At 69.6% G+C, this 54,961-nt stretch carries 52 protein-coding genes (2 of these 52 cut by a window edge); 27 read left to right on the plus strand and 25 right to left on the minus strand.

The window, feature by feature from the left end; all coding sequences use genetic code 11:
• On the minus strand, positions 1-1,199 hold the 5' portion of the coding sequence (locus FMP39_RS02435) for an ATP-binding protein (RefSeq protein ID WP_228557585.1). 1,318 nt of this gene lie to the left of the window's left edge; 1,199 of the gene's 2,517 nt are visible here — the first part of the coding sequence; the start codon lies at positions 1,197-1,199; its stop codon lies off the left edge, out of view.
• A 70-nt stretch (positions 1,200-1,269) separates the two neighbouring features.
• Positions 1,270-1,785: a GreA/GreB family elongation factor gene (locus FMP39_RS02440; protein ID WP_090490981.1), complete on the minus strand. Its 516-nt coding sequence runs from the start codon at positions 1,783-1,785 to the stop codon at positions 1,270-1,272.
• 87 nt (positions 1,786-1,872) lie between these two features.
• Here FMP39_RS02440 and FMP39_RS02445 point away from each other — a divergent pair, with 87 nt between their 5' ends.
• Together FMP39_RS02445 and FMP39_RS02450 are read left to right on the plus strand one after the other, a co-directional pair.
• On the plus strand, positions 1,873-2,154 hold the full coding sequence (locus tag FMP39_RS02445) for a rhodanese-like domain-containing protein (protein ID WP_141588420.1): 282 nt from the start codon (positions 1,873-1,875) through the stop codon (positions 2,152-2,154).
• 56 nt (positions 2,155-2,210) lie between these two features.
• Positions 2,211-3,125: a DMT family transporter gene (locus FMP39_RS02450; protein WP_228557586.1), complete on the plus strand. Its 915-nt coding sequence runs from the start codon at positions 2,211-2,213 to the stop codon at positions 3,123-3,125.
• Positions 3,126-3,149: 24 nt separating this feature from the next.
• Here FMP39_RS02450 and FMP39_RS02455 read toward each other — a convergent pair whose 3' ends face one another.
• Positions 3,150-4,094 (minus strand): alpha/beta fold hydrolase, encoded by a 945-nt coding sequence (locus FMP39_RS02455; RefSeq protein ID WP_141588422.1) that lies wholly within the window; start codon positions 4,092-4,094, stop codon positions 3,150-3,152.
• Positions 4,095-4,389: 295 nt separating this feature from the next.
• Here FMP39_RS02455 and FMP39_RS02460 point away from each other — a divergent pair, with 295 nt between their 5' ends.
• Together FMP39_RS02460 and FMP39_RS02465 are read left to right on the plus strand one after the other, a co-directional pair.
• A complete protein-coding gene (locus tag FMP39_RS02460; RefSeq protein ID WP_141588423.1) occupies positions 4,390-5,685 on the plus strand; it encodes an NAD(P)/FAD-dependent oxidoreductase in 1,296 nt (431 codons plus the stop codon).
• 3 nt (positions 5,686-5,688) lie between these two features.
• Positions 5,689-6,654 (plus strand): sigma-70 family RNA polymerase sigma factor, encoded by a 966-nt coding sequence (locus FMP39_RS02465; protein WP_141588424.1) that lies wholly within the window; start codon positions 5,689-5,691, stop codon positions 6,652-6,654.
• A 16-nt stretch (positions 6,655-6,670) separates the two neighbouring features.
• On the opposite strand, the gene FMP39_RS02470 is transcribed toward FMP39_RS02465, so the two are convergent.
• Positions 6,671-7,249 (minus strand): class I SAM-dependent methyltransferase, encoded by a 579-nt coding sequence (locus FMP39_RS02470; protein ID WP_228557587.1) that lies wholly within the window; start codon positions 7,247-7,249, stop codon positions 6,671-6,673.
• A 115-nt stretch (positions 7,250-7,364) separates the two neighbouring features.
• On the minus strand, positions 7,365-8,174 hold the full coding sequence (locus tag FMP39_RS02475) for a prolipoprotein diacylglyceryl transferase (protein WP_194858199.1): 810 nt from the start codon (positions 8,172-8,174) through the stop codon (positions 7,365-7,367).
• A 644-nt stretch (positions 8,175-8,818) separates the two neighbouring features.
• Between FMP39_RS02475 and FMP39_RS02480 the strand changes: the two genes are divergently transcribed.
• The 3 genes from FMP39_RS02480 to FMP39_RS37290 all read left to right on the plus strand — a co-directional run bounded on the left by FMP39_RS02480 (position 8,819) and on the right by FMP39_RS37290 (position 11,935).
• A complete protein-coding gene (locus FMP39_RS02480) occupies positions 8,819-10,246 on the plus strand; it encodes a S8 family serine peptidase (RefSeq protein ID WP_090490973.1) in 1,428 nt (475 codons plus the stop codon).
• Positions 10,247-10,309: 63 nt separating this feature from the next.
• Positions 10,310-10,726, plus strand: a complete 417-nt coding sequence (locus FMP39_RS02485) for a hypothetical protein (RefSeq protein WP_228557588.1) — start codon at positions 10,310-10,312, stop codon at positions 10,724-10,726.
• A gap of 942 nt (positions 10,727-11,668) precedes the next feature.
• The gene (locus FMP39_RS37290; RefSeq protein ID WP_194858206.1) at positions 11,669-11,935 is read left to right on the plus strand and encodes a hypothetical protein; all 267 of its coding nucleotides are present in this window, start codon (positions 11,669-11,671) and stop codon (positions 11,933-11,935) included.
• A gap of 81 nt (positions 11,936-12,016) precedes the next feature.
• Here FMP39_RS37290 and FMP39_RS02490 read toward each other — a convergent pair whose 3' ends face one another.
• The gene (locus FMP39_RS02490) at positions 12,017-12,712 is read right to left on the minus strand and encodes a hypothetical protein (RefSeq protein ID WP_153904228.1); all 696 of its coding nucleotides are present in this window, start codon (positions 12,710-12,712) and stop codon (positions 12,017-12,019) included.
• Between the two features lie 354 nt (positions 12,713-13,066).
• Between FMP39_RS02490 and FMP39_RS02495 the strand changes: the two genes are divergently transcribed.
• Positions 13,067-15,463 (plus strand): transglycosylase SLT domain-containing protein, encoded by a 2,397-nt coding sequence (locus FMP39_RS02495; protein WP_141588428.1) that lies wholly within the window; start codon positions 13,067-13,069, stop codon positions 15,461-15,463.
• A 61-nt stretch (positions 15,464-15,524) separates the two neighbouring features.
• On the opposite strand, the gene FMP39_RS02500 is transcribed toward FMP39_RS02495, so the two are convergent.
• From FMP39_RS02500 to FMP39_RS37295, 4 genes are all read right to left on the minus strand, one after another.
• Complete coding sequence (locus FMP39_RS02500) at positions 15,525-16,271, minus strand: SDR family oxidoreductase (protein WP_011550357.1); 747 nt, start codon at positions 16,269-16,271, stop codon at positions 15,525-15,527.
• Positions 16,272-16,440: 169 nt separating this feature from the next.
• Positions 16,441-17,661 carry a PLP-dependent aminotransferase family protein gene (locus FMP39_RS02505; protein ID WP_141588429.1) on the minus strand — a complete coding sequence of 407 codons (1,221 nt, stop codon included), beginning with the start codon at positions 17,659-17,661 and terminating at the stop codon, positions 16,441-16,443.
• 3 nt (positions 17,662-17,664) lie between these two features.
• Complete coding sequence (locus FMP39_RS02510) at positions 17,665-18,141, minus strand: Lrp/AsnC family transcriptional regulator (RefSeq protein ID WP_011550359.1); 477 nt, start codon at positions 18,139-18,141, stop codon at positions 17,665-17,667.
• 423 nt (positions 18,142-18,564) lie between these two features.
• Complete coding sequence (locus tag FMP39_RS37295) at positions 18,565-18,732, minus strand: hypothetical protein (RefSeq protein WP_194858200.1); 168 nt, start codon at positions 18,730-18,732, stop codon at positions 18,565-18,567.
• Between the two features lie 396 nt (positions 18,733-19,128).
• On the opposite strand from FMP39_RS37295, the gene FMP39_RS02515 reads away from it, so the two are divergent.
• From FMP39_RS02515 to FMP39_RS02540, 6 genes are all read left to right on the plus strand, one after another.
• Positions 19,129-19,866, plus strand: coding sequence for a TetR/AcrR family transcriptional regulator (locus FMP39_RS02515; RefSeq protein WP_141588430.1), 738 nt, complete (start codon positions 19,129-19,131; stop codon positions 19,864-19,866).
• Positions 19,867-19,875: 9 nt separating this feature from the next.
• On the plus strand, positions 19,876-20,871 hold the full coding sequence (locus FMP39_RS02520; RefSeq protein ID WP_090490963.1) for a 3-oxoacyl-ACP synthase III family protein: 996 nt from the start codon (positions 19,876-19,878) through the stop codon (positions 20,869-20,871).
• 8 nt (positions 20,872-20,879) lie between these two features.
• Positions 20,880-22,457, plus strand: a complete 1,578-nt coding sequence (locus tag FMP39_RS02525) for a long-chain fatty acid--CoA ligase (RefSeq protein ID WP_141588431.1) — start codon at positions 20,880-20,882, stop codon at positions 22,455-22,457.
• 36 nt (positions 22,458-22,493) lie between these two features.
• A complete protein-coding gene (locus tag FMP39_RS02530; protein WP_140786679.1) occupies positions 22,494-23,183 on the plus strand; it encodes a hypothetical protein in 690 nt (229 codons plus the stop codon).
• A gap of 209 nt (positions 23,184-23,392) precedes the next feature.
• The gene (locus tag FMP39_RS02535) at positions 23,393-25,054 is read left to right on the plus strand and encodes a hypothetical protein (RefSeq protein ID WP_228557589.1); all 1,662 of its coding nucleotides are present in this window, start codon (positions 23,393-23,395) and stop codon (positions 25,052-25,054) included.
• 2 nt (positions 25,055-25,056) lie between these two features.
• Entirely contained in the window at positions 25,057-26,247 is a 1,191-nt protein-coding gene (locus FMP39_RS02540; protein WP_141588433.1) for an alpha/beta fold hydrolase, read from the plus strand.
• A gap of 62 nt (positions 26,248-26,309) precedes the next feature.
• Here the strand turns inward: FMP39_RS02540 and FMP39_RS02545 are convergent, their stop codons facing one another.
• Positions 26,310-27,314, minus strand: coding sequence for a lipase family protein (locus FMP39_RS02545; RefSeq protein WP_141588434.1), 1,005 nt, complete (start codon positions 27,312-27,314; stop codon positions 26,310-26,312).
• 118 nt (positions 27,315-27,432) lie between these two features.
• Here FMP39_RS02545 and FMP39_RS02550 point away from each other — a divergent pair, with 118 nt between their 5' ends.
• The gene (locus FMP39_RS02550; RefSeq protein WP_141588435.1) at positions 27,433-28,470 is read left to right on the plus strand and encodes a medium chain dehydrogenase/reductase family protein; all 1,038 of its coding nucleotides are present in this window, start codon (positions 27,433-27,435) and stop codon (positions 28,468-28,470) included.
• Positions 28,471-28,479: 9 nt separating this feature from the next.
• On the opposite strand, the gene FMP39_RS02555 is transcribed toward FMP39_RS02550, so the two are convergent.
• Both FMP39_RS02555 and FMP39_RS02560 read right to left on the minus strand, forming a co-directional pair.
• On the minus strand, positions 28,480-29,085 hold the full coding sequence (locus FMP39_RS02555) for a hypothetical protein (protein ID WP_228557591.1): 606 nt from the start codon (positions 29,083-29,085) through the stop codon (positions 28,480-28,482).
• A 107-nt stretch (positions 29,086-29,192) separates the two neighbouring features.
• Positions 29,193-30,611: a serine hydrolase gene (locus FMP39_RS02560; RefSeq protein WP_228557592.1), complete on the minus strand. Its 1,419-nt coding sequence runs from the start codon at positions 30,609-30,611 to the stop codon at positions 29,193-29,195.
• Between the two features lie 110 nt (positions 30,612-30,721).
• On the opposite strand from FMP39_RS02560, the gene FMP39_RS02565 reads away from it, so the two are divergent.
• The gene (locus tag FMP39_RS02565; RefSeq protein WP_141588437.1) at positions 30,722-32,239 is read left to right on the plus strand and encodes a long-chain fatty acid--CoA ligase; all 1,518 of its coding nucleotides are present in this window, start codon (positions 30,722-30,724) and stop codon (positions 32,237-32,239) included.
• A gap of 126 nt (positions 32,240-32,365) precedes the next feature.
• Here the strand turns inward: FMP39_RS02565 and FMP39_RS02570 are convergent, their stop codons facing one another.
• The 4 genes from FMP39_RS02570 to FMP39_RS38540 form a co-directional block, all read right to left on the minus strand.
• Positions 32,366-32,692 carry a hypothetical protein gene (locus FMP39_RS02570; RefSeq protein ID WP_228557593.1) on the minus strand — a complete coding sequence of 109 codons (327 nt, stop codon included), beginning with the start codon at positions 32,690-32,692 and terminating at the stop codon, positions 32,366-32,368.
• 137 nt (positions 32,693-32,829) lie between these two features.
• The gene (locus FMP39_RS02575) at positions 32,830-33,243 is read right to left on the minus strand and encodes a hypothetical protein (protein WP_228557594.1); all 414 of its coding nucleotides are present in this window, start codon (positions 33,241-33,243) and stop codon (positions 32,830-32,832) included.
• Positions 33,240-33,878, minus strand: coding sequence for a hypothetical protein (locus FMP39_RS02580; protein WP_141588438.1), 639 nt, complete (start codon positions 33,876-33,878; stop codon positions 33,240-33,242). Before FMP39_RS02580 ends, FMP39_RS02575 begins: the two co-directional genes overlap by 4 nt.
• Before the next feature lie 37 nt (positions 33,879-33,915).
• Complete coding sequence (locus FMP39_RS38540; protein WP_141588439.1) at positions 33,916-35,547, minus strand: methyl-accepting chemotaxis protein; 1,632 nt, start codon at positions 35,545-35,547, stop codon at positions 33,916-33,918.
• 484 nt (positions 35,548-36,031) lie between these two features.
• On the opposite strand from FMP39_RS38540, the gene FMP39_RS02590 reads away from it, so the two are divergent.
• The gene (locus tag FMP39_RS02590; RefSeq protein WP_140859971.1) at positions 36,032-36,400 is read left to right on the plus strand and encodes a helix-turn-helix transcriptional regulator; all 369 of its coding nucleotides are present in this window, start codon (positions 36,032-36,034) and stop codon (positions 36,398-36,400) included.
• Between the two features lie 20 nt (positions 36,401-36,420).
• Here the strand turns inward: FMP39_RS02590 and FMP39_RS02595 are convergent, their stop codons facing one another.
• Genes FMP39_RS02595 through FMP39_RS02610 form a run of 4 tightly spaced genes read right to left on the minus strand, consistent with a single transcriptional unit; the run spans position 36,421 to position 41,362 of the window.
• A complete protein-coding gene (locus FMP39_RS02595) occupies positions 36,421-37,947 on the minus strand; it encodes a response regulator (protein WP_141588440.1) in 1,527 nt (508 codons plus the stop codon).
• On the minus strand, positions 37,940-39,991 hold the full coding sequence (locus FMP39_RS02600; RefSeq protein ID WP_141588441.1) for a hybrid sensor histidine kinase/response regulator: 2,052 nt from the start codon (positions 39,989-39,991) through the stop codon (positions 37,940-37,942). The genes FMP39_RS02595 and FMP39_RS02600 overlap by 8 nt, the downstream gene beginning before the upstream one ends.
• Positions 39,988-40,692, minus strand: coding sequence for a hypothetical protein (locus FMP39_RS02605; protein WP_141588442.1), 705 nt, complete (start codon positions 40,690-40,692; stop codon positions 39,988-39,990). Before FMP39_RS02605 ends, FMP39_RS02600 begins: the two co-directional genes overlap by 4 nt.
• A gap of 7 nt (positions 40,693-40,699) precedes the next feature.
• Entirely contained in the window at positions 40,700-41,362 is a 663-nt protein-coding gene (locus FMP39_RS02610; protein WP_141588443.1) for a B12-binding domain-containing protein, read from the minus strand.
• Between the two features lie 298 nt (positions 41,363-41,660).
• Here FMP39_RS02610 and FMP39_RS02615 point away from each other — a divergent pair, with 298 nt between their 5' ends.
• The 3 genes from FMP39_RS02615 to FMP39_RS02625 are packed head-to-tail and all read left to right on the plus strand — an operon-like array spanning position 41,661 to position 43,542.
• Positions 41,661-42,146 (plus strand): RNA polymerase sigma factor, encoded by a 486-nt coding sequence (locus FMP39_RS02615; RefSeq protein WP_026113921.1) that lies wholly within the window; start codon positions 41,661-41,663, stop codon positions 42,144-42,146.
• Positions 42,143-42,934, plus strand: coding sequence for an ActD-like protein (locus FMP39_RS02620; protein WP_141588444.1), 792 nt, complete (start codon positions 42,143-42,145; stop codon positions 42,932-42,934). The genes FMP39_RS02615 and FMP39_RS02620 overlap by 4 nt, the downstream gene beginning before the upstream one ends.
• A complete protein-coding gene (locus FMP39_RS02625) occupies positions 42,934-43,542 on the plus strand; it encodes a peptidase (RefSeq protein ID WP_141588489.1) in 609 nt (202 codons plus the stop codon). The genes FMP39_RS02620 and FMP39_RS02625 overlap by 1 nt, the downstream gene beginning before the upstream one ends.
• 21 nt (positions 43,543-43,563) lie before the next feature.
• On the opposite strand, the gene FMP39_RS02630 is transcribed toward FMP39_RS02625, so the two are convergent.
• Positions 43,564-44,025, minus strand: a complete 462-nt coding sequence (locus FMP39_RS02630) for a DUF6748 domain-containing protein (RefSeq protein WP_141588445.1) — start codon at positions 44,023-44,025, stop codon at positions 43,564-43,566.
• Positions 44,026-44,234: 209 nt separating this feature from the next.
• On the opposite strand from FMP39_RS02630, the gene dnaN reads away from it, so the two are divergent.
• Together dnaN and FMP39_RS02640 are read left to right on the plus strand one after the other, a co-directional pair.
• Complete coding sequence (gene dnaN / locus FMP39_RS02635) at positions 44,235-45,341, plus strand: DNA polymerase III subunit beta (RefSeq protein WP_090490944.1); 1,107 nt, start codon at positions 44,235-44,237, stop codon at positions 45,339-45,341.
• Between the two features lie 100 nt (positions 45,342-45,441).
• Positions 45,442-46,764 carry a hypothetical protein gene (locus FMP39_RS02640; protein WP_194858205.1) on the plus strand — a complete coding sequence of 441 codons (1,323 nt, stop codon included), beginning with the start codon at positions 45,442-45,444 and terminating at the stop codon, positions 46,762-46,764.
• 291 nt (positions 46,765-47,055) lie between these two features.
• Here the strand turns inward: FMP39_RS02640 and FMP39_RS02645 are convergent, their stop codons facing one another.
• Both FMP39_RS02645 and FMP39_RS02650 read right to left on the minus strand, forming a co-directional pair.
• Entirely contained in the window at positions 47,056-48,330 is a 1,275-nt protein-coding gene (locus FMP39_RS02645; RefSeq protein WP_141588447.1) for a DUF1990 family protein, read from the minus strand.
• Positions 48,327-48,959 (minus strand): DUF1990 family protein, encoded by a 633-nt coding sequence (locus FMP39_RS02650; RefSeq protein ID WP_141588448.1) that lies wholly within the window; start codon positions 48,957-48,959, stop codon positions 48,327-48,329. Before FMP39_RS02650 ends, FMP39_RS02645 begins: the two co-directional genes overlap by 4 nt.
• Before the next feature lie 119 nt (positions 48,960-49,078).
• Here FMP39_RS02650 and FMP39_RS02655 point away from each other — a divergent pair, with 119 nt between their 5' ends.
• The 3 genes from FMP39_RS02655 (at position 49,079) to FMP39_RS02665 (ending at position 50,918) form a co-directional block, all read left to right on the plus strand.
• A complete protein-coding gene (locus FMP39_RS02655) occupies positions 49,079-49,372 on the plus strand; it encodes a hypothetical protein (RefSeq protein ID WP_228557595.1) in 294 nt (97 codons plus the stop codon).
• A 145-nt stretch (positions 49,373-49,517) separates the two neighbouring features.
• On the plus strand, positions 49,518-50,189 hold the full coding sequence (locus FMP39_RS02660; protein ID WP_141588450.1) for a TIGR02269 family lipoprotein: 672 nt from the start codon (positions 49,518-49,520) through the stop codon (positions 50,187-50,189).
• A 6-nt stretch (positions 50,190-50,195) separates the two neighbouring features.
• On the plus strand, positions 50,196-50,918 hold the full coding sequence (locus FMP39_RS02665; RefSeq protein ID WP_141588451.1) for a double-CXXCG motif protein: 723 nt from the start codon (positions 50,196-50,198) through the stop codon (positions 50,916-50,918).
• On the opposite strand, the gene FMP39_RS02670 is transcribed toward FMP39_RS02665, so the two are convergent.
• Positions 50,908-52,017: a DNA alkylation repair protein gene (locus FMP39_RS02670; RefSeq protein WP_141588452.1), complete on the minus strand. Its 1,110-nt coding sequence runs from the start codon at positions 52,015-52,017 to the stop codon at positions 50,908-50,910. The two genes, FMP39_RS02665 and FMP39_RS02670, sit on opposite strands and share 11 nt — an antisense overlap.
• A gap of 42 nt (positions 52,018-52,059) precedes the next feature.
• Between FMP39_RS02670 and FMP39_RS02675 the strand changes: the two genes are divergently transcribed.
• Positions 52,060-54,129, plus strand: a complete 2,070-nt coding sequence (locus tag FMP39_RS02675) for a PAS domain-containing sensor histidine kinase (RefSeq protein ID WP_141588453.1) — start codon at positions 52,060-52,062, stop codon at positions 54,127-54,129.
• A gap of 40 nt (positions 54,130-54,169) precedes the next feature.
• Positions 54,170-54,961, plus strand: the 5' portion of a protein-coding gene (locus FMP39_RS02680; RefSeq protein WP_141588454.1) for a DNA replication/repair protein RecF. Its footprint extends 351 nt past the window's final position; the window shows 792 of its 1,143 coding nt (coding positions 1-792); the start codon lies at positions 54,170-54,172; the stop codon falls past the right edge of the window.

A 54,961-nucleotide genomic window follows, 5' to 3' on the forward strand; every position in this document is an offset into this window, starting at 1 on the left:
GGCTGCGTCACCGCGACCAGGGGCTGGCCGGGCGGACGGATGAAGGGCGGGGACACCTCGGCGCCCCGAATGAAGCCCGAGGGCAGGAAGTCGCGCGGCTCCAGGTTCCACCCCTCCACGCTGGGAGACGCGGCCAGGATGTGGCCCTGGGTGTCCACCGCGAGCGCCGCGTCGAAGGCGCGCTCCTGGGCCGCCAGGTTGACCAGGTAGGGCTCCAGCCGCTCCGGCGCGGCCGCGGCGAAGGCGGCGCGGAAGCCCGGGGACTCCAGCATCAGCGCCAGGGACTCGCCCGCGTCGTCCAGGTAGCGCCGCAGGAAGTCGGCCTCACCCGCGGCGGCGCGCTGCGTGTCGTCGCGCACCTGCTGTTCAATCGCGTTCTGCGCCAGGTATGCCGCCAGCCCGCCCAGCGCCAGCAGCGGCACCAGCCCCGCGAAGGCCAGCCCGCGCAGCAGCTTCCACCCCACCGTGCGAGGCGCGCGCGGCCGCCAGTCCAGGGCCTGCGCGATACAGGCCAGGGTGAGCACCGCATACACGCTGGCGCCCAGCCATGAAGCACCCCGGCCCAGCGCGTACGCGAGCAGGGCGAAGGGCACCGCCAGCCCGCCCATGAGCAGGGCCGGCAGCCGGCGGTGGAGCCGGTGGGCAGGCAGCAGCAGGCCCACGCCGCACACGGCGAAGAGCAGGCCCACCAGGGGCCGAAGGGGCGCGAGGTGGGCGTAGACGGAGAGCGGGAAGCGCTCGGGCACCACCAGCATGGCCACGCCGAACGCCGCGCCGGTGAGCGCCGCGAAGGTGCGCAGCACGGGCCGCTGGCGCATGGCGGGCCAGGCCTCCAGCACCACGCCGCCGAAGAGCACCGGGTAGAGGATGATGCCCGTGAAGCTGCCCGGCAGGACGTTGAGCACCCACCAGTACAGCGCCATGGCCGCGCCCAGCAGCAGGCGCCCCGTGACGTCCAGCCAGCGCGGCGCGCGCGGGTACAGCAGCGCGCCCATCAGCATGATGCTTCCCGTCAGGTACGTGAGGCCCAGCATGCGCACATACGGGTAGAGCGGCCGGAAGGAGGCCACCCGGAACTCGTACGGGACGTAGGTCATCAGCACGCCGAACATCAGGCCCACGACGGCGGCGGGCCAGGTGAGCGGCAGGTGGGCCGGTGGGGGCAGCGCCTGGATTTGCGGTGAAGGCGAAGAAGACATCTTTGCGGATTCACGCGCGACGGGCGCCATGGGTGCTAGTGCCCCCCGGGCTTTCGTCGAAGGCTCGACATCACGCGACCTCGAGCACCGTCCACTCACGGACCTCGCCCGCGAGCATCACTTCCACGGTATCTCCCGCCTTTCGGCCCATGAGGGCGCGGCCCACGGGGGAGGCGGGGGTGATGACGGACAGGAAGCCGTCACCGCCCGGCCCCGTCAGCTCGGTGCCGGCGCCCGCGGGCAGGACGAAGAAGGTCCGCTCGGAGAAGCCCTCCTCGTCCTCCGTGCTGACGTCCACGATGGCGCCCAGCGCCACCGGCCCCTGCCGGGGGAAACGTGGGAACTCCGCCTGACCGAACTTCGTCAGCGCCTGGAGTTCTTCCTGGACCCGGCGGGCCCGCTGGGCCTGTCCGGTGGCGAGGCTTCCGAACTCCAGGGCGGCGCGGCCGTCCTCTTTCTTCTCGGACTCCGTGGCCAGGCTGCGGGCGGCCTCGCGGGCCTCCGCCTCGGCGCGGTGGGCCAGCCGGTCGCTCTGCTGGAGCCGGTCCGCGAGCTGGCCCAGGAGTGCATGCTTGTCGAGTCGCATGGGTGGTACAGAACTGTAGCGTCCATGGCGGACACCTCCAGTTTTCGGCCAGTCGCCCCCCGCCCGCTCGGGCTTAGAGTGTGGGGCATGACACCTCAGGAACTCTCGGAGAAGGCCCGGCAGCTCGTCGCCGAAGGCGCGGTGCTGCTGGATGTGCGCACGCCACAGGAATTCCAGGAGGGGCACCCCGAGCCCGCCCGGAACATCCCCGTGCAGGAGCTGCCCCGCCGGCTGGCCGAGGTGGGCCCGGCCGGCACGCCCGTGGTGGTGTACTGCGCCGCGGGTGGCCGCAGTGCCCAGGCCGCGCAGTTGCTGCGCGCCAACGGCTTCCCGGACGTCTTCGACCTCAAGTCCGTGAAGAACTGGTAGCCAACCGGGGGCAGGTGACACGGGCGCCCGGTTGGAGCAGGGTTCGCCCTCCGGCCATGAGCCGCACGGCTGGCTTCCTCATCGTGGCGTTGTCGGGCGTGTGTTTCGGCGCGCTGGGCCTCTTTGGCCGCCTGGCCTATGCGGCGGGCACGGACGTGGCCACGCTGCTCTTCCTTCGCTTCTCCATCGCGGGGGCGGTGCTCGCCAGCGTCATGGTGCTGCGCCGCCAGCGGTGGCCGCGGGGCGGGGTGCTGGTCGTCCTGATGTTGCTGGGCGCCGCCGGGTACTTCAGCCAGTCCGGGGCCTACTTCTTCGCCCTGCAGCACGCACCCGCGGGGCTGGTGGCCCTGCTGCTGTACTCCTTCCCCGCGCTGGTGGCGCTGGTGCAGCGTGTCGTCTTCAAGGAGCACCTGGGCCGGGTGAAGTGGCTGGCGGTGGTCCTGTCGGTGGGCGGCACGGTGCTGACAGCCGACCTGTCCCAGGGCGGCGCCACGCTGCCGGGCGTGCTGCTGGGCCTGCTGTCCGCGCTGTTCTACACCGTCTATGTCGTCGCCAGCGGCCGGGTGTCCGGCCGGTCGGGGCCGCTGGCCTCCAGCACCGTCATCCTCTGCTCGGCGGGCTTCTCCTTCGGCGTGGCCATGCTGGTGCGTGGCCCAGCCTTTCCCGGCTCCGTCACGGGCTGGGCCGCGGTGGTGGGGTTGGCGCTGGTGGCCACGGTGGCCGCGGTGCTCCTCTTCTTCGTGGGCATCCAGCGCATTGGCCCGGTGAACACGTCGCTGGTGTCCAACCTGGAGCCCCTGACGGCGGTGGTGCTGGGGGCGCTCTTCCTGGATGAGCGGCTCACCCCGCGTCAGGTCCTGGGAGGCGTTCTCATCCTTGGGGCCGCGGTGATGCTGGCCCGCGCCGATGTGCCCCGCGCCTCCCCGGAGCCGCCCGCGGGAGGCGGTGCTCCGGGGGCGGTGCCCGGTTAGTCCCGGGCACGCGACTCCTTCCTCCTACCAGCGCGTCACTTCGCGCAGGAAGCGGTGCACGTCCTGGTTGAAGCGCCGCGGCTGCTCCGCGTGGGGCGCGTGGCCGGTGTTCGGGTACAGCTTGAACTCGGCGTCCGGCAGGGCGTCCACCAGCGCCTGCTGGTCCGCGACGGGGAAGAAGCCGTCCTGGTCTCCGCCAATGACGAGCACCGGCACGCGGATGTGGTTCAGCCGCGCCGCGTGGTCCTCCGCGAGCAGGCCGTCCAGCGCGTCCTGCCACACGCGCGCGGGCACCTTGCTGCTCTCCGACACCAGCGTGTTGATGTACGACGCCGGGACAGGGCGCGCGAAGGTGCTCTCCTGGAACGCGCGGATGAACTCCGGATCCACCGTGTCCTCGAACGTGTCCACGATGGACTTCAGCTCCACCGCCACCGGGTTGCCGGAGACGGTGGGCGCCGAGCCGGCCAGCACCAGTCCCTTCACGCGTCGCGGGAAGTCCAACGCCACCTGCTGCGCGATGAAGCTGCCCATGGAGTGGCCGACGAGGATGGCGCTGCGCTCGCCCACCGCTTCCAGGAAGGCGTCCACGTCCGCGGCGAAGGACAGCTGCGTGTAGCAGCACGCCGGTCGCGTCGAATCCCCGTGGCCGCGCTGGTCCAGCACGTAGACGTGGTAGTTGCGCGGGAAGGTGCGCAGGTTCAGGTCCCACGTGTGGTGGGAATCCGAAAAGCCGTGGAGGAACACCACCGCGGGGCCCAGCGGCAGCCCCTGCTCCACGTAGCGCAGCGTCACGCCGGTGCGCAGGCGGACGGAGCGCTCACGGGGCGTGCCGAACAGCTCCTGCTCGGTGGAGGCCACCTCGGCGCCCTCGGGTGCCAGCCGCAGGTCATTCGAGTCGGACTCCGGCGCGGGACCACAGGCGGCGAGAACGGGAAGAGCGAGCAGGGCGGCGAGGAGCTTTCTCATGCGTGAATGCCTCGAGGCTCTCCGGCGGGAAAGTCCGCCGGTTCATCGAGAAGTCTACGGCTACCTCTGACATTGCCTCGCTGTAGGTGACTTGCGGGGTTGGTGCGCACCCGTTTTCCCGAGCTGAGAGGCAGCGGGAACCCGCTCAAAACGCACCGTGGACGGAAGGTTCTCGCGCGGGCGGCGCGTCTGTCACGGCCGTGCAACACAGGCCCGCGTAACCTTTCGGCCGCCGCCTTCGTGGTGTCGCTGAAGGCCCGGCGTTTCACCGGGCCATTTCGGTGGAGGACGGCACATGAAGGCACCTCGAGTGGCGGTCATCGGCGGAGGACTGGGTGGCCTGTCGGCGGCGGCGTTGCTGGCACGGGGCGGTTGCGCGGTGACGCTCTTCGAGCGCTCGAAGCACCTGGGAGGCCGGGGACAGACGTCGGACGTGGAGGGCTTCCGCTTCAACCTCGGGGCCCACGCGCTGTACCAGGGGGGCGCGGGGATGCGCGTGCTTGGCGAGCTGGGCGTGAAGCCCGCGGGTGGCATGCCCGGCGCGGGCTCGTATCTGCTGAGTGGCGGACGCCTGCACACGATGCCGCGAGGGCTGGTCTCCATCCTGACCACGGACGCGCTGGGGCTGCCGGGGAAGCTGGAGCTCGCGAAGCTGCTCGCGGGGCTGGGACGCGTGGACCTGACGCCGCTGGCGAACATCACCACGCGCGACTGGGTGGAGCAGCACCTGACGAACGCGGACGCCCGCGCCTTCATCCTGGCGCTGGTGCGGGTGACGACCTACTGCGCGGACGTGGACGCGATGAGCGCCCAGTCCGCCGTCGCCCAGCTCCAGGGGAAGCCGGCCGTGCTCTACGTGGACGGCGGGTGGAGCACGCTTGTCTCCGAGTTGGAGACCCGCGCGCGCGATGCGGGCACGCGGCTGGAGCTCTCCGCGCGGGTGAGCGCGGTCCTGCTGGCGGATGCGGGCCCGCGCGTTCGTGGCGTGCGGCTCGCGGATGGGACGGAGCACGCGGCGGACGCGGTGGTGGTGGCGGGCGGGCCGGGAGACATCGCGACGCTGCTGCCCGCTGACGCGCTCCTGGCGCACGACGCGGCCCGCGCCGTGCCGGTGAAGGCGGCCACGCTGGAGCTGGGGCTGTCCCGGTTGCCCCGTCCGGACGCGCTGTTCGCGCTCGGTACGGATGGCCCCTGGTACGCGTCGGTGCACTCCGCGGTGGCGAAGCTGGCGCCGGAAGGCGGCGCGATGGTGCATGTGATGCAATACCTGGGCGGCAGGGGCCCGGAGGCGAGCGAGGCCCGCTTGGAGGAAGTGATGGATGCACTGCAACCCGGCTGGCGGACGTCCGTGGTGGCGCGCCGTTACCGGCCCTCCCTGCTGGTGTCGCATTGGCTGCCGACGGCGCAGACGGGGGGCCTGGGCGGACGCCCCTCGGTGGAGGTGCCGCACGTGCCTGGGTTGTACCGCGTGGGAGATTGGGTGGGGCCGGAGGGCTTGCTCGCGGAGGCATCCTTCGCCAGCGCGGAGTCGGTGGCGCGCGCGCTCGCCCCGGGCCAGCAGGTGGCGTCACGCCGGGCAGTGGGGCGCTGACGCATGGACCGCTCCGCGCGCGAAGGACTGGCGCAGGCCGTGCGCGAGCACGAGCGCTTCCTGTGGGGGCTCTGCTACCGCATGACGGGTGTGTCGGCGGACGCGGAGGACCTGGTGCAGGAGACCTTCGCGCGCGCCCTGGCCTCGCCGCCCCCGCGAACGGAGGCGCTGCGCCCCTGGCTGACGCGGGTGGCGGTGAACCTGGCCCGGGACACGTTGCGGCGGCGCAAGCGCGAGGCCTACGTGGGCCCCTGGCTGCCCTCGCCGCTGGACACGGGAGCGGAGGAACTGCCGCCCCCAGGCGTGGAGGCGCGGCTGCCAGGAGGCGGCTCCACGGAGGGTCGCTACGCGCTGCTGGAGAGTGTCTCCTTCGCCTTCCTGCTCGCGCTGGAGGTGCTGTCTCCCAAGCAGCGGGCGGTGCTGCTGCTGCGAGACGTGTTCGACTACTCGGTGCGCGAGGTGGCCGAGGCGCTGAACCTGCGCGAGTCCAACGTGAAGGTGGTGCACCACCGCGCGCGGGCGGCGATGGCGGCGTACGACCGCGCCCGCTGCCTGCCGACGCGGGAGCTCCAGGCGCGCGCCCGCGCCGCGCTGGAGGGCTTCCTGGGCGCGCTGCTGACGGGGGACGTGGCGGCGGCGGAGGCGCTGCTCGCCAGCGACGTGTGCGCGCTGTCGGACGGCGGTGGCCAGTACCGCGCCGCGCGCGTGCCCGTGCTTGGACTGTCGCGCGTGCTGCTGCTCTACCAGCGGCTGATGGAGATGCGGGGGGCGCCCTCCGCCGTGGAGCTGCGGATGCTCAACGGCCTGCCGGCGGTGGTGGCCGTGTTTCCTCCGCCCCAGCGTGACCCGCAGGCGGGCACCCAGATGGTGGTCCGCGTGGAGCTGGGGGCGGACGGGCGAATCACACAGGTCCACTCCATCCTCACGGACCGCAAGCTCGCCGGGCTGCGCATGCCCGTGCCCGCCTGAGCGCTCCGGCGGCGCGTCAGCTCGCCGGGCGCCGGGCGATGATGAGCTCGCTCACGCCCTGGAGCCGCTGCACGCGCCGCTCGATGTCGAAGCCCGCGCGCCGCACCAGGTCGAACGTCTCCCGGTCCAGCCGGCACCCGCCGCTCACCCGCATCCAGGCGGGGGTGAGCAAGTCCTGCACGGTGGCCAGCGCTGGCGAGGGCGCGCGCACGTGCTCCAACATGCGCAGTGCGCCGCCCGGGCGCAGGACCCGGAAAATCTCCGCCAGCGCCCGCGCCGGGGCCTCCACGCTGCAGAAGACGAGGCTGGACACCACGGCGTCGAAGGAGGCGGCGGGGAAGGGCAGGGACTCCACGCTGGCGTACAGCAGCCGCGCGTCGGGCCGCCGTCGCTGGGCGCGCGCGAGCGCCGCTTCGTCCACGTCGATGGCGGTGACGGCGGTGACGGTGTCCGGGTAGCCGGGCAACGCCAGGCCGGTGCCGGTGCCCACCTCCAGCACGTGGCCGGACAGGCCGCGCACCAGCTTGCGCCGGGCGGCGGTGAGGCCCAGCCAGCCCAGGGGCGTCATGACTGCGTCGTACGCGAGTGCCTTCATGGAAGCAGCCTCCTCGTCAGAAACGCGCGGGCCCGGAAGCCCGCCGCGGATGCGCCGGAACTCCGGGCCCATGAGACGCCAGGCTGCCGCGAGAAGGGCAGCGGACGTTGCGAGCCTACCGCGCGCCCACCGTTCCCGGACTCTTCGGCGACGACGGCGGCGGCGAGGAGGCCGCGCCCGGCGCCTGCGGCCGCAGGACGCCCCAGATGCCGTAGAGCGCCAGCGCGATGCAGCCGTACTGCGCGGGCGTCAGTCCGAAGTAGCGGGCGTCCACGTAGGCCATGTCCGTGGCGCGCAGGAAGTCGAAGAAGAAGCGGCACACCGCGTACAGCACCGCCAGCAGCGGCAGCAGGCGCCCCTTCAACTTCCCCGCGTTGCGCAGGGCGTACAGCACGCCGCTGATGGCGAAGAGCGCCATGGCGTCGTACATGCCCAGGTCGTGCCGGGGACCGCCGGGGAAGGCCACCGCCAGGAAGAAGTCCGTGGGCACGCCCGGGTGGTCATGCACGGCGAAGCAGCCCAGCCGCGCCACCGCCCAGCCCGGCGCCACGCCCAGGGCGAACGAGTCCGCGTAGTCGGAGAAGCGCAGCTTGCGGACCTTGAAGAACACGACGGCGGCGAGGATGCCGCCCAGGAGGCCGCCGAACGAGGACAGGCCATCCCAGACCTTCAAAATCTGGAACGGGCTCTTGGACAGCTCCTCCGGGTGGTAGAAAAACAGGTGCACCCAGTGGCCCACGACGACGCCGACACCCACGCCCCAGGGCGCGAAGTCAGCGAGCGGTTCCGGGTTCAGGCCTTCGCGCTCGGCGTTGCGGCCAAGCAGGCGAGCGGCCAGCAGGATGCCCACCGCGACGAGGATGCCGAAGGGCTCGATTTTCAGGGGCCCCAGCTCAATCGAGGGGGCGTGCCAATAGGGAATCACGTCAGGCGGCTCCAGGGGATGCGAACGTCCCACCCTTAATCCGGGCGGAGGGATGTGGGCGAACAAATGTCGGAACGGAGTCTTTCCCGGCCTCGTCTTCTGGGAGGTCGGGTGGAGGACACCGCTCCTGTGTGCCTCCGGGCACCTCGCTCGTACCCGGGAGGGAATCACTCCCACTTCCGGACGTTCGCGCAAGGCCAGTTAGAACCGAATTAGTCCATTCGTGCGTGTACTACGGGAAATCCGTGGTTTTTTGTCAGGCCCTTCCTGTCCAATCGAACAGGAACGCAGGGCCTCTCAGGAGGAAGGGGGACAGGCATGACGCCGCGAGCAGACTGTCACGTCGGGCCGGGCGCGCGAAGGCACGCGCTGCGGACGTGCGCGTGCTCCTGGCCGCGCCACCCTTCGCCCGGGCAACCCCTTCCACCCGCCGGGCCGGAGGTCCCGGAGGGACGTCGCCACAGGCACGCGGCGCGGAGGTCGCGCTGGTGGGCCACCCCTGTCGGAGGCGCGCGGCCACGGGCGCGGCCCCATTGCCCCTGTCGCACGCGCGAGGCTCCGCACGCGACGGGTGCTGACCTGATGCCGGATGACCTCGCCTCATGCGTCCGGCGTAGCACGGTGGTTCAAGGAGCACACAACTCATGAAGTCCTACCTGTTGGTTCCAAAGGAGTCCATCGAGACGCAGGCGCGCGTGGGGCCTCGCGGCACGGAGCAGGGCGAGCGCGTGCTGTCGCGCACGACGGCGCTGCGCTTCGCGGTGGCGAACAAGGCGCCCGACGCGTTGTTCGCGCTCGGACTGCGGTCGGCCACGCTGCCCGGCGCGCGTCCGCCCGTCAGTGGACAGGAAGAGCGCCGTCGGAAGGGCAAGGGCGCGAAGTCGGCGCGCACGGGCACGCGCGGCGCGGACTCCTCCACGCCGCCCATGCCGGGCGCGACGGTGGCCGAGCAGACCGGCGCGGAGCCCGGCAGCTACCGCTACATGCCGCTCATCGGTGCCACCATGGCGCACTTCTACGAAGACCATACGGAGAAGGAAGCCCGCGGCGCGCTGGAGCGCGACTTCGAGTTCATCCCCGATGTCGTCCCGTTGTCCTTCCCCGGCCCGGTGTCGGCGGGACAACCCGGACCGCGCAACCGGGGCATGTCCTCGCTGGCCGAGCGCGAGTGGCCCGACGAGTCCGGCGTTCCCCTGGCCCACGCCCAGGGCATTCGCGGCGCTGGCGTCATGCTGGGCATCCTCGACACCGGTGTGGACGCGGACCACCCCGAGCACGCGGCGCGCGTCATCCAGTTCCGCTACGTGTCGCTGTTCCCCAACTCGCCGCACAACCCGGCGCGTGACATCCGCGGCTTCGACCCGGACGGCCACGGTACGCACGTGTGCGGCATTGCCGCGGGTGTGCACCACGGCGTCGCCCCGGAGGTGGACCTCTACGTCGCGTCCGTCATCGAATCGGAGACCATCCGCACCAGCCTGGGCCGCGTGGCCGCGGGTATGGAGTGGCTGCTGCACCAGTTCAGCCGCCCGGAGAACTCGACGCGGCCCGCGGTGGTCAACCTGTCGCTCGGCTTCCCGCTGATGCCGCCGCCCGGCATCTCGGAGGCGGACTACAACCTCAACCTGCGCGCGCTGCAGACGATGATTCGTCGCCTGCTCGACAGCAATGTCCTGCCGGTTGTGGCGGCAGGTAACAGTGGACCCGACACGGTTGGTTATCCAGCCGCCTTTCCAGAATCACTGGCTGTCGGCGCGGTCGACTTCGAGCGTAACGTGGCCACATTCTCCGCGAGTGGCACCGTGGGTAGGCGCGTCGTGCCGGACATCATGGGGTATGGGGTGAATGTCTATTCCAGCACGGAGCGTCGTTGTAACAACCAGGCGTTCTACGAGCGAATGAGTGGCACGAGCATGGCAGCGCCTTATGTAGCGGGTATCGCGGCGCTGTACCGTTGCCGTGCCCCTGACTTGACGGCGCTCGAGGTGAGGGATTTGATCCTGTCGAATGCGGTGAAGCTCCCTCGGTCGGGAACGCACAAGACAGGCAAGGGCCTGGCCGTATTCAGGTGACGGTGGTGGTTGAAGCCGGGGTCGGCGCCATGGGAGCGCCGGACCCGGGAGAGGATGAGGGCCATGAGCAGGAAAAATGGCGAGTGGGGGGACGTCCGGGTCGGCGGCGTCCCGGGTCTGTCCGCGCGCGTGCGCCCATTGCCGGGCGCCGCGGGTGCGGAGACGCAGCCCGACTGGATTGACGTGACGGTGATGCCCCGCGAGGAGCCGGCGGCGGCGTCGCGTAGACGCACGTCTCCACGGCCGCCCGTCCGCTCTCGCGCGGAAGTGCACCAGGCCGGTCTGGCCGAAAGCGCGCAGTTCCACCAGAGCCTCATGCGCTGGCTGGAGGCACACCATCTCCTGGGCGCGGTGCGCTCGGTGAGCGAGCCGGGCTCCATGCCCATGCTCCACCTGCGCTGCGCGCCGCGGGTGCTGGACCAGCTGCGCCGTGCCCCGGAGTTCGAAGCGGGCACGATGATGCCCCTCGACCTCATCTAGCGGTGGGTGCCCCTCGCCTCGCACCCCTGGTCTGGGACTCCCTCCCTGTCTGAAGAGGGCTGCCCGGGTGGCCCTGCTGCCACCTGGAAAGGCGCATGTTCCCGCCTTTCCGGAAGATGTGGCCGAGCCTTCGTTTCCGCTACTGAGAACCGACGGCTCCGCCGCTTCTTCCTGAATAGCTTGGAATCTCGTGATTAGCCCGTCATCCTGCCAGTCGTCCGCGAGTCGAAGGATGACGTCGGCTGGCGGACGGGGTGAAGCGCATCGCGTGTGAGGCTGTGCGCGCGACGACGCCGTGAGCAGTGATTGTCTCCCATTGTCGCCGTGTCGCTCTGCCACCCGCGTCACGCGGTGTGACGTCCATTGCACACGCGCACAGTCAGCTCGTTTCGGTACCGCCAGGAAAACCAGGGACCTGCGTCTGTCCGTTGAAAGGCACGAAGGTTGCCTTTCGCGGTTGTTGGACGCGAGCCCCGGAGTCCATCCATGCAACTGGCGATGAAGCCCTCACGAGGTGCGTGCTGCCCTTCTCACCTGGAGGTGGCGCGATGACGGCCTGGAATCCAGGAAGCTCGTGCCGCTGCTGCCGACGCAGGCGCTCCCCCCGAGTGTCCCGCCCGCCCGCCGCCTCCAGCGCTCCGAAGGCCAGCCCCCATGCCAGCGTCGCGGCGCGGTGTGTGGCCGGCAGGCGGTGTGGGTGCCTGGCCTCGGGCCACCGCAGCGTCCGGAACCGCGTGGAGCGGATCCGCCGCCAGACGCGGCAGTGGTGGTGACGGGGGACGCCAGTCACCGGTCCGCCTGTCCCACCATGCCTCAGAGACAGGCGTAACCCACTGAAATCACGTCGTCTCGCAGCGGGCCCTGGCGCGCTGCGGTAGGTGCGGGAGATGCTCTGGTGTCGGAGAGTCGCCTACCTCCCGCTCCAACAGCGCGCCCCCAAGGGTGGACACCAGCAAGCCGCAGAAAACGGAAACCTCGGCCGGGCCCAACGCTCCGCGCCCGACCCCCGCCCAAGGGCTGGGCGCCCAGCGACAACATGATTCGCGCCGAGCACGGGTTGCCGCTGCGCCAGGACTCCTCGGGCATGCGCCGGGCAACAACCGCAACCTGCGCATGTTCGACCAGGGCTCGGACAATCAGAACTGCCTCCAGCGAATGAGCGGCCAGCCGACGCCCATCGGCAAGCTTCTCAATGACCTGGATGGCTGAGCCGCGCCTTCATGAAAACGGGCCCGCGTCATCCCGCACGAGGGCCCGTCACTGCCTCATGAGCTCGAACTCAGGGGCGCCTCACGGCGCGGGAGCCGGGACGCACGTGTCGTTCTGCTCCACGTAACCCGCATCACAGTGGCAGTGGTCGCCATGCGCGTGGCCGTGCTCGCCGCAGTCCAGCACTGGCGTCTCCGCGACACACGTGCCGTTCTGCTCCACGTAACCCGCATCACAGTGGCAGTGGTCGCCGTGTGCGTGGCCGTGCTCGCCGCAGTCCAGCACTGGCGTCTCCGCGACACACGTGCCGTTCTGCTCCACGTAACCCGCGTCACAGTGGCAGTGGTCGCCATGGGCATGGCCGTGCTCGCCGCAGTCGAGCGTGGGCTCCTCGGCGACGACGCAGGTGCCGTCCTGCTCGGTGTAGCCCTCGTCGCAGTGGCAGTGGTCACCATGCAGGTGTCCGTGGCCACCACATTCCTCGACGGGCTCCTCGGCGACGACGCAGGTGCCGTCCTGCTCGGTGTAGCCCTCGTCGCAGTGGCAGTGGTCACCATGCAGGTGTCCGTGGCCACCACATTCCTCGACGGGCTCCTCGGCGACGACACAGGTGAGGCCGTCCGCGACATAGCCCTCGTCGCAGTGGCAGTGGTCGCCATGGAGGTGTCCATACCCTCCACACTCGATGTCGTCGGAGTCGGAATCAGAAGCGCCGCATGCGGCGAAGAGAATCGCCGTCGCGGCCAGGAGGGCCAGTCGAAGAGGTCGAGGATGCATCACGGTTCCCGGCACATGGGTGAAATGGCGCGAAGCGTTCAGGCTGCTTCGGCACATCTGGCCGTATCTCATGTGTAATCATGTTTCGCAGCCGTGTTGCATTAGTGTCCTGAGGACTGGATTCGCCGCTGCCGGAGCGCGCGCGGGCCCGGGTGGTGCAAACCGCCACCTGTCCGCAGGACGTCCTACGTGCGTGCACGCGCCGCCGTTGGGTATCGAGCATCCGGTGTCGCGCCGCGGGGCGCGCTGTATCCGCTGGATGACGGGCGCGCGGAAAGTCATGTGAGGTACCCGTCCCAATCGCACTCCGAGTGCCGATGCATTGCCGCCCCTGGATTCAAAACGAGGGCAGTCATGGACGGACTTCGAGCAGGTGCCGTGGTGTTCCTGGCGTGCGCGGGCATGCTGGGAGCAGGTCCTTCCTGGGCGCAGGCGCCCCTGGAGGAAGAGCCCGGCGAGGTGCTTTCCGAGGACCAGCTGGAAGCGCTGCTCGACTCACCCGTGGCGCAGCCGTCCGACGGCGAGCTGTCCACCGCGGCCTTCGGGCCGGAGCAACTGGCGCCGTACTTCGCGGAAGGCACCCTGGCGAAGGCCCACGCGGAGTTCCGGCGCGGGCGCTACGCGCGGGCGCGGAGCCTGCTGGCCCAGGAGGAGGCCACGCCGCAGGTCCGCTTCCTCATGGCGCAGAGCGCGCTGCTGGCGCGCAACCACGCGGTGGCGGCCGAGGAGTTCGCCGCGCTGGCGGAGGACTACGGCGCGCTGCGCGACCACTGCCTGCTGCGCGCCGCCCAGGCCAACGAGCGGCTGCGCAAGCTGGACACGGCTGCGGGGCTCTACCGCGCCGTGAGCCCGGGCTCGCCGCTCTATCCGGAGGCGCGCTTCAGCCTGTCGCGGGTGCTCCAGCGGCGCGGCCACATCCCGGGCGCGCTGACGGCGCTCCAGGAGCTCATCGACAGCCGTCAGTCGCGAGGTCCGGACGCGCTCCGGATGAAGGCGCTGCTGGCCATCTGCGACCTGGCGCGCGCGCAAGGGCAGTACAACGCCGAGCACCGCGCGCTGCTGGAGGTGTGGGCCACCAGTCCGCTGTCGAACGAGGCGCGCCGCGCCGAGAAGCGGCTGAAGGGGCTGCCGCTGCCCCTCAAGTGGCGGGTGCGCCGCGCGGAGGCGCTGGTGGAGCTGCACCGCAACCATGCCGGCATGGCGCTGCTGGACAAGGTCCTGCCGCACCTGGAGATGCCCGACGAGCTGGCCTGCCGCGCGCACCTCACCTACGGTCGGGCGCTGCGCAAGGAGCGCAAGCACCGACGGGCCATCGAGGTGCTGGAGCCCATGGTGGCGGGCTGCACCGCGTCCGAGCAGCGGCCGCAGGCGCTCTACATCCTGGGCTACTCCCAGTCGGTGGTGGAGCCGAAGGCGGCCATCACCACCTACGCCACGCTCGCCCGGGACTACCCGGAGCATGGCTACGCGGATGACGCGCTCTTCTTCGAGGCGTGGTTGCTCCAGCGCACGGGCGACGTGGATACGGCCCTGGTGCGCTACGAAGAGGCTGCGCGGCGCTATCCGGCGGGGAACTTCGCGTCGGAGTCGCTCTTCCGTGCCTTCTGGCTGCACTCCCGCAAGGCCAACGCCCCGGCGGCCCTGGCCGCGCTGAAGGCGGTGGAGAGCCTGCCCGAGGCGGCGCGCACGGACGAGGCGCTGTGGCGCTCGCGGTACTGGCGTGCGCGCATGCAGGAGTCCGGCGCCTCGGCGCAGGCGGCGCTCGATGCGTACGCGCACATCGCCGCCGAGCGCCCCGCGGCCTGGTACGGGATGCTGGCCCGCTCACGGCTCGCGCTGCTCTCACCGGAGCGCGTGGCGCGGCTGTACCCCAAGCCCGCGCCTCCCGAGGCCATGGAGGGCACTGGCGGCTCCGGCCGCGATGACGCCCCGGCGGACGAAGCGGTGGAGGAGGTGGGCGAGTCCGAGGAAATCTGGCCGCTGCCGCCCGGCGCGCTGGCGAAGGACGCGCGCTTCAACGCGGGCGTGGAGTTGATGCGCCTGGGGCTGCCCGGCGCGGTGGAGGAGTTCCTCGCCGTGGATGCGCGCGCGCTGCCCGAGGCCCCGGCGCGGCTGCTGTATCAGACGCTGAAGCGCACCGGCCGCAATCGGGCCGCGCGGCAGGTGGCGCGCACCTCGCTGAAGCAGGAGGTGCACGGTCCGCTGAGCGCCGCGTCCCGTCCCATCTGGGAGGCCACCTGGCCGCTGGCGTACCGCTCGCCCATTGCCCGTTACGCGCGGGCCCACCGCGTGGACCCCGACCTGCTCCAGGGTCTCATCCGCGAGGAGAGCCGCTTCAATGCCCGCGCGCGCTCGGCCACGGGCGCGCTGGGCCTGGCGCAGTTGATGCCGGCCACGGCGCGACAGGTGGCGGACGCACTGGACATGCCGATGCCGGGTGAGTCCGCGCTGCTCCAGCCTCACACCAACATCCGCCTGGGCGCGGCGTACCTGGGACAACTGGTCAAACACTTCGGAGGCAACGTGGCCTACGCGGTGGCGGCCTACAACGCCGGGCCGCGCGCGGTGGAGCGCTGGCGGCATGCGCTGCCCGAAGCGGAGCTCGACGAGTGGGTGGAGCACATCGGCTTCGAGGAGACGCGCGAGTACGTGAAGAAGGTGCTCGGCAGCTACAGCGCCTACAAGCTGCTCTACGCGGACGAGCCCGCGCTGCTGAGGGACCTGCGCCTCAGTGACGCCAGCCGGCGGTGAAGCTCGGCGTCGCAGCGGAACCTCCAGGCGGCACGGTGACGTGCCGCCCGGAGGAGGGGACTCAGAAGTTGAGGCCGCCGTCCACGTCGATGGTGCGGCCGTTGAAGTAGTCGCACTCCAGGATGAACTTCACGGCGAGCCAGATGTCCTCGGGCACGCCGATGCGGCCCACGGGGATGTTGGAGACCAGCGCATCGCGGGCCTTCTGGTTCATGCCCTGCGTCATCGGCGTCTCAATCATGCCCGGGGCCACCGCGCCCACGCGCACGCCGAAGGGGCTGAACTCGCGCGACCAGGTGACGGTGTTGGCCGCCAGCGCCGCCTTCGCGGACACGTAGTTGGACTGGCCGCGGTTGCCGTGGCGGGCAATGGACGACATGTTGACGACGACGCCGCCCTTCTGGCCGGACTCGGCGACCTTCGCCACCACCTCGCGCACCATCAGCGTGGCGCCCGTGAGGTTGACGCCGATGACGGCGTTCCAGTCGGCGGTGGACAGCTTCTTCACCTCGCCGGTGGTCCGGTCCTTCTTCACCAGCAGCGCGTCACGGAGGATGCCCGCGTTGTTGATGAGGCCGTTGAGGCCGCCCATGGCGCCCTGCGCCCAGTTCACGAAGGAGACGATGTCCTCCTCGGAGGACACGTCCAGCTTGCGGCGGTGGATGCCGGCGGGCAGCGCGGCGAGGCGCTCCTCGGCCACGTCACCCACGGCCACCTGGGCGCCCGCCTCGTGCAGGCGCTGCGCGAAGTGAGCGCCCATGCCCTGGGCGCCGCCCGTGACGATGATCTTCAGGTCCTTGAGCTGCATGTGTCTCTCCGGCAGGTGGGGTGGTACGAAATGCCGCGCAGGGTACGAAACCCCGACCGCGCTGGCCAGCGGTGAGCGAGTTGAAACCTGAATCAATCTTCAACTCTGCTGAAACGAAAAGCGCCGCGTCGTTTCCGACGCGGCGCGGCAAAGGTGCTCCGTCAGCGGCTCAACCCAGCTCGGCGGCAATCACGGCGCCCAGGCGGCGCATGCCCTCGGCAATCAGATCCGGCGGGCGGTTGGAGTAGTTGAGGCGCATGAACTCCGGGCGCGGGTTGTTGGCGAAGAAGGGCGCGCCCGGCACGAAGGCCACCTTCTGCTCCACCGCCTTGGGCAGCAGCGCCTGGGCGTCCAGCCCGCCGGGCAGCTCCACCCACAGGAACATGCCGCCTTCGGGGTGCGTCCACCGGGTGCCCGCGGGCATGTGCGCCTGGAGGGCGTCCAGCATGGCCTGGGCGCGCTCGCCGTAGACGGGGCGCAGCGACTCCAGGTGGGCCGCGTAGTCGAAGCGCGCCAGCAGCTTCACCACCGCGCGCTGAGCCAGCGTGGCCGTGTGCAGGTCGGTGGACTGCTTGGCGATGGCCAGGCTGCGCACGAAGTCGCGCGGGCCCACCACCCAGCCCAGGCGCATGCCCGGGGCCAGCGTCTTGGAGAAGGTGCCCAGCGACACGACGACGCCCTCGTCGTCGAAGGCGGACAGGGACGGCACGTGCTCGCCGCGGAAGCGCAGCTCGCCGTACGGGTCGTCCTCCAGGATGAGGAAGCGGTACTGCTGGGCCAGGCGGACCAGTTCGCGCCGCCGCTCCAGCGACAGGGTGGTGCCCTTGGGGTTCTGGAAGTTGGCGACCACGTACACCAGCTTGGGCTTGTGCGTGGCCAGCAGGCGCTCCAGGTCGTCGGTGCGCATGCCCTGGTCGTCGCTGCCCACCGTGGCGAAGCGCGCCTCATAGGCGCCGAACGTCTGCAGCGCCGCCAGGTAGCTGGGGTTCTCCACGATGACGAGGTCACCGGGGTCCAGCATCACCTTGGCCACCAGGTCGATGCCCTGCTGCGAGCCGTTGGTGATGAGCACCTGGTCCGCGTTGGACTGGCGGCCGCGCTTCTGGAGGTGGCCGCAAATCCACTCACGCAGCGGGCCGAAGCCCTCGGTGGTGCTGTACTGGAGCGCGGCGCGGCCCTCGGTGGCCAGGGCCTCGGCGTGCGCCTCGGCGATGGCTTCCAGCGGGAAGAGCTCCGGGGCCGGCAGGCCTCCCGCGAAGGAGAGGATGTCGGGCCGCTCGGCGACCTTCAGGATTTCGCGCACCGCGGACGTCTTGATGCGGGACATCCGTTGGGCCAACCGCCATACGGGCGGCGGGGGAAGGGGGGCGCTCATCGCGTCGGCGCTCATACGTCACGCTCCTTTTGGGGTGTCTGGAGGCACGCGGACATGCGTGTCCTCCTTCATGGACGTCAGGACGATGGTGGTCTGCGTGCGGGTGACTCCCGCGATGGTGCGCAGCGTTCCCACCAGGAGGGAGTCGAGCGAACGGGTGTTCGCCGTCTTCACCTTGAGAAGGTATGAGTCCTGGCCCGCCACGCGGTGGCACTCCAGGACATCCGGCAGCAACAGCACCTTCTGCAAGAACTCGTCGAAGTACTTCGGGTGCTCGATGCTCACGCCGATGAAGGCCGTGATGTCCTTGCCGAGCTTCGCCGCGTCCACGCGGGCCGAGTAGCCCGTGATGACGCCGCGCTCCTCCAATTTGCGGATCCGCTCCGCCACCGCCGGCTGGGACAGCTTCACCGCACGCGACAGCTCCAGCTGCGTGGCGCGGCCATCGCGCTGCAACATGTCGATGATGCGGTGGTCTAGTTCGTCCAGGAACATGGGGGCGTTTGCCTTGAATTTATAGGCACTTTTGCGGGACGGCAGATAATTTATATTTGATGCTCCAAGGGTGCAACCTCGAACGCGACGTCCATTCGCACCGTGAACTGTGTCGATGCTGACAGTGGAAAGGTGTGTCTGTCCGCCGGGCGGAGCCTCGGCCGGACGGCGGCTGGAAACTGGGGCGAGCCAGGTGCGGTGGCACCTGCCCAGGGCTCGTTGACGCCGCGCATTGTGTCCGGATGAACGGAGGGCTGGCGCCTGACTGTTCACGGCGCCGCGCGCCGTGCTCGTGACAGCAAGTCCGCGTCACGGGCCGGGAGCCCGATCACTTTGGGGCAGGACGGCAGAACATGGGCCGCAGACTCGCCGCGTGCATCCAGGAGAGCCTGTCGGTCTGTCGTCTCTCTTTGAAGAGGATATCTACGCCGCCTCACTGGCGAGCAGTGGCGGGCCCATGCGTGGGGTTGCGTGCGCGTCCACCTCGGTGCGCGGCTGGGGACGGCTCGGCTGCACCTGCCCGGCACCTATGTGGGAGGCGTGGAGGCTGCCAGTGGCGACCTTGCGGCGCACGACCTCTCGCGAGGCCATTGCCGACAGTCCTATGTGTTTGTGATTTCCAGCTCCGAGCGCGGTGCAGTGGACTGCATGTCACTTCGGGGGAGCCACGCATGAGCGCCGTGTGTCTGCCCGTCTACGTCCAGAATGCGCCTCCCGCGCATCCGTGCTGGCGCACTCCGTGTCACCGTCCGTCACTCAGGCCGAGGATGATGTGGCATGTCGTGCCCGCGCCGCCTCCCGCGCGGCAAGTCCAGACGCGCAACGGCTCCCGTCGCGTGGCCACGTGTACTGAACATTCAGAGTAGGCTTCGCGCACGTCGGCGCCGCACGAGTGCTGACGCCGTGCGTCGAACGTGCGGTTTGACGCGCGAAGCCATCGACCGTGCTTTGACACCCTCCCTGCCGGGTGCTACCGCTAGGTGAAACATGAATCGGGCTTCATCTTCTCCAGACCGCTCCGGACCCGTCACGCCGCGAGGCCAGAAGACGCGTGCGAAGCTGTTGAAGGCCGCGGAGTCGGTCTTCGGTGAGAAGGGCTACGAGCGCGCCTCCATCGCGGACATCACGCGCAAAGGTGGCGTGGCGCTCGGGACGTTCTACGTCTACTTCCCCGACAAGCAGTCCATCTTCGTCGAAGTGGTGGACGAGCTGGGCACGCGCCTGCGCCGGCTCATCGCCGAGTCCGTGGCCGGCTGCGAGGACCGCGTCGACGTGGAGCGCCAGGGCCTGCGCACCTTCTTCCAGTTCGTGCGGCAGCACCCCAATCTCTATCGTGTGGTGCGCCAGGCGGAGTTCGTGGATGAGGCCTGCTACCGCCGCTACTACGACCGCTTCGCTCGCGGCTACGTGAGCGGGCTCACCCGCGCCATGGAGGCGGGCCAGGTGCGGCGCATGGACCCGGAGGCGCTGGCCTACTGCCTCATGGGCATCAGTGATTTCCTCGGCATGCGCTGGGTCCTCTGGGAGGAGGACCCGGGGCTCGAGCGCGTCCTCGACACCGCGATGACGCTCATCTCCCACGGCCTGGACCCGCGTGCCTCCACGGGCCGCAACACCGTGAAGTCCTCCGCCGCTTCGAAGCCGAAGCCGAAGCCCAAACCGAAGCCCCTGAAGAAGAACACCCTGCGTCCCGCCCGCCGACCGGCGCGCGGCGCCCGGAGCTGACGAACACTCATGCGATACGCCCAGATTCTCTCCACTGGCCGCTACGTCCCCGAGAAGGTCCTCACCAACGCTGACGTCGAGAAGATTCTCGGTGAGAAGGTGGATGAGTGGCTCCAGCAGAACGTGGGCATTCGCGAACGCCACATGATGGCGGATGACCAGGCCACCTCCGACCTCTGTGTGGGCGCCGCCCGCCAGGCGCTGGAGCGCGCGGGCACCAAGCCGGAGGAACTGGACCTCATCATCATCGCCACCGACACCCCGGACTATCTCAGCCCCGCCACGGCCTCCGTGGTGCAGGCGAAGCTGGGCGCGGTGAACGCCGGCACCTACGACCTCAACTGCGCGTGCGCGGGCTGGGTGACGGCGCTGGACGTGGGCTCCAAGACGATTGCCGCGGATGACAGCTACCGGCGCATCCTCGTCGTGGGCGCCTACGGCATGTCGCGCTACATCAACTGGAAGGACAAGAAGACCGCCACCCTGTTCGCGGACGGCGCGGGCGCGGTGGTGCTGGGCGCGGGTGACACGCCCGGCTTCATGGGCGCGAAGCTGCTGGCCAACGGCGAGTACCACGACGCGCTGGGGGTCTACACCGGCGGTACGAACCGCCCGGCCACCGCGGAGTCGCTGGAACTCACGGGCGGCAAGCCCGCGGTGCAGTTCGTCCGCAAGTTCCCGGCGACGTTCAACACCGAGCGCTGGCCCATGCTGCTGGACCAGCTCCTCAAGCGGCAGAACCTGAAGCTGGACGACGTGAAGCAGTTCGTCTTCACGCAGCTCAACCTGCGCACCATCGAAGCGACCATGAAGATCCTGGGCCAGCCGATGGAGAAGGCCCACTACACCATGGACAAGTGGGGCTACACCGGTTCGGCCTGCATCCCGATGACGCTGGATGACGCGGTGGTGCAGGGCAAGGTGAAGCGCGGCGACCTGGTGGCCCTGTGTGCCAGCGGCGGCGGGCTCGCCATGGCCTCCGCCCTCTACCGCTGGACGGCCTGAGTCACGCCATGACGGAGGGCGCGCACATGTTCATCGGTGACTGGATGGGCCGTGGTGCCCTCTACTGGCCCGACAGTGTCGCGGTGGTGGACCCGTCCCGGGGTGACACGGGCCGCTTCACCTACCGCGCGATGAACATGCGCGCCACCGCGCTGGGCGGCTGGCTGCGTGACGTGGCCGGCGTGAAGAAGGGCGACCGGGTGGGCATCGTGGCCCACAACGGCGTGGAGTACCTGGACGCGCTGTTCGCCTGCGCGAAGATTGGCGCCGTCTTCGTCCCCTTCAACTGGCGCCTGCACGCCGCTGAGCTGGCGGACCTGGTGCGCTCCATCCGTCCGGGCGTGCTCCTCTTCGGCGACGACTTCCGCGACACCCTCGCGGACGTCCGCGAGCGCCTGGGCGGTGGTCCCCGGCTGGTGTCCCTGGAGTCGCAAGGCCTGCCGGGCGCGGATGCATACGCGGCGACGCTGGCCCACGTGCCGGGCTCGCCGGTGACGCAGGACGCGGTGTCCGAGGAGGACATCCTCTGCCTCATCTTCACCGGCGGAACGACGGGGCGCTCGAAGGGGGCTCGCGTCAGCTACCGCATGGTGGCGTGGAACACCCTCAACACGTTGGTCCACGAGGTGCGGCCCGGCGACGTCACGGTGACGCACACGCCCATGTTCCACACGGGCGGGTTGCTCGTGTACACGCTGCCGCTGCTCACCGTGGGCGGCACCGTCGTCCTCATGCGCCGGTGGGAGCCGGAGGCGCTGCTGGACCTCATCCCCCGGGAGAAGGTGACGCTCTTCTTCGCGGTGCCCACGCAGTACCAGCAGCTCCTGGAGTCGCCGCGCTTCAAGACGACGGACTTCTCCTCCGTGCGCTTCATGACCAGCGGCGGCGCGGCGCTGCCGGTGCCGCTCATCCAGGCGTGGCAGGCGGTGCACCCGGTGCCCTTCAAGCAGGGCTTCGGCATGACGGAGTTCGGCCCGGGCCTCTTCAGCATGGGCCCGGAGTACGCGGTGTCGAAGGCGGGCTCCATTGGCCGGCCCAACTACTTCATCGCCGCGAAGCTGGTGGATGACGACGGCCGGGAGGTCCCCACGGGCGAGGTGGGGGAGCTGCTCCTCAAGGGCCCCTCCATGTGCTCCGGCTACTTCGAGGACGAGGCCGCCACGCGCGAGGCGATTGACGCGGAAGGGTGGCTGCACACCGGCGACCTCGCGCGCGTGGACGCGGACGGCTTCTTCACCATCGCCGGGCGCAAGAAGGACATGTTCATCTCCGGCGGAGAGAACATCTACCCGCTGGAGCTGGAGTCCGCGCTGTACGAGCACCCCGCGGTGGCGCAGTGCGCGGTGGTGGGCGTGCCCGACGAGAAGTGGGGCGAGGTTGGCCGCGCCTTCGTGGTGCTGAAGCCGGATGGGAAGGTTTCGGCGGAGGCGCTGTTGGAGCACCTGCGGGGACGCGTGGCGCGTTTCAAGGTGCCCAAGCGCGTGGAGCTGATGGAGCGCCTGCCCATCTCCGCGGCCGGAAAGATTCTCAAGCGTGAGCTTCGCGACGCGGCCGTGGCCGCGGACCGGGACAGCTCGCGTCATTGAGCGTGAACGCACCTTGAAGGACGGGCCACGCCAACGGTGGCTCGCTGCCTGTCGACTGTCGCGTCAGCCCGGCGATGCCCGCCGGAGGAAGAGGAGCAACCCATGAAGAAGAAGCTGCTGCTGTCCGCGGTGATGACGTCTGCGCTGTCCCTGGTGGGCTGTGGTGAGAGCGACCCGGTGGACAACACGCCCAACCTGAGCACGCCGCAGGGCATCCTGGCGTTCGTGGAAGGCAAGACGCTGACAATGACTGGGGCCAACATTCCCAGCCATCCGAACGGCTTCAGTGAAGACATCAACTTCGGTGCCAGCTCGCAGTGTTATCAGAGCGTCACCATGACGGTGCAGGGCGGCAACTTCCGGGTCGACAGCATCCCGGGCACCATCGAGGGCGCGCCGAACGCGGGCATGTCCGGCACCTGCAACCCCGAGCTCCCGCAGAACGCGCTGTCCTTCACCTCGACCGTCGTGAGCATCGAGAACGTGCAGGGCGACGGCGAGTGCTTCGACGTCGCGTTCACCTACCCGGGCTTCCGGCAGGTGGGTCGCGGCGCGTTCTCCGCGGACCGGCGGACGCTGGACCTGGAGCTCTTCTTCGAGGGCGGCGCCACGGGCGCCAACTGCGCGGCGGGTGGTGTGGGCTCGGCCACGGTGAACCAGGTCATCGGGGGCGAGAGCCGGCCGTTCGATGGCAAGGCGGTGCAGCGCTACACCATCGGCGGCTAGCGTGAGTCCCGCTGGAAGGGAGGCGTGCTCCTCCTCCCTTCCGCGTGGGGCCCGTGCCCGGCGGGTGCCGTGTGGCGCGGGCGCGGCAGGGGTGGAGCACGGCCTCGCGAGGCGGGCAGTCCGCGGGCCACGGAAAAAGTCGAGCACGCAGACGTTCGCAGTCCGGCCAGAAGGCTGGGAGCGCCCCCGCGCATGGGGCCGAGGTGTTTATGGCACGGTGGTGGTTGTCCGAGGCACGCAGGGCGGCGCGGCGGTCCGCGGGAGCCCTGGCGTTGGCGCTGGCGGGTGTGTCGCTTCCGGCGGCGGCGCAGAGCACGCCGGTTCCCGGCCTTTACTACGGTGAGTGGAACGACGAGGCGAACCGCGACGAGGACGCGAAGCCGAGTCAGTTCAGCCTCATCAACTACTTCTTCACGCGCGTGTCGGTGCAGAACCAGGTGGGCGACCCGGCCGGCCTTCGCGGCGTGTCGCTGGGCCCCATTGGCATGCCCGCGGGAAGCGCGGTGCGCGCCGAGCCCGGCCTGTCCGCGTACTTCATCGAGCAGCGGTGGATTCCCGTCATGGAGTACAGCCCCCACTTCGTGGACGGGCTGGCCTCCTTCCGGGCCCAGTTCGAAATCGACTACATGTGGGGCCGGTCGGCCAACGCGCTCCAGCAGAACGAGGGCGGCGGCTTCAACGCCGACCAGGTCAACATCCAGACGAAGAACGTCAACGTCGCGCTGTATCCCACGCGCAAGCCGCGTGAGCTGACGTTGCTGGTGGGCACGCAGCCCGTCTACGACAACGTCTACGACCCCACGCGCACGCCGCTGTCGGACATCACCCGCACCGGCTACAAGATGAGCTTCCTGGGCAGCGACGCCACGGGCATCTCCCTCTTCAGTGGCTACAAGGGCCTGGCCAAGCTGAGCCTGATGCCGCTGGGCACCGCGCAGGCGGACAAGGGCACGCGCAACGACCCGCGCCTGAAGTACATCTGGCTCATCACCGGCGACTACGTCTACCCGGTGCGGCCCAACACCAACGTGGGCCTGTCGCTGTGGTTCCTCAACGACCAGACGAAGGGGGACGCCTACGCCTTCGAGGGCCTGGTGAAGAGCGGTCCGTCCTCCACGGGGCTCAACACCTTCACGGGCACGGCGCGCTTCGACATCGCGCGGCCCACGGGCAACGTCTTCTGGGCGGGCGCCAACTTCAACCACAACATCGACTTCCGCACGGGCCGGTTCGGCGCGTCCGGCTTCGTCATGTACAACGGCGGCAAGTACGTCAGCGACGACCCGGAGCGCTCCGCCCTGGCCGAGCTCAACATCTCCGGCCTCTCCGCCAACCTGGAGCTGATGTACCAGTGGGGCCGCGGGCCCGCGGACATGCTCACGCTGGAGGGCATGTACACCACCGGCGACGACGACCTCTCCGACAGCCGTTACACGGGGGCCTTCACGCTCAACCAGTACGGCCTGCCGGGCGCGGTGTGGTTCAACCACAAGATGCTCATCCTGTTCCCGTTCACCAGCACGGTGAACAACTACACGGGCGCGGTGACGGACATCTCCAACCAGGGCTACGGCATGCGCGCCGCCATCGCCACCGCGGCGTGGGACATGGTGCCCAACAAGCTGAACCTCAAGCTGGGCGTGGGCACCGCCACCTCCGACGCGACGCCCGTGCGGTGGACGCCCGAGGTCGAGCGCGGCCGGTACATTGGCACCGAGGTCAACGCGGAGCTGCGCTACCACATCCGCTACCTCATGACGGCCGGCCTGCACGCGGGCTACCTGTTCCGGGGCAGCTTCTACGACGGCTCGCCCACCATCCGGACCAATCCCTTCTCCGTCTTCACCACCTTCACCTGGTACGCGTTCTGACCATGAGCACCTCCCGCGCATTCACGGCCCTGCTCCTCGCGGCGGGGCTCTCCTCCGCCGGTTGCGTGCGCTCGTACGCGCACCAGCCCGCGCTCTCCTTCCAGGATTTGGACTACACCTCCGAGGGCTCGAAGCAGCCCTGGCCGGTGAAACGGATTCCGCTTCCGCGCACCGCGAATCAGTACGGCATGGCCGTGGTGCCAGAGATGGCCTACGTCGACATGCCCGGCAGCGGCCCGGACGCGAAGGCCGTCGTCTTCATCCACGGCCTGGGTTCGTACCTGAAGTTCTGGCGGGCGCAGCTGGACGCCTTCCAGCAGCAGGGCTACCGCGTCATCGCGGTGGACCTGCCCGGCTACGGCAAGTCCGACAAGCCCGGCACCTTCCCGTACACCATGGAGGCCATGGCGGACGCGGTGCTGGAGCTGGTGGACGGCCTGGGCCTGGACAAGCCCGTGCTCGCCGGTCACTCCATGGGAGGGCAGACGTCGCTCTCCTTCGCCATCCGCTACCCGGAGTCGCTGAGCGCGCTGGTGCTGGCGTCGCCCGCCGGCTTCGAGAAGTTCAGTTGGCGGGAGAAGGAGTGGTTCGCGCGGGCGATGAGCTCCGAGTTCATCAAGTCCGCGCCGGAGGCCAGCATCTGGGGCAGCGTGCGTCAGGCCAACTTCATGCACTGGCGGCCGGAGCTGGAGTGGCTGATTGAGGAGCGCGTGCGGCTGGCGAAGTCGCCCGAGTTCGACGCCTACGCCTACGCCAACGTGCGCACGGTGCGAGGCCTGTCCCACAACGACTTCGTGCGCGACAACCTGCACCGCGTCACCGTGCCCACCGTCATCATCTACGGCACGGATGACCGGCTCATCCCCAGCCCCTTCCTCCACGGCGGCGAGGCGCGCGGCATCATGGAGTACGGCGCGTCCCACATTCCCGGCGCGAAGCTGGTGGCGCTGGAGGGCTGTGGGCACACCGTGCAGCTCGACTGTGCGGAGCGCTTCAACGAGGCGGCCTTCGCGTTCGTCCGCGACGCGGCGGCGGGGCGCATCGAGGTGCCGTCCGCTCCCGCGAAGGAGGAGGCGCCGCGGCCGGAGTCTCCGCCCGCGCCGGCGTCCGAGCCGCTCACGCCGGAGAGCTTGCCTCCGCCCACGCCGGGCCAGGAAGGCGAGCCGACGCCGGGCGTGCTGCCCCAGCCGTAGTGGGGTGCTGCGCCGGTCCACCTCCACCCTCTCGCGAGGGTGGAGGTGCCGGGTGCGGATGACTACGGGATGGTGTGGTTGACCACCATGTCGTACTGAACCTCGGCCGTCAGGTCCTTCGAGTTGAAGTGGCCGTAGGGGTAGCCGGTGTAGCGCTTCTCACCTGTCTGCCCGGGGATGCGCGACGTGTACTCACCGTAGACGATGCCGTCGTAGCCGATGATTTCGTCCGCCGTGGAGTAGATGGTGTAGCGGAAGGCGCCCTCGTAACCGCTCGTCGAGCGCAAGTCATTGAGGTACGTCGAGCGGCCGGTGACGCTGCCCCAGAAGAGGTAGCCCGGGTACAGGCCGTTGGTGGAGCCGCAGGTGGGCGTCGTCGGGCCGGACATGTAACAAGACGTCAGGCCCAGGTTGGCGCCGGCGATGCCGACGAAGGTGTCCACCGAGGACGTGAGCGGCGCGCCCACGTTGTATGTGCCGCCGTCCGCCGCGTCGTGGGCCGTGCCGCCGAGGATGGCCTTGCGCGCCAGCGTCACGCCCATGGAGTGGGCGATGATGTCCACCTTCGAGGCCCCGGTGTACGCCTTCACCGCCTCGATGAACTTGCGCACCTTCATCACGTTCTGCTTCGAGTGGTACTGGTTCGCCGACTGGAGCGCGTTGGCCGGGCCCCACGTCGTCGCGTACAGCTCGCTCGTCTTGTAGCCCCGCGAGTGGAAGTACTCGAGGGAGTTGGTCCAGCCTGTCTGGCCGAAGACCGAGCCCACCGCCTTGTCCGAGTTGCCGTGGATGAAGATGACGGGCTGCTTCGTCACGGTGTCGGAGGCGCTGGCCTTGCCGCCGTAGCTGCCGCCCGTGAGGTCCGTGCGAACGAAGTCGTAGCTGTTGTAGCCGTTGGACGACAGCCAGTTGCGGAAATGGGTGGTGGCGCCGGAGGTGGAGACCGCCGCGGCTTCCACTTCGCCCATCGCCTCCTCGTGGGACGCGATGTCCTCGCCGCAGCCAGTGGTGATGCCAAACAGCAGCGTGCTCGCGAGATACAGCGAAGGCCTCAGTCGCATGGGCATACTCCTTCGTTTGTTTGGGAATTCGATACACAGTCTAGAGACATCTCTCGCGCGCGTCTTCCGCTGACTGGACGTGCGCGGACGTTGTCGCGTTGCGTCGCGTGGTAAGCAACGGGCCATGCGCGCACGCAAGGTCGTCATCCGGAAAGCAGGTGGGTATGAGCAGCTCCACCTTGAAGAGGTGAATCAGGATTCACCTGGAATCGGTGAGGTCCGGGTGGCCACCGAAGCCATTGGGGTGAACTATGCGGACTGCGTCATCCGCATGGGGCTGTACGCCTCCGCGAAGGAGTATGTGGGGTGGCCCATCACCCCGGGCTTCGAGTTCGCCGGCCACGTGGATGCCGTGGGACCGGGCGTGGAAGACCTGGCACCCGGAGCGCGAGTGTTCGGCGTGACGCGCTTCGGTGGTTACGCCACCCACGTCACGGTGCCCCGTCACCAGGTGTTCACATTGCCCGCGCGGCTGAGCATGGAGCAGGCCGCGGGGTTCCCCACGGTGTTCCTCACCGCGTACTACGCCCTGTTCGAACTGGCGCACCCGCGTCCGGGGGCCAACGTGCTAGTGCACTCGGCGGCCGGAGGCGTGGGTGGGGCGTTGCTCCAGTTGGGTCGCATCGCCGGGTGCCGGATGGTGGGCGTGGTGGGTGGGACGCACAAGGTGGAGACGGCTCGCGCGCAGGGGGCGGAGGTCGTCATCGACAAGAGCCGGGAGGACTTGTGGAGCGCGGCCAAGAAGGCGGCGCCCCGTGGATATGACGTGGTGCTGGATGCGAACGGGCCGTCCACGCTGCGCGACAGCTACAAGCACCTGGCGTCGCCGGGGAAGCTCGTCATCTACGGCTTCCACTCCATGCTGCCGCGCACCGGCGGGCGGCCAAGCTACGCGAAGCTGGCCTGGGACTGGCTGCGCACGCCGCGGTTCGATCCGCTGACGCTCACCAACGACAACACCAGCGTGCTGGCGTTCAACCTGTCGTACCTGTTCGAGCAGCGCGCCGTGTTGGAGGAGTCCATGGCGCGGCTCTTGGGCTGGTTGGAGGAGGGGAAGCTGGTGCCGCCACCGGTGAAGTCGTTTCCGTTGGACGCGGTGGCGGATGCGCACCGGGCACTGGAGTCCGGCGGCACGGTGGGGAAGCTGGTGTTGGTGCCGTGAGGGCGTGCGTCAGAGGGGGAGCTGCGCGCCCTGCAGGGTGAGGAGGCTCTGCGGGACGACCCATGCCGCCTCCGGGTCGGAGAGCACGCCGAGGTACGCGCCCGGCACCACATGGGCGCCGTGCGCCACCGGGACTCTCAACCGGAGGGGGACCTTTCGCGGCGCTGGGTGGGACGGGTGCCACGGGATGACGTGGAGGTCGAGCAGGTAGTGGATGCTGCGGCCGTCGCTGTCCCGCACCTGCTCCACGATGGCCGAATCCGTGATGCGCGCCCACGTCAGGATGGCGCGGCGCACGTGCTCAACGTGTTCGGCCTGGTTGTGCTGGCGGGCTTTGCTCTCCTGGCTGAACCGGAGCGCGGCGAAGATCCACGCCACCAGTCCGCCGATGAAGCCCACCATGGCCACGGCACGCTCGTTTTCGTAGAGGGCGTAGGCGCCCAGTAACGGAAGGCCGATGCCGATGATGATGGTGTTCGTGGTCCCTTGATAATGCGCGGGCGGCTTCGGCTGAACGCGCAGCGGTGGAGGCGGCCACGGTGGCGTGGCGCCCTCGGCGAGGGTCGACGGCGCGGGGCTCAATGCAACGAGCTGGGTGTTGTGGTGCGAGAGCATGTTCGTGACGACTTTCTGTGTGCCTGGGGTGACGCACATTCAGGCCGTGCTGTGTGTGTCCCGGCACGTACTTTCAAGCATGCGACGGCACGGCCGAAAGCCCCATTCTATCGAGCGGGCCGAGGCGCCTGTTGGGGAGCGGAGTCCTTCGCGGGAGGACCCTGGGGGCGTGCGCGCTGACGCTCCCGCATCATCGCGTCGATTCGGCGGCCCAGCGCAGGGATTCGCTGCGTGTAGCTGATGGACGTGCTGACGTAAGGGAAGCCGTCTTCGCCCTTCGCGAAGTCCGCCGCGTCGGCCACTTTCGCGTCGTAGTAGCGGTAGCCCAGGTTGGACAGGAACACGACGATGTATCGGCGCCAGGGCTTGCCGGGCAGGGAGCGGACGATGCCGCCGTCGCTGCCGTAGTTCTCCGTCAGCCCTGTCTTATGGAGGAATGTGACTTCCGCCGTCGCGTTGCAGGGGCGCGTGTCCCGGCCGAAGGCGGTCTCCGCCGCCGTTACGGTGCCGTCCTCGGAGTTCACCCATCGAGTAGGGACGGCCGCGGGGATGCCTGGCTCCGCGCGGGCATCTCCGCACAGCAGCGTGGATGACAGCGCTTCGTGCAGGGCCTGGTCGGCGAGCAGGGATTGGAGGTGGGTTCTGGACGCGCCAGAGAGTTCCTTCGCCGTCACCTCGCGGCCCGATGCGGTGCGCCAGAGGGCACCGGGGCCTCCTTCGATGAGCAGCAACAGCCGCGCTGTATCCAGCGCTGTCATGTGAATCTGGCCGGGGTTCCAGCTCCGGCCTGTCACCGGGGACGTGCCATGGACTTGCAGCGTGTCCAGGCCCAGCGCCGCCAGCTCCGCGTTGAGGCCCGCCATCGCGCCTTGTTCGTGGAGCAGCTTCACCAGGGCCTCGGTGGCGGTGTTGTCCGATTCGGTCACCATCGGCTCCAGCCAGTCACGTATCGGGCGCGTGCCCTTGTCCTCGGTGTCTCGGAGGAAGCGCCAGGGCTGGTCCAACGTGAGGTGCCCCTGGTCCACCCACCGGAGGACACGAAAGGCGATGAGCAGCTTGAAGAGCGAGGCGGGGTAGGGCGCCATGAAGCGGAGCGGCGCTTTGTCTCGTCCGGGGACCAGGGGCTCCGTGGGTGTGGCCTCGTGGGCGCCGCTGTCCCAATGGTCCAGATTCCACGCTGTGTAACGCACTGCCGTGGTGCCCAGCGTTTCGACGTCGATGGGGACGACGGCGCCACCTGGGTAGTCGCGCGACAGCAGCACGTTGGCGGCGGCCGTGGGGCGGCTCCGGGCATCCAGTTCGATGACGGCGACGTCGACGTAGGGCGCGTGGGCGATGCGCGCACCGTCGCGCTTGAAGTCGAGCACCTGGTCAAAGCCTGCGTCCCGCACGGCCGCGAGGAGTGACTGCTCCAGCGTGGCGGAGGCTTTGGCGCGGCGTGTGCGTTCAGTGGATGCGGCTCCTGCTTCCGCACCCAGCAGGAGGAGCATTGCGACGAGCAGCCATGGGTGGGATGGGGGCTGCATGTCGTGTGGCTCTCCGAACGGGTGGGGCGGTGACGGTGAGGCGGGTTGCTTGCCCGCTTCCCTTTCCTGAGCCGGGCGCGATGCCGCCGGGTTCAGCTAGCGTGGATACCATGCCCATCGTCCATGACTGGCTGGCACGGCGTGCCGCGCTGGCCCCTGAGCGTACCGCCCTCATCGACGCCGACCATGGCGAGCGACGCATCTCCTTTCGTGAATGGAACGATTCGGCTTCGCGTACCGCCGCTTTCCTCCACCATGTGCTGGGCGTGGGGCGAGGGGACCGTGTGGCGGTGCTCGCCTACAACTGCGTCGAGTTCCTCGACCTCTTCTTCGCGTGCGCGAAGCTGGGCGCCGTCCTCCAGCCTCTCAACTGGCGGCTGAGTGCCGCGGAGCTGGGAGCACTACTCGCGGATGCCGAGCCAGTGGTGTTCGTCTTCGGGCAGGAGTTCCGAGCCCAGGTGGAGGCCGTGCGGTCTGGCGCGTCCTTCGTGCGCCACTGGCTCAGTCTCGCGGCTCCAGGGCCGCGCGAGCGGGCCTTCTCCGAGCGCGACACGCAGACGGACGTGGCCCTCCCTCCGCTGGAGCTGGAGGAGGATGCCCCATGGGTGCTCTGCTACACGGGTGGAAGCACCGGTCTGCCGAAGGCTGCGGTGCTCACGCACCGCTCCATCACCGCCAACGCGGTGAACACGGTGATGGGCTGGGGCCTGACCGCCGATGACGTGGCGATCCTCAACGCACCGTTGTTCCATGCCGGAGGACTCAGCGTCTTCACCGCGCCGCTGGCTTACGTCGGCGGCGCATCGGTGGTGTGCCGGGGCTTCGATGTGGAGGGCGTGTTCGACCTCGTGCAGCGGGGCGTGGTGAGTCTCTTCTTCGGCGTGCCCACCATGTTCATCGAGATGCAGCGCCACCCGCGCTTCGATGCCGTGGACCTGTCACGCCTCAAGCTGGTCATCAGCGGCGGCGCGCCCTGCCCGGGCCCCGTTTTCGAGCGCTTCTTCGCTCGTGGCGTGGACTTCAAGACGGGGTATGGCCTCACGGAAGCGGGCCCCAACAACTTCTGGCTTCCGCCGGAAGACGTGCGCCGCAAGCCGGGGGCGGTGGGCGTGCCCCTGTTCCACGTCGAGGCTCGCATCGATGGTGAGACGCAGCCGGGCGACGTGGGCGAGTTGCTCTTGCGAGGCCCTCACCTGTGCGCGGGCTACTGGCGCCGTCCGGAGGACACCGCCCGCACCTTCGCGGACGGCTGGCTGCACACCGGCGACCTGGCCACGCGGGACGCGGAGGGGTGCTTCCGCATCGTGGGCCGCAGCAAGGACCTCATCATCTCCGGCGGAGAGAACATCTACCCGTCGGAAGTGGAGAGCGTCCTCGCGGGGCATCCCGATGTGGCCGAGGTCGCCGTCATCGGCGTGGCGGACCCCAAGTGGGGGGAGACGCCGCGCGCGCTCGTCGTCGCACGGCCGGGCACCTCGCCTTCGGCGGAGGCCCTGCTGCGCTTCTGCGACGGACGGCTCGCTCGCTACAAGACACCGAAGTCGATTCGTTTCGTGGAAGCCCTGCCGAGGACCTCCGCCGGCAAGGTCGACCGGCGCACGCTCGGTGCCGCGCACGGCGCGCCCTGAGTTGCCCACAAGTCCTCCCCAGGCCCGTGTCCCTGGCGGCTGCGCATCCGTTCGTGCCGGGCCGCCGATGTGCCGGTCACGCGGCAGGCCATCTTTGTCGAGCTGGCCGACGACGGAAGAGGCGCGTCAGGGCCTGGGTCGAGTCTGCACGCCCACCGCCAGGATGCGCATGGTCCGGACGTCCACGGCGTAGGTGGTGATGTCTCGAAGCGGCTTGCCGGAGATGGCTTCCACGGAGAGCGCCGGTGATGGCGGGCAGACGGTGTCGTTCTGCTGGAACTCAACCAGGACCACGCCCTCCGGCCCCGGCGCAGAAGTCACGTCGTAGGACTGTGGCAGGTAGAGGCATGCCTCGTCGGGGCGAACACCCGGGGGGATGGCTGCACCGCGTGGCCTGAAGTCATCCATGGCGAGTTGGATGGCCGCGGCGGTGTTCCCTTCCAGGTGAAGCATCCCTTCTGATGGGAGTTCGAGTGGGAAGGTGAAACCCGCCGCTTCTTCGGGTGTCGCTCGGGGAAGGAGCGGCGCGGTTGTGGCGCAGCCCACCGACAGGGCTCCGAGCATGAGGAGCGAAAGCGGCCCAGAGCGCGTCATGGCTGCTGCACCGCCAGGATGCGCCACGCGCGAGTGTCCACCGCATAGGTGGCACCCATGTCGGTGACGGGGCCGTCTTGCATGCAAGCACCTGCGCTGACGGAGAAGCGAACGAGGAGGATGCCTTCTGGCATGGGGGCGGTCCTCACGTCATAGGACTGGCGCTGGTTCAGGCAGACCTCCACGGGGGAAGCGTTGCCCGGAATGCGAAGGTGCCTGGGACGGAAATCATCCATCGCCAACTGGATGGCGGCCGCCGTTGCGGAAGGAATCTCGTGTCGGCCGTCAGCAGGAAGCGCATCCGGGAACTTGAACCACGCGGCTTCTTCCGGTGCGGCGCGTGGAAGCGTCGCGGGGCGGGGGATACATCCCGACAGCAACATGCAGAATGAGAGGACCTTGAACTTCATTCCGTCACCGTGGTGATGCGGCCGGTGGCCTTGTCTTCGGGAAGGATGCGTCCAACGAGTCTCCATTGCCGGGCTTCCCGGACGTACAGTTCGCCAGGCCGGGCCTCATTCGCATGGGGAACGAGCTTGTGGATGATGCACCGGGCGTCGAACTGGATGCGGATGAAGTACCGCTGAGTGTTCGCTCTGCGGTCCTCTTCCGACATGGGGGACGGCGACCAGGGGTGGCTGTGATAGTCGGCGATGACCGATGCCCGGCCGCGTGCGTCCTTGACGCTCATGGGGGCATAGCAGGTCTTTCGCCTGCTGGGGCCCACAGGGCGTTTCGTGCCCAGTGGAGACGGGAAGCTCGCGTGGTAGATGCCATCGCCCAGGGAATAGAGCGCCCCGCAGTACTCCTGGCCATGGTCGCGGTCCGTCGCGCCCGGTAGCCGCATGATGGCGGGGCAGAGCTGGTCGATGACCACGTCGATGTCATCGGAAGGGGAAATGGCCTCCCAGGGCCCCCGGACCCAGACACGCCGGCTGGTGGCGTTCACGAAGCCATAGTGCTCGGCTTCACGGGGCATCCCTGGGGCGCCAGCGCACGCGGCGAACCAGATGCTGGCGAAGAGCAAGCACCGATTGTGGCGCATTCCAGGGAGGCTAGCAGCCATGTGGGCCGCGGCCAATTCACCCCCGCGCCGTGAAGCGTCCGGCCAGGTCCTTCAGCTTGGACGCCCGTGCCCGCAGGTCTTCCACGGAGCGGGCAATCTGCTGCACGCCAGCCACCGACTCCGTCGAGCGCACCGAGAGCGCCTGGATGCTCCCGGCGATGCTCTCCCCCGACGCGGACTGGCGCGTGTTCTCGTCCGCCATCCGCTCCACCTTCCCGCCAATCTCATTCACCCCCGCGAGCAACCGCGACAGCGCGTCTCCCGCCGCCGAGGACAAGCCCAGCCCTTCTTGCGCCGCCGTGGTGCCCTGGCGCATCAGGTCCGCCGCCGCCCGCGTGTCCGCCTCGCTCCGGCTTAGCAGCGTCTGCACCTGCCCCGCCGCATCCCGCGTCCGGTTCGCCAGCTTGCGCACCTCACCGGCCACCACCGCGAAGCCCTTGCCGTGCTGGCCCGCGCGCGCCGCTTCAATCGCGGTGTTCACCGCCAATAACTGCGTCTCCTCCGCCACCTGCTGGATGAGCCGCAACATCTCCGCAGTCACCCGGCCAGAGGCCTGCAACCGCTCCACCGTCCGCGCCGAGCCCTCCACCACCTCCACGATTTCCGCCATCTTCCGCAGCGCCTGGCCCACCGCCGCGCCCCCCTCGCGCGCCACCTGACCGTTGTCCGCCGCCGTCTTCGCCGCCGTGCGCGCCGCCTCCGCTCCCTGCGACACCCGCGCGCTCATGCCCTGCACCGTCTGCGCCGCGCGCTGGAGTGAGTCCGACTGCTCCCGCGTCGTCACGGACAACGCATCCGCGGAGGCTCGGATGCGCTCCGCGTCCGCCGCCGTGGCGCCCGCCGCATCCACCAGCGCCGCCACCACCTCGCGCAGTCCCGTCACCATGGTGTTGAAGGCCGCCGCCAACTGGCCCACCTCGTCCGTGGAGCGCACCTCCACCCGGGCCTCCAAATCACCGCGCGCCACCCGGTGCGCCGCCTGCGCCAGCTCCCGCACCGGCCGCACCACCCGGCGCGACAGATATGCGCCGGCCATCAGCGCGAGCGCCAGCGCGCCGCCCACCGCCAGGAGGATGCGCTGGCGCACCGCCGCCACCTCGCGCTCGATGTCCTCCACGTACACGCCCGTGCCCAGCACCCAACCCCAGGGCGCGAAGAGCTTCACGTAGCTCTCCTTCGGAATGGCCTCCGGCGAGCCCGGCCGCGTGGCTTCGTAGGACACCGCGCCCTGGCCCTGGGCCCGCGCCAGCGTGACGATGTCCACGAACACCGGCTTGCCGCGCACGTCGCGGTAGCCCTTCAGGTCCTTGCCCAGCATGTCCGGCAGGTGCGGATGCATGACGAGCCGCGTGTCCAGGTCGTTGACCCAGAAGTACTCCACCTGTGAGTAGCGCAGCTGCTCCAGCAGCGCCGCGGCCTGCGTCTGGGCCTCCTGTCGCGTCAGCGCGCCCGACCGCTCACGGGCCTCGTAGACCTCCAACACGCCGTAGGCCGTCTCCACCGCCTGCTTCAGTCCCAGGATGCGGTCCGCGCGGAGCTGCTCCCGCAACTGCGGCAAGACGAACCCCAGGATGACGACGAGCAGCGGCAGCGCCACCACGCCCATCGCCACGCACAGCTTCACCAGCAAATTCCGGCCGACCGCCATCGGCCCTCAGCGTATCCGCCGCGTCGTCACCGCGCTCGTCCACCTGAGTCTGGAAATACCCCCGGTGTCAGTCCTGCAGGGGGTTCGCACACCCGGTGAGGTCTCCTGCGATTCATCAAGTCCTGTATTTCCAGATAGATATGAAGCGTGGTGAACCGCTTCTGCGCACGTTGAAAACATGAACCAACCCTAGAGGGCGGGACAGCGTGCAGGACTCGACGGAACCGTAGGAAAGTCGCCGCACAACGTATCAGGTCCTCCTGGCACCCAGGTGACTGCATGGGCCCGGAAGGCATGCGGAGGCCTCTCACTCGACGTTTTCCGTCGAGAAAAGGCATCGGCCGCGCGTCGTGGATGGACTCGCGAAGTCCACTGCGTGCACAGCAACCCTATGGGTGAACAATTGGAGACTGACCCGGCAAGTTCTGTCTGTCTGCCCCCATACGTCCTATGCCAGCGGCCAAACGTTCCGGGTCGGTAAGGCATGGACAAGAAACTCGCAACCACAATCGGAGCTGCCGCGCGCGTTGCTCGCACCCGCCTGGAGCTCACCCAGGCGGACGTGGCTGAGCGTATCGATGTGGCCACCGAGGTCTACGGGCGCTTGGAGCGCGGCGGGATGCTGCCCAGCGTGCAGACGCTGCTGAAGCTGTGCCACGAGCTCCACGTCTCAGCGGATGAGCTCCTGGGGCTCTCCGCGAACGCCGTCAACGGGGGCGCGCGTCCCGGTGACCCGCCCGCCTCGCCGCAGGAGCGCCCCGAGGTCCGGCGCCTGCTGCGCACCGTGCGTCCGCTGGAGCCCGCGAAGGTGAAGCTGTTGGGGCTGGTGGCCAACGCGCTGAACCGCCGCTGAGCCTCCGCCGCTTCAATCCCTCACAGCTCGGAGAGGATTCGGTTCAGCTCGTCAGGCTTCACGGGCTTGACCAGATGCCGGTCGAACCCGGCGCGCAGTGCCTGGTCCCGTCCTTCGGGGCTGCCGTAGCCCGTCATGGCCACCAGCCGGATGTCATTGCCCACCTGGGCGCGCAGCGTCTGCGCCACCCGGTAGCCGTCCAGCCCTGGCAGGCCGATGTCCACCAGCGCCAGCTCGGGCGTCTGCGCCACCGCGAGCGCCACGCCCTGGAGGCCGTCCGGCGCCACCGCCACCTGGTGGCCCCACAGCTCCAGCAGGTCGCGCATGGCCTGACGCGCATCCGAGTTGTCCTCCACCACCAGGACGCGCCGGCCGCGGCGGAGGTCCACCGCGTCGCGCGCGGGCGCGGACTCGCCCATCGTGGGGTCCAGGGGCAGCTTCACCACGAACTCGCTGCCGTGGCCGGGGCCGTTGCTTCGCGCCGTCACCTCTCCGCCGTGGAGCTGGATCAACTTGCGCACCAGCGTCAGGCCAATACCCAGGCCGCCGCGCGAGCGCTCCAGCGAGGTGTCCGCCTGCGCGAACAGCTCGAAGATGTGCGGCAGCACCTCCGGCGGGATGCCGATGCCAGAGTCCTTCACCCGCACCACCGCCTGGGCCGAGCCGCCCACGCCTTCCAGTTCCACATGCAGGTGGACGCCACCCGCGTCGGTGTACTTGATGGCGTTGTCGAGCAGGTTGGTGAAGACCTGCTCCAACCGCGTGGCATCCGCCCGCAGCCAGAGCGGACCGGAAGGCAGCGAGACGTCCAGGCTCAACCCACGCGAATCCGCCATGGGCTGCACGATTTGGAGCACCTGCCGCAGCACGGGCACCAGGTCCACGTTGCCGGGGCGCAGCTCCACCTTGTCGCGGGTGATGCGGCTGACGTCGAGCAGGTCATCCACCAGCCGCGCCAGGTGGTTTGTCTGGCGCTGGATGATGCCGCGCATCCGCGCTTCCTTGTCATCGCTGGCGGGCCTGCGCTCCAGGATGCCAATGGCTGTCATGATGGCGGCCAGCGGGTTGCGCAGCTCGTGCCCCAGCATGGCCAGGAACTCGTCCTTGCGGCGGTCCATCTCCGCCAGCTCATTGGCGCGGTTGCGCGCCACCTGCTCCGCGTGGCGCAGGCGCAACAGCGACTTCACCGTGGCGATGAGCTCCGCGCCCTCGAAGGGCTGGGTGAGGTAGGCGTCCGCGCCGCCGTCCAGGCCGCGCACCTTCTTGTCGGAGGTGACGAAGGTGGCGGAGGTGTGCAGCACCGCCATGGCCGCGGTCTGGGGATTGGCGCGCAGCCGCTCGCAGACCTCGTAGCCGCTGATGTCCGGCAGCTTCACGTCGAGGATGACGACGTCCGGGCGGTGTTGCTGCGCCATCAGCAACGCGCCCATGCCGGTGGCCGCCTCCAGCACGTTGTAGCCCGCCAGCGAGAGCAGCCGGTTGACGAGGTAGCGGGTGGCGTCGTCGTCGTTGACGTTGAGGACGGTGGCCAGACGGGGCTCAACCACGGCGGCTTGCCTCCTGCTGCAACGCTTGGGAGCCCAGGCCGGCCTTGGACAGTGCGTCCCGGATGCGGGTGATGGCCACCTCGCGGCTCAGCGTGTGCTTGGCGAGGATGGCGGCCGTCTCCTTCGCCAGCCGCGAGCGCTCGGCCTCCTTCAGCTCGTGCGAGGTGTGGAGGATGACGGGGACGTCACGCGTGCGCGGGTCCGCCTTCAGCTCGTCCAGCACGTCGAAGGCGGTGATGTCCGGCAGCACGAAGTCCAGGAAGATGAGGTGCGGGGACTTCTCCCGCGCCAGCTGGACGCCTTCCTTGCCGCCAGCCGCCTCCAGCAGGACGTAGGGCATGTCCTTGAGGAGCTGCTTGAGCAGGTACCGGTGCACATCATCGTCGTCGATGATGAGGATGCGCTCCACCGGGCCGGTGCGGGCCATGGCCTGCAGCTTGCGTTGCAGCCGCACCTCGTCCACCGGCTTGAGCCAGAACTCGTCGGCGCCCAGCGCGCGGGCCTTCTGCTCGCGGTCCGTCACCGTCACCACCAGGATGGGGATGTCGCGGGTGGCCTCGTTGTTCTTCATGTCCGCCAGGAAGCCCCAGCTCGTCTCGCCCTCCAGCATGACGTCCAGCACCATGGCGGCGGGGCGCACGCGCTCCAGCACGCGCCGGGCCTCATCCGTGCTGCGCACCGGCAGCACCTGGAAGCCGGAGCGCGCCAGGTACTTCTCGTAGAGGAAGAGCGTCTGCCGGTCGTCCTCCAGCACCAGCACCGGGGCCCGGCTGGGGTCCAGGTGCTCGCTGCGCTCCGTCAGGCCGGTCATCTCCGTGACCTCCATGTGGACGCGCGGGAGGGTGACGGTGAACGTGGCGCCCTGTCCCAGCGCGCTCTTCACGGTGAGCGTGCCGCCCAGGAGCTCCGTCAGCCGGCGCGCCAGCGGCAGGCCCAGGCCGGTGCCCTTCGCCTTGCGTTGCAGGTGGCTCTCCACCTGCGAGAACTCCTCGAAGATGCGCTCGTGGTGCTCCGGCGCGATGCCAATGCCCGTGTCCTGCACGGTGAAGACCACCGTGTCCCGGGGGCCGGGCGCCGCTGACACCGTGACGTGGCCGGACTCGGTGAACTTCAGCGCGTTGGACACCAGGTTGCGCAGCACCTGGCTCAGCCGGGACTCGTCCGTCTCCAGCTCCAGCGGCGCGTCTGGCTCCACCAACCGCAGCTCCACGGGCACACCAGGCGGCAGGAGCGGTTTCATCATGCCGCGCAGCGCGCTGAGCACCTCGCGCACCACGAAGCGGCTGTGGCGCAGCGCCGCCTTGCCGGCCTCCATCTTGGAGAGGTCCAGCAGGTCATTCACCAGCTCGAAGAGGGCCTCCGCGGAGTTGCGGATGAACTGGACCTGCTTCTCCTGCTCGGAGCTCAGGGGGCCGTTGATGGGGTTGAGCAGCACCTTCGACAGGCCGAGGATGGAGTGCAGCGGGGTGCGGAACTCGTGGCTGACGTTGGCCACCACGCGGCTCTTGATTTCCGCGGCCAATTGGAGGCTTTCGGCCTTCTCATCCAGCGCGGCGTGGAGGCTGCGCACGCCGCGGTTGGACTCCTCCAGCTCGTTGTTGAGGCGGGCCAGTTCGTCCGCGCGGCGCTTGAGCTCGCGCTGCTGGCGCTCCGTCTCACGGTGGAGCGCGGACATCTCGCTCAGGGTGGTGCTCACCCGCTCGAGCGCGCTGCCGTAGTCCTCCGGCACCAGGCTGCCCACCAGCAGCACGCCTCCGTCATGGGGCCGGGCGCGGAAGGCGAACGTGGTGGGCACCTGGTCCCGGCAGAGGATGAGCTCCCAGCCCTCCACCTTCTCGTCGCGCGCCTGGACCAGCAGCCGGTCCACCTTCTCCTCAGTGCCCTGGGCCGCCAGGCCGCGCAGCGTCTGTCCGGGATTGGCGGCGAGGACGTTCCGGGCGCGAGCGTCCACCCAGGTGAGGGTGCCGCCCGCGTCGCAGGCCAGGGCGACCTCGCGGCTGAGGTCGTCGAAGAACTGCGGCTCGGCGGAGGCGGGAAGCCTCATGAACGAGTCTCCTCCCAGGACACCCCCGCTTCGGCGAGGAGTGTCCGTGCTTCGGGGTGACGAGAGCCCAGCACGGACTTCAACATGCCCAGCACACTGGGAAATGCCAGGAGGCCAAATCCGCGCCGCGGCCAGAAGCCGGCGTACCAGCGCACATGGTCGCCCAGCAGGTCGGGCTTCCCGGCGGCGAGCGCGTCGGCCACGTAGGACAGCTGCAACTGGAGCTCTTCCTCCAGGCGGGGCTGGTCCTCGGGGATGATGTAGAGCGTGAGGCGCGCCGTGGCGGCGCGCGCGAGCTCGGGCGCCTCCTCTTCCAGCAGGCGGGCTGGACCCTCCTGGTAGCGCAGGGCCTGTCGCGCGGCGCCCACGTAGTCGTGGGGTTCGCTCCCGGGGCCCCAGCCTTCCGCTTCCAGCGCGGCGGCCAGCCCGGCGAAGTGCCGGTCCAGATGGCGCGAGCACATGCCGCGCGACACCAGCAGGGTGCGCAGCCAGCAGGCGTAGCCCTCCAGGACAGAGGGGAGGTGCTCGTCCAGGGCCTGCACCAGGTAGCGGATGTGGAAGCGCGCGTCCTCGTCACCGAAGCGCTGCGCGCGCTCCAGCCCGTAACGGGCGGCCCAGAAGGGGTCCTGATAGAGCGCCTCCTGAGAGGCGGTGGCCAGCCGGTCCGCCCGTGCTTCCACGCTCTTGCTCACGCTCTCCATGGTGCTTTCAGACTCCCAGGACCCGGCAGGCGGACGCGACGAACTGCCGCGCGTCCTTGCCGAAGAAGTTCACGCCCAGCTCCTCCTCCAGTCCGGGGGCCCAGTTGAAGGCCAGGCCGCCCACGGCGATGGGGACCTCCGGGAGCGTCCTGCGCACGTGCGCCACGGCGTCGCGGAGCGCGGGCAGGTGGTACGTCATCGTCACGGAGAGGGCGACCAGGTCCGGACGAAGCTCGTTCGTCATGCGGGCCAGGTGCTCCGGTGGAACGTTGGCGCCCAGGAAGCGCACGTCGAAGCCGGCCATCTCCAGGAAGTCGCTGGACATGCGCGCGCCCACTTCATGCAGCTCGCCCTGGACGCAGGAGACGAGGACGACTTTGCCGTTGAATGAATCCCTGGGCAGGTGCCGGTACAGGTGCGCGAGCGCGAGCTGGGAGACGGCGGTCGCCAGGTGCTCCTGCGCCACGGAGATGACGTTCTCCTGCCACAGCCGGCCGATTTCATACTGGGCGGGCTGGATGACCTCCAGGTGCAGCGTCTGGAGGGGGATGCCCCGCAGCAGTCCCTCGTCCACGAGCAGCCGCAACGCCTCGCGCCGGTTCCCGGCGAGCTGCGCTGCGAGATACGCATTCAGCAGGCCCGTCAGGGCGGAGTCATTGGAGGTGAGCACGGGCGCCGGGAAGGGGAGGGCGAGAGGGCAACGTACCGGGGTTGTGTTTCTCAGTTACAGCGAACTGGCCCCGATTTCATCGCCAACCTGACAGTGCCCGGCCCTTCTTTCACGCGCTCGCGTGCCCGCTTGCTTGTAGCTTTTACCGATTCGGAGGGCGGCATTGTACCTGGGTACAAGGACGCCGCGCGGATTCCCGAAGAGTCCCCAGGAAACACGGGACTGAAAAGTCCGAGTGACAGTTCTCCGTGGCCGCGGTGTTTCCCTGTCCGCGGCAACCGAGGGAGGCGAGCGAGCGGTGTCAATCGATGTGGAGGCCTACTACCGGCGCTATGGCCCCCAGGTGCTCCGGCGCTGCCGCTTCCTCTTGCGTGACGAGGAGAAGGCCGTGGACGCCATGCACGACGTGTTCGTGCAGTTGCTGCGCTACCAGGGGGCGCTGAAGGACGCGGCGCCGTCGAGCCTGTTGCACCGGATTGCCACCACGGTGTGCCTCAACAGGCTGCGCGGCGCGAAGCGGCGTCCGGAGGACCGGGAGGACGAACTGGTGCTGCAGATTGCCTCCGCCGACGACACCGAGTCCCGCACCGCCGCGCGCGGCCTGCTGGACCGCCTCTTCGGCCGGGTGCCCGCGTCCAGTCAGGACATCGCGGTGCTGCACCTGGTGGATGGGATGACGCTGGAGGAGACGGCCCGCGAAGTGGGGCTGTCCGTGTCCGGCGTGCGCAAGCGCCTGCGGGCGCTGACGGCAGTGCTGCAAGAGCTGGAGCTGGAGGCCGCATGACATCCGCCCACCACCGCACCCCGGATTGGTTGCTGGAACGAATCGCCCTGGGCGAGCTGCCGCCCGCGGAGCTGGCCGCCGCCCGCGCCCGGCTGGCCGAGGAACCCGACGGTCTGGCTCGGCTCGCGGCGCTGGAGTCCGACACGCGCGCCACGCTGGAGGCGCTGCCGCCCGCCCGGGTGGTCCGCGAAGTGGAAGCGCGTGCGGCCCGGCAGGACGCGCCCCGCCCGGCCTTCCGTCTGTCGCCCGCGTGGGGCCTGGTGCCGGCGCTCGCCGCGGTGGCGCTGGTCATGGTGGCCCTGCCTTCCTCGGAAACCGGGCACGGCACGGCCCCGGGAGACACCCGGGAGGTCACGCGCATCAAGGGGCTGGCGCCGCAGCTCGTCATCCACCGGCAGTCCGCCGCCCGCCCGGAGCGGCTGGCCGACGGGGCCGCCGCCGCCGCGGGTGACGTGGTGCAGGTGGCGTACATCGCCTCGGGCCGCTCACATGGCGTCATCGTCTCCCTGGATGGCAACGGCGCCGTCACCCTCCACGCGCCGGACGAGGGCTCCCAGTCCATGGCCCTGGTGCCGTCGGGAACGCAGGTGTTGCCGCGCGCCTACGAACTGGACGATGCCCCGGGGTTCGAGCGCTTCTTCTTCGTTTCGTCCGATGCGCCCTTCGACGTGGCGGTGGTGCTGGCCGCCGCGGAGGCCCTGGCTGGAAATCCCGACGCCTCCTCGGCACCTCTGTCATTGCCCGGGAACTTGACGCAGGCCTCCCTCACGCTGGAAAAGCATGAGTGATGAAATCCTTTGCGCTCCTCGCATTCGGGCTGTGGGCGGGGACAGCCACCGCTGAGTCCCGGTACGCACCCCGCCTTTCGCTGATGGGCGAGCAGGGGGCCTTCGCCCAGCAGTCGGGGGACGAGGTCTCCGAGTCCTCCTCGCGAGGGCTGCGCCGGGGCTCCACCCACATGGAGTTCTGGTTGAGCGACATCCAGGTCGCCAACATGGGGGTGAAGCTGGGCGGCGGGGCCGTCTACTTCACGCTGATGGCGGGCCTGGAGCCGGGCCGCGACGCGCGCTTCAGCTTCGCGGCGGGCGTGGGCGGGCACATGACGCTGTCCCAGCGGCTCTGGGTGGACCTGGACGTGACGGGCGGCGCCGTCCAGCCGGTGCGCAACCCGCTGGAGGGTGACGGCGGCAATGTGCTGGGGCAGGCCCGCTTGATGCTGGGCTTCCAGCTCATGCCCCGCCTGGCCGTGTTCGCCGGGCCCACCTACAACGCGTGGTTCTCCTGGGGCGCGTCGGACTTCGACTCCATCACCCGGCTGTCCATCCGGGAGACCCATCCGGAGCCGGATCAACGTCTCCAGCACTGGCCCGGCGTCCAGGTGGGCCTCCACATCTGAGGCCCGCCCGGAAGGGTGGTTTCAGTTTTCGACCTTGCTGGCGCGCAGGACGGTGGCCGCGCCCGCGGGGCCCGCGTTGGGCCGCGTCTCCAAGGTGCCCTGAATCTTGAGCCCGGTGCCGTCCAGCGTCTTTCGGATCAACGCATCCGTCTGCTCGTCCGAGCCCTTCGTCACCGCCGACAGCTCCAGCTCGTGCACGGGGATGGGCTCCGCGTCCGGCTTGTCCACCGGGAAGGCGTTGTAGGTGGGGCAGGGCGGGGCGAAGCAGCGCACGCCACTGTCCTTGACGATGTAGACGGCGCTCTCACCCGGCTTGGGCTGGGAGTCATGGCTGGGCGGTGGGGTCATGGTGGGCGTTCCGTTCTCGCTGGAGGGGGGGCCATTCTCGCTCGCCAGTGGAGAGGACGTCGCGGCGGGCGACTTGCTACATCCGGAGACGAAGCCTACGACAAGGGCGGCGAGCACCAGCGAGCGGCTGTTCATGACGGGCTCCAGGGGAGGAAAGAGGCGCCAGTGTGCTCTGGCCCGTTGCCGGGGGCCAGTCTGTCTCGTGAATTGGTGACTGGCGGTCAGTTGCAGATGGACATTGCTGTTCTCCGTCGCTCAGGGTTCGTTGACGGACTGGAGTGCAGGGGCTACATCCGGCCTCGTAGATCGGCCTTCGCGGCCGAGACCCGTAAGGACGCCCTCCGATGGAATTCCGCATCGCCGCCGACGAGCTGAAGAAGGCCCTCTACCGCGCCCAGGGCATCGTGGAGCGCAAGACGACGATGCCCATCCTGGCGAACGTGCTCGTCACCGCGAACAAGGGCGGCATCACCGTCACCGCGTTCGACCTGGACATCGGCGTCGTGTCCGAGCACCCGGCCGAGGTCATCAAGACGGGCGCCGTCACGCTGAGCGCCAAGTACGTCTTCGACATCGTCCAGAACCTCCCGGACGCGCAGGTCACGCTGAAGAAGCTGGCCAACAACTACGTGGACATCTCCAGCGGCTCGGCCCACTTCAAAATCGTGGGCATGGCGGCCGAGGAGTACCCCAAGCTGCCGAAGGAAGAGAACGCGCCCCTGGTGCAGGTGGGGGGCAACACGCTGCTGGAGATGATCAAGAAGACGCAGTTCGCCATCTCCAGCGACGAGACGCGCTATATCCTCAACGGCGTCTTCTTCGAGCCCCAGTCCACCGGCAAGGTCCGCATGGTGGCGACCGACGGCCACCGTCTGGCGCTGGTGGAGCGCGAGCTGCCGGGCGACTTCAAGCTCAAGAGCGGCGTCATCATCCCCCGCAAAGGCCTGATGGAGCTCAAGCGCCTGCTGGACGAGGCGCCGGATGCGGAGTGCTACCTGGGCTTCGCGGAGAACTCGGCGCTGTTCAAGAAGCCGGGCCTCACCATGGTGATGCGCCTCATCGACGGCCAGTTCCCGGAGTACCAGCGCGTCATCCCCAAGGAAGGGGAGAAGGTCGTCCTGGTGCCCAAGGTGCGCCTGCTGGAGAGCCTCAAGCGCATCGCCCTGCTGTCGGCGGACAAGAGCAACGCGGTCCGCATCGGCCTGGAGGAGAACCAGCTCATCATCACCGCGAGCAACCCGGACCTGGGCGAGGCCAAGGACGTGCTGGAGCTGGCCTACCGCGGCAACGGCATCACCATCGGCTTCAACGCGCGCTACCTGATGGATGTGCTCTCCGTGACGGAGACGGACGAGGTCTCCTTCGAGCTGGGTGACGAGCACAGCCCCGGCGTGCTCCACGCCCCCGGCGACCGGAGCTTCACCGCCGTCGTCATGCCCATGCGCGTGTGAGTCGGGTGGGCCCCCTCGAGAGGGCCCGCACCGTTCACTCGTGTCGCGTCGGCCCCCTGGGGGGCCTGACACCCGGCCGGTGCCTTCCTATGGTGAGGGCATGGCCACGCACCCGGACAACCTGCGCGCCCGGCTGGAGGACCGCGCGGACCTCCTGGAGGCCACGCGTCTTCGCTATCGCGCCCTGCGCGGCATGCTGGCGTCCTTCTTCTGGAAGCAGCGGGTGCGCTCGGAGTTCGAGTTGCTGCTGGAGGTGGCGCGCGCGCAGCCGGAGGTGGACGCCACCCTGGCCGCGCTGAAGCGCCGCGCCGCCGCGGAAGGGTGGCCGGTGAACGCCGCGCCCATGAAGTTGATGCGCGAGGTGGAGCGCCTGCGGGAGGACGTGCGGCGCGTGGCCTTCAAGCGGCTGCCTGCGGAGGGCCAGCCCGCGACGCTGGGCGAGGCGCTGCTGAAGTTGGAAGAGACGGTGCTGGAGGCCGGGCCGCTCCTGGGGCGGCACATCTGGGCGCGGGCGGTGGAGCTGTTGCCGCGCAACCTCCCGGAGCTGCGCGCCGCGTGCGCCGCCGCGGAGGTGTTCGAGCACGTCTTCAAGCGGCCCGCGCCGGAAGGGGTGCTGCCCTTCACGGTGGAGGAGGCGGAGGCGCTTCAGCGGGCCTTGCCGCTGGCGGAGACGGCGCTGGCGGCGCTGTGGCAGCGGCTGGAGCACTTCGATACGCGGGGGCAGGTGAAGGGCTTCCTGCAAGCCCGCGTCTCTCGCGCGCCGCAGCGGGTGCCTCGCAGTGGGCCGGAGCTGCTGCTGCACGTGGCGTTCTGGCGGGGCGTGGCTTGGGCGCGGCTGCGCGCTTCGTTGGAGGAGCGGTTGGCCCCGGTGGTGCCCGCGGACGCCGAGGTGCCGGCGCTGTTGGTGTGGCTGGCGGCGCGCGAGGGGCGCTTCGAGCGGGGCGCGGAGCCTCGGATGGGCGGGCCGGGGCTGTTCGCGCCCGAGGCGCCTGGCTCGCAGCTGCGGACGGGCGGGGCCGTAGGGCTGCGCGGCGTGGGCGTGGAGGGGGCCGGGGAGGTGCGGCTTCCGGCCTGCGAGGTTTTTGGCGAAGGGCGCGCCGGGCTCTTCGAACTGGCCGCGCAGCTGGCGGCGCTGTCTCGCGAGCGTCCCGTGGGCACGTGGGATGAGGAGACCGCGTGGGCGCGGCTGTGGAACGCGGCGCAGCGGGCTCGAGGCGAGCAGGGCGAGGACGTGGAGCGGCTGCGGGACGCGCTGCGGCTGTTCATCCTCCTTCGCGGCCAGGGACAGACACCCGCGCGCCTGTTCTCTCCCGAGCGGGCGCGGGTTCCCACGGTGGAAAGCGGGGCCGACGCGGGGGCGGCCGTGAAGGACCTTCCCGCGCTGGTGCATGCGGCCCGCGCGGCGGCGTGGCGCGGACGCTAGGCCGCGGCGCGGGGGCCTACGGCGGAGGGGCCGGCATTGGCTGTGTTGGGCTTGCTCTCATGGGGGCTGTGGCCGCACGGCGGCGTGGCCGCGGCGCGGGGGCCGGCATTGGCCCTGTTGGGCTTGCTCTCATGGGGGGATGTGGCCGCGCGGCGGCTAGGCTGCGGCGCGGGGGCCTACGGCGGAGAGGCCGGCATTGGCCGTGCTGGGCTTGCTCTCAGGGGTGTCTGTGATGGCCGCGCGGCGGCGTGGCGGAGACGCTCGCCACCGCGTGTGGGGCCAAGAAGACAGTCACGCGGGCGACAGCGTGGCCTGTCCGGCTTGATGCTCGCTGACGGGCAGCAGCCGCGATGCCAGGCCCGCGAGGAGCGCGTCCTCTGTCAGGGCCACGGCCACATCCGGAACGCCTAGCTTCTTCGTGGCGGTGCGCCGCAGCGAATAGAAGGCCCAGCTCGATGCCAGCGCCGCCAGGGCGCCCAGGGCAGCCGCCGCGAGCCGTCCGCCGCGTTGGCGCTCTGTCGTCACCGAGGCCGCGGCCAGGGCACCCGACAACATCCGGCCCGTCAACGGCACGGCGGCGACACGCGGGGGCGCCATCGGCAGCTTGTCCGCGACAAGCTCACCCACGGCGAGCAGGCCCAGCACGCGCGGCGTCCACGGATGCGCCAGGGTCCTGGCGAGCCGGTTCTCGCTGTCGGGCTGTGTCTTCGTGAGCCAGCGGCTCGCCAGCGCCGGCGCGCTCATGCTCCGCATTCCCGCCAGCACGCCCAATCCCAGGGCCCTCAACCCGTGTCCTCGATTCATGGCCTCTATCTCCTCCTCCAACTGCGTTTCTCGCCGCCCTGGCGCCCGCTGCGCGAAGAACTGCACCGGGGCCGTTCCCAGCGCATGGCCGGCGTGCGCCAGCCGGCCGTGGCTCGCGAGCTGACCGACGAGCTCCGGGTGCTTCAACGCCAGCTCGCGCACCCGCACGTGCGTCAGCCGGTGCCACGCGCGCTGATAGCGCGGAGCCACCATCGCGAAGCCCAGCCGGCTCCACCAATTGGGGAACTGGCCGGGACGCCAGGCCGCCTCGATGTGGAAGCGCACCTCGCCGCTCTCGTGCTCCTTCTTGAGCAGGAACCACTCGCGCCCGGCCTCGATGTGTCCATCGAGCGTCTCGAAGCTGAAGCCGAAGATGCTGCACCCCTCGTCGTGCTCCTCGCGCGTGCCTCCCACCCGCACGCCGCACAGGTAGCGCAGCTGCTGCCCCAGCGCGCGCAGCTCCAGCAGCACCGTGCGGCCCTGCATCGGCTCCTCGGCGGAGAAGTGCCAGGCGACGATGCGCGGGTCGGAGAAGTCGAAGGTCTCCAGCACCTGCTGGGCGCGCTCGAAGAGTCCGCCCGGGGCAGGGCGCCCTGGCGACTCGCGGCCGAGCACGCTCTCTGAGCGGACCTGGCTCCACCCGCCCTGCAGCGTCATCTCTCCGGAGACCTCCGGGAAGTTGCGCGCCAGCGAGCGAGCCCGCGCCAGCCGGGGCACCATTTCCTCTTCCGTCCAGCCGGAGAACCAGCGCCACTCAATCATTGTCTTCCGTCTCCCCGCGCCAGGAAGGTGGGCCCGTGGGCGGTGTCGCCGCCGGGCGGTTCGTCCTCCAGCTCGGTGGTGTCCGCGTGGATGACGCCATGCACCCCGTCACCGGCCGTCAGCGCGGCGCGCAGGACGAACTCGGTCCAGGTGTTGGTCTGCATGGCGTCTCCGGCGGTGACGAAGCCGAGGTAGTGGAACGTCGAGCCGGAGCGCGCCCGGCTGCGGATGTGGAAGATGACATCGTCGCGCGCGTTCCGGTAAGCGCCGAAGGTGATGCGGCCCGCCTCCGGGTGCCCGTGGAGCGTGCCGAGCGTGAAGCTCTGGGCGTCCTGGTGGATGACGCGCACGGCGAAGGTGCCCGCGCCCTGAATCTTCACCGTCAGCTCGTCGCCCAGTTCCAGCGGCTGGCCCCCGCGTTCCGGGTGTCCGCGCTCGAAGACGCAGAGTTCGGACGGAGCGAACTCTGCGAAGCGCACGGCCACCCAGCGCATGAGCTCCTTGGGGGAGACCCGGCAGTCGCGGATGACCGCCCAGTAGTCGCGCTGGAGCAGGGGGCCTGCCCCTTCTTCAGGGAGCTGCAGTTCGCCTGACGGGTTGGCATCTGTGTGCATGGACTCGCTCGCCATCTCGCCGTTTGCCTCCATCGGTCACACCATGATGGGGACCGCTCCGCTGAGCTGCATGGCGCGGCCCGGCGGAAGAGCGCTGCATGCGGCGGGCCTGTCTGCCCGCCCTGGGAGGGAGCATGGAGATGGACGTCAACCCGGCGAGCCGGGCTTCGGAGCATGAGTACATGGACGTGCCCCCGGTGGTGCGGGCGGAGCACGCCGAGGCGTCACTGACGCGCTTGATTGAACAGCAGACGGCGAAGGTGCCCTCGCACGTGTTCCTGGTGGCGAGCCTCGTCTCGATGGGCGCTTCCTTCGTCTTGGAGGTGACGGGCCGCTCGCGCCCCAGCCGCTTCATCGGCCAGTGGGTGTCACCCCTGCTGGTGATGGGCGTCTACAACAAGCTGGTGAAGATTTTCGGTCCGCGGTGAGGCTGTGTGCCCATGCGGCCCATCGCGTCGTGGTGAAGAACACCGCGTTCCGTGCCTCGTATGAGGTGGAGGGGGCACGGAAGGTGAGAAGCCGAGGGCCTCGGGGCGTAACGTGCCGTTCCAAACAGGATAGGGTCCGCTTGAGATGCGCATCCATCCTGGCTTGGGGCTCTCACTGCTTGTTGCGTTCTGGCTGGGTTGCTCCACCACCGCAAAGACTCCCATTCAGCGAGGAGCGCACGCGGCGACGGAGGCGTGTTCCGCTTCGCATGAGGACCGTTGCGTCAGCCTCCTTTGCGAGGGGGACTCATGTGGCTTCTACCGCTGCGAGGACCTGCTCGGTGAAGTGGAGTTGGCGCGCTTTCCTCCCGCACGTCCGCCTGTGGCCGCGTCAGCGCCGGGCCGTGGACCTCGGAGAAATTGGGGAGGTGGGCAGCAGCTTCCACGCGGGGCTGTCATGGTCTTCCCCAACTGGAATGGTGGTTCCTCGCGGGTCATTCCTCCGTCGCACCGGCTAACGCCCGGTCGCTGGGAAAAGCACCACATCTTCCCGCAGGCAGAAGACCTGGCTCGATGGTTCGAAGGGCAGGGCGTGAAAATCCACAGCTACACCATGCCCATTCCTCGTGACGTGCACCGGCGGATTCATGGGCCCCTTGGCAATGGTGGCGCGTGGAACAAAGCATGGCGTGAGTTCCGAGACCGGAACCGGAACGCGAGCGCAGAGGAGATTTTCAAGCATGCGGGGGAGTTGATTCATCGCTTCGAGCTCATCGGTGGTCCGATTCAGCCCTATTATTCCCGCCCTGGCGCGTAGGGACCCATGACCCGATTCTTCTGGCTGCGTGAAGACGAAGCGGCAACGGCCGCCTTCAGTGGAAGCTTCAACGCCGCGCACAAGTGGAGTCTGCCCGGCGTGAAGTGCTCCGCCTGTGGCACGACCTGGAGTTCCTGGGGGAACCACTATCCCCTCGTGGACCTGTCGCAGCTGCCGGAGCGTGCCGCGTTCGAGAAGGCCCGGCCGGAGTCGTTCACGGAGTTCTCCCGTCTTCGGGAACTGGTACGCCCCTTGGCTCCTCCGGATGCGGAGCTGCCGCCTGGCGCGGCCTTCGGGCCATTGGTTGGCACTGCGTCCGGCGAATTCGGTCCATTCACATGGCAGGGGACGTCGCTATTGCTCGTACGCCGCGATGCGATGGAGCGCCTGCAAGCCGAAGGTGTACGCGGTCTGCTGGGCGGACAAACGGAACTGCGATTCCGCAAGAAGGAGTCACCGGAGTTGCTGGACCTCCAACTGGAGCCACGCGGTCTGCTGCATCCGGAGTGCATCCCATCCGACGCATCGCCGCCGTGTCCAACCTGCGGACGGCACGCCTTTGCTCGACCCGATGCCCCCATCCTCGCTGCAGCTTCGCTCCCGGCGGACGTGGACGCGTTCCGGCTCGTGAACTTCGCGACGATGATTATCGGGACCGACCGGTTCGTGGATGCGGTGAGGCGCCTCGGGCTGGAGGGAATCGCCTGCCGGGAACTTCCTACCCGCTGACCTCGACGACGCCCAGCGGCAATCCCTGTCCGTTCACCAGGGCCTCGAAGCGGTGTGGCCCGGCGTAGTGCTTGCGTGTGGAGAGCTGCGCGAAGGAGACGCGCTTGCTCACCGTCTCCGCTTGTCCTGGGCCCAGCAGCAGCTCGCGCACCTTGAACACCTTGGGCCGCGCCTCGCCGTTCGCCTTCTGGAAATGCACCGCGAGGTCCACCACCAGCGTCTGCTGCTGCTTCGAGCGGTTGGTCACCTCGAAGTGGACCTCCACCGTTTCGCCCAGCGCCGCGCGGCGGGGCAGCTTCGTCACGCGGGCCTCGATGCCCGACGGCGGCCGCGCGCCCACCACCGCCAGCGCCGCGGGCTCTCCGCGCTTGATGGACGAGCGCAGCGCATGGCGCACCAGCCACTCCCGCTCCGGCGTGGCGTTCTTCATCCACGCCGTCGCCACCTGCACGAGCAGGGCGGGGTGGTCCTTACCGATGTCGTTCAGGTTGTTGGCCACCGAGCGGCGCACGTACAGCGCCGGGTCGTCCTTCAGTCGCTCCAGCAGCGCGAGCACCGGTGTGGGGTCCTTCTGGAACTCGCGCAGCCGTGAGGCCCACGGCAGGCGCGTGCGCGTGCCCTCTGACACGAGCCGCCGGACATGCTCGCTCGGGTCCTCTGTCCACTCGCGCAGGCGGGCCAGCGTCTTCGCGGTGTGCCGCTCCAGGTAGGGCCGGATGGAGTACTCCGCGGTGAAGCGCTGGGTGAGCGCGTGCTGGGCGCGCATGGACGGCTCGAAGTGCTCCAGGCCGCGCTCCGCCACGAAAATCGTGTGCGGCAGATAGAAGAAGGTCGCCATGGCCCCTCCCTCCGTGGCCTCCGTCCGGGGGCCGAGCGAGCGCAGCAGCACCTCCACCGCCTCCGGGTAGTCTTGGGGCAGCGCACGGTGCATCGCGCCAGCGATATGACGCGCCCGGTCCATCAACTCATGGCCATCCAGGCCCTTCACGGCCTCTCGGATGAACGCAGCGCGAGGGAAGGTCGGCGCCGCGGCGTGGAGTGACGCGCCGAGGCGTTCGACGAGCCGCGCGTCGAAGAAGGTCTTGAGGGGGTCTGCCATGGGGCGCGCATCCTGGCATGGGCTCGCCGGTGCACCAGCACCATGTGCGTGCCAGGGGGCCTCGGTGGGCAGGCGGCTGGTCAACGGTGGGCTGGGCAGCCCGGGGTGGCTCTGCTAGGCCCTGGCCCCGTGGCGACGCGAACGGGCCAGCACTGGAGTCAGGACACGCGCAGCAGGCCCGTGGTGACGGAGCCCCGCACCTTGCGCGAACAGCTCGCCGAGGTGCCGGATTCGCTCGCGCTGCTCGAGGGGCTGTTCACCCATTCGCCGGTGCCCTACGCCGTCTTCACCTCGGATGGCCACTGCCTGCTCACCAACCCCGCCTTCCTGGCGATGTTCGGCGCGGCGCCGCCACCCGAGTACAGCCTCTTCAAGGACGAGCTGCTCGCGCAGCTGGGCTATGCGAAGTTGCTCCAGCGGGTCGTGTCGGGCGAGCGCGTCCAGACGCCGGTGTTCTGGTACGACGTGAAGGAGTTGGCGCACGTCCGCGCGCCCGCCGAGGCGCGGCGCATCGCCATCTCCTGCACCGGCTTCCCCCTGGTCTCCTCCAGCGGCGGCGTCACGCACCTCGCCGTGGCCTACAAGGACATGACGGCGGAGCTGGCGGCCCGTGAGGCGGCGCAGGTGGAGCGGCGCAACCTGCTCCAGGTCTTCACGCAGGCGCCGGTGGCCATCAGCGTGCTGCGCGGCTACGAGCTGCGCTACGAGTTCGCCAACCCGCTGCTCCAGAAGCTCATGGGCGGACGCGAGCTGAACGGGCGCACCCAGGAGGAGGCCATTCCGGATTTGTCCCCGGAGCTGCTGAGCCTCCACCGGGGCGTGCTGGAGACGGGCGAGCGCGCCATCGCGCGGGAGTACCCCGTCACCATCGACTACGAGGGCGCCGGCCGCGTCGAGACCCGGTTCTGGAACATCATCTTCGAGCCCCTGCGCGACGAGCGCGGCCTCGTGGACGGTCTGGTGACGCTGGCCTTCGACGTCACCGAGCAGGTGTTCGCGCGCCAGGCCGTGGAGAGCCAGCAGAAGTGGCTGGAGGCCGTGCTCGACCTGATGCCCATGCCGGTGGTGATGGCGGACCCGGCCAGCGGCGACCTCAACTTCTCCAACGCCGCGGCGGACCGGCTCTACGGCCTGCACATTCCCAAGGACGTGCCCGCCACCGCGTATGGCGAGCACTTCCACGTCACGGACCTGGAGGGCCGCCGGCTGAGCGTGGATGACCTCCCCTCCAACCGCGCGGCCCGGGGCGAGCGGCTGGACGGGCTGGAGGTCCACTGGCACACGCCCGCGGGCCAGTACGCCCTCAGCATCTCGTCGGAGACGCTGCCCGCCATGCATGGCCACCCGTCCGTGGTGGTGATTCCCTTCCTGGACATCACCCGCCTGAAGACGGTGGAGCAGCACCTCCAGGAGGCCGTGCGTGCCCGTGACGAGTTCCTGTCCGTGGCCAGCCACGAGCTGAAGACGCCGCTGACGTCACTGGGGCTGCGACTTCAGTCCTTCGTGCGCGCCATCCACGCGGACCCGGAGTCCGCGTTGGCCCAGCGTCACGGGCGCGAGGTGGAGGCCATGCGCCGGCAGGTGACGCGTCTGGCCGAGCTCGTGGACGGGCTGCTCGACGTGTCGCGCATCAGCACCGGCCGGCTGAAGCTCCAGTTCGAGCCGGTGGACCTGCCCTCGCTCGTGCGTGAGGTAGCCGCGCGTTTCGAGCTGGAGGCCGCGCGCGCCGGCTGCGAGCTGCATGTCACGCGGGCGGAAGGGCTCGAAGGGGTGTGGGACCGGCTGCGGCTGGAGCAGGTGGTCTCCAACCTGCTGTCCAACGCGCTCAAGTACGGTGCGGGCGCACCCGTGCACATCGACGTGGCGCCAGGGGGCATGGGCGCCCGGCTGTGGGTGAGGGACCGGGGCATCGGCATCGACTCGGAAGCCCACGCGCGCATCTTCCAGAAGTTCGAGCGCGCCGTGTCCGAGCGGAACTACGGCGGCATGGGCCTGGGGCTCTACGTGACGCGCACGCTGGTGGAGGCCCTGGGTGGCACCATCCAGGTGGACAGCCAGCCCGGCGAGGGCGCCACCTTCGTGGTGGAGCTGCCGCTCCAGCCCGCGAGATAGGTCCCCCGACGGGGAGCGGAGAGGTTATACGGAGGGGGCCGTGCGCCTCCTCGCGCTTCACGTCCACGACTTCCGGAACCTCCCCCAGGTCCAGCTCACGCCCAGTGCCCACGCCACCATCGCGGTGGGGCAGAACGGGCAGGGCAAGACGAACCTGCTGGAGGCCCTCTACTTCCTGGCCACGCTCAAGCCGCTGCGCGCGGGGCGCCTGTCGGAGCTGGTGCGCTGGGGCTCGCAGGGCGCGCGGGTGACGGGGCGCTTCCTGCTCAAGGGCGCCGAGCGTGAAATCGCCGTGGAGGTGGGCGGCGGCACGCGGCAGGCCTTCGTGGATGGGAAGAAGGCCTCCAGCCTGGAGGACTACTTCGGCGGCGTGTCCGTGGTGGCCTTCACGCCGGATGACCTGGAGGTGGTGAAGGGCGGCCCGGACTCACGGCGCGGCTTCCTGGACCGGGCGGTGTTCAACCGCTTCCCCGCCTTCCTGCGCGAGAGCCGCGAGTACGCGCGGGCCTTGAAGAACCGCAACCGCCTGCTGCGCGAAGGGCACACCGTGGACGCGGTGTATCTGGAGGCCTACGACGAGACGCTGGCGAAGGCGGGCGCGCGCATCTATTCGCGGCGGCGCGCGCTGATGGCGGAGCTGGCGCCCAGGGCGCAGGCGACCTTCGCCTCCATTGGCCGCACGGTGGACCCGGCCGTGTACAACTACCGCCCCGCGCATCTGGAGGGCGACTTCGCCGCCGCGGACGAAACGGCGCTGGCGGCCATGCTGCGGGAGAGCCTCTCCGCGCGCCTGCGGCGGGACATGGAGCGGGGCTTCACCTCGGTGGGGCCG

It is taken from the genome of Myxococcus sp. AB056 (genome assembly GCF_006547365.1).
In the GTDB taxonomy this organism is placed as follows: domain Bacteria; phylum Myxococcota; class Myxococcia; order Myxococcales; family Myxococcaceae; genus Myxococcus; species Myxococcus virescens.

Excerpts from the sequence above, each read along its gene's own strand:
- FMP39_RS02655 (WP_228557595.1), top strand. The coding sequence starts at position 49,079 with ATGGAGATGGACGTCAACCCGGCGAGCCGGGCTTCGGAGCATGAGTAC.
- FMP39_RS38540 (WP_141588439.1), bottom strand. The coding sequence starts at position 35,547 with ATGGCGGTCGGCCGGAATTTGCTGGTGAAGCTGTGCGTGGCGATGGGC.
- FMP39_RS02540 (WP_141588433.1), top strand. The coding sequence starts at position 25,057 with ATGAGCACCTCCCGCGCATTCACGGCCCTGCTCCTCGCGGCGGGGCTC.
- FMP39_RS02600 (WP_141588441.1), bottom strand. The coding sequence starts at position 39,991 with ATGAGGCTTCCCGCCTCCGCCGAGCCGCAGTTCTTCGACGACCTCAGC.
- FMP39_RS02590 (WP_140859971.1), top strand. The coding sequence starts at position 36,032 with ATGGACAAGAAACTCGCAACCACAATCGGAGCTGCCGCGCGCGTTGCT.
- FMP39_RS02605 (WP_141588442.1), bottom strand. The coding sequence starts at position 40,692 with ATGGAGAGCGTGAGCAAGAGCGTGGAAGCACGGGCGGACCGGCTGGCC.
- FMP39_RS02630 (WP_141588445.1), bottom strand. The coding sequence starts at position 44,025 with ATGAACAGCCGCTCGCTGGTGCTCGCCGCCCTTGTCGTAGGCTTCGTC.
- FMP39_RS02620 (WP_141588444.1), top strand. The coding sequence starts at position 42,143 with ATGACATCCGCCCACCACCGCACCCCGGATTGGTTGCTGGAACGAATC.
- FMP39_RS02445 (WP_141588420.1), top strand. The coding sequence starts at position 1,873 with ATGACACCTCAGGAACTCTCGGAGAAGGCCCGGCAGCTCGTCGCCGAA.
- FMP39_RS02455 (WP_141588422.1), bottom strand. The coding sequence starts at position 4,094 with ATGAGAAAGCTCCTCGCCGCCCTGCTCGCTCTTCCCGTTCTCGCCGCC.
- dnaN (WP_090490944.1), top strand. The coding sequence starts at position 44,235 with ATGGAATTCCGCATCGCCGCCGACGAGCTGAAGAAGGCCCTCTACCGC.
- FMP39_RS02670 (WP_141588452.1), bottom strand. The coding sequence starts at position 52,017 with ATGGCAGACCCCCTCAAGACCTTCTTCGACGCGCGGCTCGTCGAACGC.
- FMP39_RS02465 (WP_141588424.1), top strand. The coding sequence starts at position 5,689 with ATGGACCGCTCCGCGCGCGAAGGACTGGCGCAGGCCGTGCGCGAGCAC.
- FMP39_RS02535 (WP_228557589.1), top strand. The coding sequence starts at position 23,393 with ATGGCACGGTGGTGGTTGTCCGAGGCACGCAGGGCGGCGCGGCGGTCC.
- FMP39_RS02525 (WP_141588431.1), top strand. The coding sequence starts at position 20,880 with ATGACGGAGGGCGCGCACATGTTCATCGGTGACTGGATGGGCCGTGGT.
- FMP39_RS02560 (WP_228557592.1), bottom strand. The coding sequence starts at position 30,611 with ATGCAGCCCCCATCCCACCCATGGCTGCTCGTCGCAATGCTCCTCCTG.
- FMP39_RS02495 (WP_141588428.1), top strand. The coding sequence starts at position 13,067 with ATGGACGGACTTCGAGCAGGTGCCGTGGTGTTCCTGGCGTGCGCGGGC.
- FMP39_RS02645 (WP_141588447.1), bottom strand. The coding sequence starts at position 48,330 with ATGATTGAGTGGCGCTGGTTCTCCGGCTGGACGGAAGAGGAAATGGTG.
- FMP39_RS02660 (WP_141588450.1), top strand. The coding sequence starts at position 49,518 with ATGCGCATCCATCCTGGCTTGGGGCTCTCACTGCTTGTTGCGTTCTGG.
- FMP39_RS02470 (WP_228557587.1), bottom strand. The coding sequence starts at position 7,249 with ATGAAGGCACTCGCGTACGACGCAGTCATGACGCCCCTGGGCTGGCTG.
- FMP39_RS02510 (WP_011550359.1), bottom strand. The coding sequence starts at position 18,141 with ATGTTCCTGGACGAACTAGACCACCGCATCATCGACATGTTGCAGCGC.
- FMP39_RS02460 (WP_141588423.1), top strand. The coding sequence starts at position 4,390 with ATGAAGGCACCTCGAGTGGCGGTCATCGGCGGAGGACTGGGTGGCCTG.
- FMP39_RS02650 (WP_141588448.1), bottom strand. The coding sequence starts at position 48,959 with ATGGCGAGCGAGTCCATGCACACAGATGCCAACCCGTCAGGCGAACTG.
- FMP39_RS02515 (WP_141588430.1), top strand. The coding sequence starts at position 19,129 with ATGAATCGGGCTTCATCTTCTCCAGACCGCTCCGGACCCGTCACGCCG.
- FMP39_RS02675 (WP_141588453.1), top strand. The coding sequence starts at position 52,060 with ATGTGCGTGCCAGGGGGCCTCGGTGGGCAGGCGGCTGGTCAACGGTGG.
- FMP39_RS02575 (WP_228557594.1), bottom strand. The coding sequence starts at position 33,243 with ATGAAGTTCAAGGTCCTCTCATTCTGCATGTTGCTGTCGGGATGTATC.
- FMP39_RS02555 (WP_228557591.1), bottom strand. The coding sequence starts at position 29,085 with ATGCTCTCGCACCACAACACCCAGCTCGTTGCATTGAGCCCCGCGCCG.
- FMP39_RS02490 (WP_153904228.1), bottom strand. The coding sequence starts at position 12,712 with ATGCATCCTCGACCTCTTCGACTGGCCCTCCTGGCCGCGACGGCGATT.
- FMP39_RS02440 (WP_090490981.1), bottom strand. The coding sequence starts at position 1,785 with ATGCGACTCGACAAGCATGCACTCCTGGGCCAGCTCGCGGACCGGCTC.
- FMP39_RS02580 (WP_141588438.1), bottom strand. The coding sequence starts at position 33,878 with ATGCGCCACAATCGGTGCTTGCTCTTCGCCAGCATCTGGTTCGCCGCG.
- FMP39_RS02505 (WP_141588429.1), bottom strand. The coding sequence starts at position 17,661 with ATGAGCGCCGACGCGATGAGCGCCCCCCTTCCCCCGCCGCCCGTATGG.
- FMP39_RS02500 (WP_011550357.1), bottom strand. The coding sequence starts at position 16,271 with ATGCAGCTCAAGGACCTGAAGATCATCGTCACGGGCGGCGCCCAGGGC.
- FMP39_RS02520 (WP_090490963.1), top strand. The coding sequence starts at position 19,876 with ATGCGATACGCCCAGATTCTCTCCACTGGCCGCTACGTCCCCGAGAAG.
- FMP39_RS02625 (WP_141588489.1), top strand. The coding sequence starts at position 42,934 with ATGAAATCCTTTGCGCTCCTCGCATTCGGGCTGTGGGCGGGGACAGCC.
- FMP39_RS02570 (WP_228557593.1), bottom strand. The coding sequence starts at position 32,692 with ATGCTTCACCTGGAAGGGAACACCGCCGCGGCCATCCAACTCGCCATG.
- FMP39_RS02550 (WP_141588435.1), top strand. The coding sequence starts at position 27,433 with ATGCGCGCACGCAAGGTCGTCATCCGGAAAGCAGGTGGGTATGAGCAG.
- FMP39_RS37295 (WP_194858200.1), bottom strand. The coding sequence starts at position 18,732 with ATGGCCTCGCGAGAGGTCGTGCGCCGCAAGGTCGCCACTGGCAGCCTC.
- FMP39_RS02565 (WP_141588437.1), top strand. The coding sequence starts at position 30,722 with ATGCCCATCGTCCATGACTGGCTGGCACGGCGTGCCGCGCTGGCCCCT.
- FMP39_RS02480 (WP_090490973.1), top strand. The coding sequence starts at position 8,819 with ATGAAGTCCTACCTGTTGGTTCCAAAGGAGTCCATCGAGACGCAGGCG.
- FMP39_RS02640 (WP_194858205.1), top strand. The coding sequence starts at position 45,442 with ATGGCCACGCACCCGGACAACCTGCGCGCCCGGCTGGAGGACCGCGCG.
- FMP39_RS02665 (WP_141588451.1), top strand. The coding sequence starts at position 50,196 with ATGACCCGATTCTTCTGGCTGCGTGAAGACGAAGCGGCAACGGCCGCC.
- FMP39_RS02545 (WP_141588434.1), bottom strand. The coding sequence starts at position 27,314 with ATGCCCATGCGACTGAGGCCTTCGCTGTATCTCGCGAGCACGCTGCTG.
- FMP39_RS02485 (WP_228557588.1), top strand. The coding sequence starts at position 10,310 with ATGAGCAGGAAAAATGGCGAGTGGGGGGACGTCCGGGTCGGCGGCGTC.
- FMP39_RS02450 (WP_228557586.1), top strand. The coding sequence starts at position 2,211 with ATGAGCCGCACGGCTGGCTTCCTCATCGTGGCGTTGTCGGGCGTGTGT.